Below are 56,306 nucleotides of genomic sequence, written 5' to 3'. Positions count from 1 at the left end.
AGCACGATCGGGATGAGCCGGAATAGCTGGCAAATGTTATTCTTTTTCCAGCCACGGACCGCGCCCCGAGCACGAGACAAGACACCAGGCGAGGCTCGACGTGTTGGCACCGGTCGGAGTCGATGTCTGCGCGGCTCATCCGGGCGATGGCCACCGGTCCAGCCTGTCGGTCAGGTGACCGGTGACTTCGTCGCCGTTCTTCGCGCTGTGGACCGCGCGCTGGGCGCTCTGGTGCCCGCCCTGAGCACGTGCCGCTGGGTGGCCTGGCACGCATCGGACTGGAGGCGCGTGGCGGCGCCGCCATGCGCCTCCAGTCCGGTCCATGGTCACCGCCGGTCGCGTTCCGTCACACGTCGCGGCCCGGGGCGTGCGCGCGGCGGATGACGAACCATCCGAGGGTGACCGCGGTGGCCGTCCGGTCGGGCACGGTCAACGACCGACGACCCGACCGAGCCACGTCACCAGGTCGGCCACGACCTCGTCGCGGTTGGTCTCGTTGTAGATCTCGTGCCGGGCACCCTCGTACACGTGGACGGTCACGTCGCTCAGCCCGCCGCGACCCCGGTAGGCCTTCGCGAGCCGTTCGACCGAGCGCGGGCCGCCCAGGCTGTCCTCGGAGCCGACCTGCAGCAGCATCGGGACGTCGTGCTCGATGTGCCGTCGCGGGACGCCGAGCAGCCGCAGGGCGTCGACCACGCCGAACAGCTTGACGACGTTCGCGTCGACCACGAGCGGGTCGGCGGCCATCGCGTCGACGATCGCCCGGTCGCGGCTGAGCCACTCGAACCGGGTCGGGCCGAGCGCTGCGTGCCGGCGGTTCAGGTCGCCGCTGTTCATCGTGCCGGGCAGCCGGTACGCGGTGGCAGACAGGACCACCCCGTCGTAGGCACGGCTGGTCGTGTTGACGATCCGCTGCGCCATCAGCGATCCCAGCGAGTGTCCGAGCAGCACCAGCGGCACGCCGGGGGTCTCCTGCCGGGCGATGCGCGAGGTCTGCTCGACGGCGGCGATCGCGGCACGCAACCCGCCGGGGCCCAGCCGGCCGAGCTTGGCGTGGTCGCCGTCCCACTGGGCCAGGCCGGTGCGCCCGTGCCCGCGGTGGTCGTTCGCGACGACCGTGTACCCGGCACGGACCAGGTCCTGCGCCAGCCGCTCGTACCGCAGGGCGTACTCGCCGACGCCGTGGGCGATCTGCACGACGCCCTTGGGCCGCCCCGCACGCCAGGTCGAGTACACGATCTCGATCCCGTGCGGATCGACGAACGACGCATCGCCGCGGGCAGCTGAGTAGGTCGGCACGTGAGCATCTTGGCAGACCCGCGCACCTGTTCACCCTGCGTTCACCCGGCCGCTCACGCCCGGGCCTAGCGTCACCGCCATGGACGTCCTCGTCATCGTCGTGCTCGTGATCGTGGTGGCCCTCGTGTTCGACTTCACGAACGGGTTCCACGACACCGCCAACGCCATGGCCACGTCGGTCGCAACCGGGGCGCTCAAGCCCCGGACCGCCGTGCTCATCTCCGCCGTCCTGAACCTGGTCGGCGCGTTCCTGTCCACCGAGGTCGCCAAGACCGTCTCGCAGGGCATCATCCGCGAGGGCCAGGACGGCATCCACATCAGCCCGACGATGATCTTCGCCGGACTGGTCGGGGCCGTGCTGTGGAACCTCGCCACCTGGTACTTCGGCCTGCCGTCGTCGTCCACCCACGCTCTGTTCGGCGGGCTGATCGGTGCGTCGATCATCGGCGCCGGGCTCAACTCCGTCGACTGGGCGACCGTCGTGTCGAAGGTCGTGCTGCCGGCACTGCTGTCGCCGGTGATCGCGGGCGTGATCGCCCTCGTCGCGACGTTCATCGCCTACCGGCTCACGAAGAACGCGACGACGCACGGTGCGGCCACCGGCTTCCGGCACGGCCAGACGATCTCCGCCTCGCTCGTGTCGCTCGCGCACGGCACCAACGACGCGCAGAAGACGATGGGTGTCATCACACTGACCCTCATCACCGCGAACTACCAGGACGCCGGCACCGGCCCCGCGCTCTGGGTGATCCTGGCCTGCGGACTCGCGATCGCCCTCGGCACCTACATGGGCGGCTGGCGCATCATGCAGACCGTCGGCAAGAAGATCTCGGACGTGCAGTCCCCGCAGGGCTTCGCGGCCGAGACCAGCTCCGCGGCGACGATCCTGGTGTCGTCGCACCTGGGCTTCGCGCTCTCGACCACCCACGTCACCAGTGGCTCGGTCGTCGGCTCCGGCCTCGGCAAGAAGCTCGCCGACGTGCACTGGGGCGTCGTCGGTCGCATCGTGATCGCCTGGGTGATCACGCTCCCCGCCGCCGCACTGGTCGGCGGTCTTGCCACATGGCTGGCCTCGACCTCGGTGATCGGGCTCGTGCTCGTCGCGGTCCTGGCACTCGCAGCCGGCCTGACGTTCTACGCCCTGGCCAAGCGCAAGCCGATCTCGGCCGCCGACATCCACGAGGGCACCACGGAGCGCGAGCCCGTGGCCGCCACGAAGAACTGAGAGGCACGACGATGACCATCGACTTCGGGGCCATCGGCACGGTAGCGGGCGTCGGCTTCGTGGCCGCCGTCGGCGTGGTGCTGCTCTACACGCTCGGTCTGCGCTTCCTGAGCACCGGACAGCCCGCCGACGCCGGCGGCGAGCGCACCCAGTACTCGGAGGAGACCCCGCGCTCCGGCACGACGCCGCTCGGAGCGATGGCCGCCGCGGTCGTGTGCTTCGCGCTGTGCGCCGCTGCGGTGCTGTACGGGATCTGGCTGACGATCCCGCAGTTCCACCAGTAGCGGGACCCGCCGGGTCACCCGCCTGACAGGATCGACGGGTGACCCACCACAGGATCGATGCCTCGTCCGACACCGTCGCCGACGTGTTCGACGCGGAGCGCGCGCCCGTGCTCCGCGTCGGACCGGGTGACACCGTGACCGTCCGGACGCTCAACGCCGCCGGCTACACCGAGCGGTTGGCCGAGGCCGGTGCCGAGGCGCCGACGCTCATCCCCTCGCGACGCGGCCACTGCCTGGTCGGGCCGATCGCCGTGACCGGTGCCCGGCCCGGGCAGGTGCTCGCCGTCCGCTTCGACGACCTGGTGCCGGACGACTGGGGCTACACGGCGTCCGGCGGCGTGGACAGCCCGGTCACCCGGGCGCTCGGGCTGACGGACCCGGCGTCGCGCGGACCGCTGCTGTGGGAGGTCGACGCTGCCGCCGGGACCGCACGCAACCAGCTCGGGCTGGGCGTCCGCACGGCGCCGTTCCTCGGCGTGGTCGGGCTGCCGCCGGAACCCACTGGCGAGCACTCGACGATCCCGCCGCGGCCGGTCGGCGGCGGCAACATCGACTGCCGCGAGCTCGTGGCCGGCGCGACGCTGTACCTGCCCGTCACCGTGCCCGACGCGCTGCTGTCGGTCGGGGACGGCCACGCGGCCCAGGGCGACGGCGAGGTCTCGGGCACCGCGGTCGAGTGCGGGATGACCACCACGATGACGCTCGCGCTGCTGGACCCGGCCCCCGTCGCCGGCATCCACGCCGACACTCCGGCCGGACGGATCACGTTCGGGTTCGACGCCGACCTGAACACCGCCACGACGACCGCGCTCGACGCCGTGGTCGACTGGATCGCCGGTGAGCACGACATCACCCGCGCCGAGGCCCTGGCGATGGCCAGCGTCACCGTCAGCATGCGGGTGACCCAGGTGGCGAACCGCACGTGGGGCGTGCACGCGCTGCTGCCCCACGACGCGATCACCCGGTGAGTCGGCCCGGCGACGCAACCGGCGGACGGACAGGAGGCCCTGCGCACGTCCCCGACGTCGGGGACGTGCGCAGGGCCTCCTGTCCGGACCCCCGCGTCAGTGGGCGGAGTAGCCGCCGTCCACCAGGTGGTAGCTGCCCGAGATGAACGAGGCCTTGTCGCTCAGCAGGAACAGCACGAGCGCCGCGACCTCGGCGTCGGTGCCGAGCCGACCGGCCGCGTGCTCGGACTCGAGCGCCGACAGCGCATCGGCCGACAGCGACGAGCGCACGAGCGGGGTGTCGATGAAGCCCGGGCCGACGGCGTTCGTGCGGACGCCCTGTGACGTGTACTCGAGCGCGGCGACCTTGGTCAGACCGACCAGCGCGTGCTTCGATGCCACGTAGGCGGCGTTCTGCGCGAGGCCGACCGAGCCGAGAACGCTCGACATGTTGACGATCGCCCCACCACCGGCGGCCAGCATCGCGGGGATCTCGTAGCGCATGCCGTAGAAGACGCCGTCCAGGTCGACCGACCGCACGCGGTCCCACGCGGCGATGTCGTACTCGCCGATCGGCTGGGGTGCAGCGCCGATGCCGGCGTTGTTCACGGCGAGGTGCAGTGCGCCGTAGGTGTCGACCGCGAACCGGACCATGCGCTCGTCGTCGGCGGCGACGGCCGAGTTCGCCTCGAACGCGACCGCGGTGCCGCCCGCTCCCTCGATCGACGCGACGACGCGCTGGGCGCCGTCGAGCTTGATGTCGGTGACGACGACCTTCGCGCCCGCTGCCGCGAGCTCCTTCGCGATGGCTTCGCCGATGCCGCTGCCGCCACCGGTGACGATGGCGACCTTGCCCTCGAACTCGGACATTGTGTGCTTCTCTCTGCTCAGCTGTGGACAACACCTGTTGCCTATGCGGGGAACGATACTCCTCCACTCGGCATTCCGACCCCAACCAGTTCGTTCGCTGAACTAATGAGGTAGGCTAACGACCGTGACGACGACCAGCGCGCCGCACCCGTCGCTCAGCACGGATCTGCGCGTCGCGGTGAACCGGCTCTCGCGCACCCTGCGTGCACAGAAGGCCGACTCGAGCGTCAGCGACGCGATGTTCTCGGCCCTCGCTCGACTGCACCGCGACGGACCGATGACCCTCGCCGACCTCAGCCGCGGCGACGGCGTGACACCCCCGTCCATGACCAAGACGGTCGCGGCGCTCATCGACCGCGGTCTGGTGTCCAAGGGCGACCACGGCGACGACCGCCGCAAGGTGCTCATCGGCGCGACACCGGCCGGGGCCGACTTCGTCGTCGAGACCCGCCGACGCCGCGACGACTGGCTGTCGCCGAAGCTCGCCGTGCTCACCCCCGCCGAACGCCGCGTCCTGACCGACGCCACCGAGATCATGAGGAGGCTGGCCCACCAGTGACGGCCATGTTCCGGTCCCTGTCGGGACGCAACTACCGCATCTGGTTCGCCGGTGCCCTGGTGTCGAACATCGGCACCTGGATGCAGCGGACCGCGCAGGACTGGATCGTCCTGACGCAGCTCACCCACGACAACGCCATCGCGGTCGGCATCACGATGGCACTGCAGTTCGGCCCCCAGCTGGTGCTGCTGCCCTGGACCGGCCTGGTGGCCGACCGCTTCGATCGCCGCCGCACGCTCATGGTCACCCAGGCCCTGATGGGCATGCTCGGGCTCGGCCTGGGGATCATGGTCGTCACGGACACCGCCACCCTGCTGTGGCTGTACACGTTCGCGCTGGCCCTCGGCATCGTCGCCGCGTTCGACACCCCGGTCCGGCAGGCGTTCGTGTCCGACGTCGTCACGGGCGAACACGTCTCGAACGCCGTCGCGCTGAACTCCGCGTCGTTCAACGCCGCCCGGCTCATCGGCCCCGCCGTCGCCGGCGTGCTCATCGCCGCGATCGGGTCCGGCTGGGTGTTCATCATCAACGCGGCCTCGTTCGCCGCGGTCCTCGGCGCCCTGAAGTTCGTGGACCCGGAACAGCTCGCCGACCGCATCCGGGCAAAGCGCGGCAAGGGCCAGATCCTGGCGGGCTTCCGGTACGTCCGCACCCGCCCCGACATCATCGTCGTGCTCTGCATGATCTTCGTCGTCGGCACGTTCGGCGTGAACTTCCCCATCTTCACCTCGACCATGGCGCGCGTCGAGTTCCACAAGGGCGCCGGCGAGTTCGGCCTGCTCAACTCCGTCATGGCGATCGGCTCCGTGCTCGGCGCCCTGCTGTCCGCCCGCCGTGAGCGCCCCCGCATGCGTCTGCTCGTCGTCGCCAGTGCGGGCTTCGGCCTGGCGTGCACCGCGGCCGCGTTCGCCCCGACCTACTGGTCCTTCGCGATCGTGCTGATGTTCGTCGGCCTGGCGTCGCTGACGTTCATGACCACCGCGAACGCCCTGGTGCAGACCACGACGAAGCCCGCGATGCGCGGTCGTGTGATGGCGCTCTACATGGCGATCTTCGCGGGCGGCACCCCGATCGGCGCGCCCATCGTCGGCGCGATCGCCGATGCGTGGGGTCCCCGCTGGGCGATCGGCGTCGGTGCGGCCTCCGGGTTCGTGGCACTCGCCATCGCGCTCGTCTGGCTCGTCCGCTACCAGCACTTCCGGCTGCGGTACGACGCCGACACCCGCCTGCACCTGGCCGTCACGCACTCGATCCCGGTGATCAGCCCGCGTGCCGCTCGCGCCGCCCTCCGCCAGGACCTGGCACGCGACGAGGCCGTCTCCAGCCGTTCCAGCGGCGTCTGACCCACGGACCGGTCGCGACCACCCCCGGACAGGAGGCCCGGTGCGGGCCGGCACCGGGCCTCCTGTCCGTCGTCTGGTCGCGTCTGGATTCGCAGCCCGACCGGCGCACTCAGCCCGCGGCTGCCCCGGCGAACACGTGCTCGTCGAGCGCGCGTGCCACCCGGTCCGCCACCGAGGCGAGTCGCCGTCCGGCCGGGCGGGCCGCCTCGACCGCGTCTGCCGGCAGGATCGTCCGGAGCGCCGCGCCCGCCTCCCGCAGCTCGGCGAGCCCCTCGGGCACCAGCGCGGGTGCCACGTCCGCCAGGCACGCCTCGGCACGCTGCGTCAGGAACAGCACCGACCGCGGACAGTGCCCGTCGAGCAGCAGGAACGCCGCAGCCTCCGACGCCGGTGCGCCCGGCCGGGCCTCGCGATGGAAGGCCTCGCCGACACCGCACGCGCGCAGCGCGGTCGCCCACGACCGCCCGGACTCGGGGTCGAGCAGCTCGGATGCCAGCAGCCGTGCGGTGGCGGCACACCGTGCGAGCGACCGACCGAGCGTGAAGAACTCCCAGACCTCGTCGCGGCTGGCGTCCCCCTCGACGACGCCCACGGCCAGGGCGCTCCGTTCCCGCACCCACGCCAGGAACTCGTGTTCACGTCCGGCGGCGATCTTGCGCGGCAGCCGCGAGCGCGTGACGTTGAGCGCGTCCCACAGCTCGGTGGAGACGACGTCACGCGCACGCCGGGCGTCGTCGCGCGCCACGGCGACCGCGTTCGCGATCGACGCGGGCTCGTGCCGGTCGAGCGCCAGCAGCTCGAGCGTCGCGGTGGCGTCCAGCACCGAACGCGGGGTCACGGCCGCGCCGGCCACGACCCGGAGCTCCCGCGCGATCACCGGGTCTGCCGGGCCGCTCGTCGCGTCGGGCTTGGCCAGGTACGCGTCGAGCAACCGGGCGATCACGTCGGCGCGTTCGACGGCCGCCCCCACCCGGAACACGCTCCCCGCGAGTCCGCTCAGCACCGCTGCTCCTGCATGCGGCGAACCTACTGACCCCGCGTTGCGACGGTGTTTCCGAGCCGCGTCACGGGTGTTGCAGGCGCGCAGACCGGCTGTCGTGGACGCGCAGACCGGCTGTCTGCTGTGCGAGACCACCTCGCTCGCTAGACAACCTAACTAGAGCGTCTAGCATTGGGCCATGTCTTCCGAGGTGACGACGCACACCGCGGGGTTCTGGTACGGCGATGGATCCCGGGTCGATGCAGTCGACGTGCTCAACGCCCTCCGTCGCTACCGCACGGCCGAGAGCGCCGCGCAGCGTCGTGCGCGCGAGGCTCTCGGCATCGGTGAGAACGCCCTGCTCGCGCTGCGTCTGCTGATCGAGGCCGAGACCGCCGGTCGCACCACGAACGCCAAGGAACTCGCCGAGCGACTCGGCATCACGCCCGCGTCGACCTCGGCGCTCGTGGACCGCCTGGTCCGCAGCGGTCACGTCGAACGGCGTCCCGACCCGGACGACCGCCGCGGCGTGATCCTCAGCGCCTCCGGGTCCTCGATGCGGCAGGCCATCCGGGTCATCGACGACCTCGACTCCCGCACGCTCGAGGTCGCCGAGCACCTGCCCGGGGACGACATGGCCGTCATCGTGGACTTCCTCGACGAGATGACCTCGGTGGTCGACGAGATCGACGCCGACCGTGCGGCCGCCAGCAGCAGCGACGGCGACGGCATGCGCGCACCTCGTCGCGCGTAGCGTGTCCACATGACCCAGACGCGTCCGCACGAGCCCGAGGACGACATGCCCTTCGCCGAGCTCGACGCACGCGCCCGGGCCGACGCGGCACTCCGGCGCATCCGTGACGGCAGCGATCCCGCGCGCGAGGCCTTCGACCTGGCCAACACCATGAACGACGAGGCCGTCGGTCGGCTCAGGGCGACGCTCCGGCGCTGGTTCCGCCGGTAGCGCACGGGTCCCCCAGGCGCTTCGACCCCGTCACTTCCTGCTGGTCCGGGTCAGTTCTTCGTGAACGCCGTGCCGACCGCCGCGATGTCGTCGGCACCGTGTCCGGCTGCGCTGGCGTCGGCGTAGACCCGGCCGAGCGCTTCGAGCAGCGTCGTGGACACCCCGGTCGACCGTGCGGCATCGGTGATCAGCCCGATGTCCTTCCGGAGTCCGTCGAGCGCGAACTGCGCCGGGAACTCCCCCGCCAGCATCGACTCGCCCTTGGTGTGCGCGTAGGCGGAGTCGCTGGCCGAGCCCGCGATCGCCTGCAGGAACAGCGCCGGGTCGATACCGAGCCCCCGGGCCACGGCGAGCGACTGGCCGGTCGCGGCGGTGATCGACGCGATCCATGCGTTCGCCGCGAGCTTCAGCGCGGTGCCGTCGCCGACGCGCTCACCGGCGCGGACGGTCTTGGCGCCGACGGCGTCGAGCACGGGCTGGATCCGGTCGATCGTCGCAGCGGGTCCGGCAGCGAGCATCGTGAGCTTCCCCTGCTCGGCGGGGGCCTTGGTGCCGAGCATCATCGCCTCGACCAGGTCGATGCCGTACTTCTGCGCGAGCTGCACCACGGTCTCGGTGCCCTCGACGCCCACCGTCGAGCACTGCACCCAGACGGCGTCGGTCGGCGCCTCGCCCGCTGCCTGTTCGAGGACGTCCACGACGGCATCGGTGTCGAACAGGGTCAGCAGGACGACCTCGGCATCCGACACCGCGGCACCGGCGTCGGTCGCGACGGTCGCTCCGTGGTCACCGAGCGGCCGGGCGCGCTCCGGACTCCGGTTCCACACCGTGACCTGGTGGCCCTCGCGGAGGAGCGACTGCGCCACCCCGGCTCCCATGGCTCCTGTACCCAGCACCGTCACGCGCACGTCTGACTCCGTCCCGCCGAACGGCACCCTGCCGCCGACCTGTCGAACGCTACGCGCGGTGCCTTCAGAGCAGGCCGCGCGGGTGCGATCAGAGCAGGCCGCGCGGGGTGCGATCAGAGCAGACCGCGCGCACCGAGCCAGGCTGCCGGGTCGACGGGACGGCCACCCACGATGACCTCGAAGTGCAGGTGTGGTCCGGTCGAGACCCCGCTGCTGCCGACCGCGCCGACCTGCTCGCCCACCGTCACGACCTGCCCCACGGCGACGTCGATCCGGGACAGGTGGCCGTAGCGCGTCTGCAGGCCGCCCGCGTGCTGCACCAGTACCTGGTTGCCGTACCCGCCGGACACCCCGGCCGAGACCACCCGCCCGGGCATCGCCGCGACCACCGGCGTGCCCGTCGCCGCCGCGAAGTCGAGTCCCTGGTGGTTCGTGGAGCACGCGCCGCAGCCCGCGACCCAGCGGCCACCGAAGCCCCCTGCCGTGGGGACACTGCCGGCGACCGGGCGGACGGCAGCGATGCCGTCGTCGCCGTCGAGCGCGGTGGTCGGCCCCGTCGGCGCCGTCGGCACCGGCGGCGCGGCGACCGCGAACCCGTCGCGCACGACGACTCCGCCGGGTCCGGCTGCGGGCACGGTGAAGTCCTGCGTGTCCACCGTGACCGCCCGGTCGGACGTCGGCACGGTCGCACCGACCGTGCTTGCCGCAGCTTGTTGGGGCGTCGTCGCCGTCACGAGGAAGCACGCCACGACGGCCATCACGGCCAGCGGCAGCGGCGCGGTCGCCCGAAGGGCCCCGCGGACAGTGCGGGCGACGTGGGCAGTGCGAGCGACGGGGGCAGTGCGAGCGACGGGGGCGCCGCCGGTCGTGGGGCGCCGCGGTCCGTCGGGCCGTCGTGGACCCGGGCGTGCGAGTCGTCGTGGGTGTCGGGCGAGCAGCTCGGTCGGCGGTCCGGCAGCAGCGCGCCGCCCGTGGGGCCGGATGGGCTCCGCGACGGCGGGGGTGGGCACCGCCGCCGCGGAGGTCTGTGCGGCGACCGCCCGGTTCGCCGCGTCGCGGGCCGCTCCGCGGGGACGGAGCGGGAACGCCGGCGTCGTGGTCACCGGCGGCCTCAGGCGCGGACGACGCCGTCGGCGCTGATGCGGTCGAGCTCGTTGACGACGGCATCGACGACGGCCCGGGTGATGGCATCGGCCACGGCTTCGACCAGGGCGAGCTGGTCGGCGCACACCACGTGGTCGCGCTGCGCCGACACCAGGGCGGCAGCGGGGATGTCGTCGATTGCGGCGATGAGTGCTGCGGGCACGAACGTCGAACGCGACGGCTGCATCGGCGCGGAGATCGGCGAGACCGGAACCGTGCGCACGAGTGCAGCGCGCTCGGGTGCGGTCGCCGCCGGCGCACCGGTCGTCGTGGTGGAGCGGACGTCGGCGCGTCGGGCGATGGCGTCGAAGAGCGGGGTGGTCGACATGCTGCGGTCCTTCTGATCAGGGGTTCGGTCGGGGTGCCCCCATTGAACCACTGATATTTATGATACGCAATACCGAGCATCAGGATCGCCGACTGTCAGTCCGGCTGGACAGCCTCGCCCGGGTCGTCCCGGTGCAGCGCCCGCCGCACGCGCTCGACGATCGTCGCCGGCGGGTTGTTGTAGGCGTTCGCGGGTTCCTGACCGCTCATCGCCTGGATCGCGGCCATCACCGCGTCGGTCGCATGGCGTCGGGCACGGCCGGACGCCGCATCGCCGTACGACGACAGGTCCAGGGGCTCGCCGAACTGGATCGTCACGCGGGCGAGCTTCGGGACCTTCGCGCCGACGGGCTGCACGTCCTCGGTGCCGGACAGCGCGACGGGCACCACGGGCGCGCCGCTGGTCAACGCCAGCCAGGCCACCCCGGTGCGCCCGCGGTAGAGCCGACCGTCGAGCGAACGGGTGCCCTCGGGGTAGATCGCGAACGCCTCGCCGTCACGCAACCGTGCGAGCCCCAGGTCGAGGGCCTGCTGCGCCGCCGCACCAGCACCGCGCTCGACGCCGATCGCGCCGATGCCGCTGAAGAACGCGCGCGACACGGCGCCGCGGAAGCCCGTGCCCGTGAAGTACTCCTGCTTCGCCAGGAACGAGACCTTCCGCGGAGCCATGATCGTGATCGCGGGCGAGTCGATGAACGAGCGGTGGTTGCTCGCCAGGATGACGGCACCGCGCTTCGGGACGTTCTTGCGGCCGATGATCTTCGGTCGCCACAGCACCCGTGCGAGCGGCGCGACGACGGCGCGACCCAGCACGGTGGTGAGCATCGACGAACCGGGCACCAGCGACCTCCTCGGGCGGGAGGTTCCGAGTGTAGTGACCGGCGGACCGACCACATGCCGCACCCGGCATGAACCGGACAGGGGCGCTTCGCGCTACTCCGACGCGGCGACCACGTCGAGCACCGCACGGCCGTACGACTCGAGCTTGGCCGCACCGACGCCGGAGATCTCGGCGAGCTGATCGACGTCCGACGGACGGACGGCAGCGATGCCTCGCAGGGTCGCGTCGTTGAACACGACGTACGCCGGCACCCCCTGCTCGCGCGCCTGTGCGGCACGCCATGCGCGCAACGCCTCGAACAGGCCCACGGCCTCTTGTGGCATGTCCGTGACGACCTGACGGCGCGAACGGGATGCTCGCGGGGCCTTGACGGGATCGCGGCGCATCAGGACCTGCACACGACCGGACAGCACGTCGGCACTGGTCGGGCTGAGCACGACCGTGCCGTACCCGTCGCCCGACACCGCCGCGTACCCCTGGGCCAGGACCTGTCGCGCCACGGTGCGCCACTCGCCCTCGGACAGGTCGGCGCCGATGCCGAACGTCGCAAGCGTGTCGTGGTGGAGTTCCTGCACCCGGGGCGAGGACTTGCCCACCAGGATGTCGACCAGGTGTGCGACGCCGTACCGTTGGCCGCGCTCACGGTCGAGCCGCACGATGGTGGACAGGAGCTTCTGCGCCGGGACGGTGCCGTCCCACGACTCCGGTGGGGCGATGCACGTGTCGCAGTTGCCGCACGCGGTGGACTCCTGCCCGAAGTACGCGAGCAACCGCACCCGGCGGCACTCGATCGTCTCGCACAGGGCGAGCATGGCGTCGAGGTGGGCGCTGAGCTGCCGGCGGTGCGCTGCGTCACCCTCGGACTGGTCGATCATGCGGCGCTGCTGCACGACGTCGTTCAGACCGTACGCCAGCCACGCGGTCGACGGCAGCCCGTCGCGCCCGGCACGACCGGTCTCTTGGTAGTAGCCCTCGACCGACTTGGGCAGGTCGAGGTGGGCGACGAAACGGACGTCGGGCTTGTCGATGCCCATGCCGAACGCGATGGTCGCCACCATGACGATGCCGTCCTCGCGCAGGAACCGGGACTGGTTGCGTTCGCGCACCCGCACGTCGAGGCCCGCGTGGTACGGCAACGCCGCGATGCCCTGGTCGACCAGCGCCGCGGCCGTGCGCTCGACGGAGTTGCGCGACAGGCAGTAGACGATGCCGGCGTCGCCGCGGTGCTCGGTGCGGATGAAGGTCAGCAGCTGCTGCATCGCGCCGGTCTTCGGTTCGATGCGGTACTGGATGTTCGGCCGGTCGAAGTCGGCGACGAAGTGCTCGGCGTCGTCGAGGCCGAGCCGTGCGGAGATCTCGCGGTGGGTCTGCGGCGTGGCCGTGGCGGTGAGCGCGATACGCGGCACGGTCGGCCAGCGCTCGTGCAGGATGCTGAGCTCGAGGTAGTCCGGGCGGAAGTCGTGCCCCCACTGCGCCACACAGTGGGCTTCGTCGATGGCGAAGAGCGCGATGCGGGCGCGGTCGAGCAGCGACCGCGTGGACTCGAGCTTCAGCCGCTCGGGCGCCAGGTAGAGCATGTCGATCTCGCCCTGCACGACGGCGCGCTCGACCCGGGCGCGTTCGTCCGGAGCCTGCGTGGAGTTGAGGAACGCCGCCTTGACGCCGTTGGCCGCCAGGGCGTCGACCTGGTCCTGCATCAGGGCGATGAGCGGCGACACCACGACCCCGATGCCGTCTCGCACCAGCGCGGGCACCTGGTAGCAGAGCGACTTGCCGCCACCCGTGGGCATGAGCACCAGGGCATCGTCACCGGCGACGACGCGGTCGATGATGGCGGCCTGTTCACCGCGGAAGTCGTCGTAGCCCCACACCCGCCGCAGCACCTCGAGCGCCGCCGACCGCGACGGAGAGGGCGCGACGGCAGCCGTGGAGCTCATGGCACCAGCCTACGGGCGACCGGGGACACCGATCGCGTTGTCCACAGGGCCAGATGCTGCGGACCCGACAGCGGCATCGGACCCGACCGTGCCATCGGACCCGACCGTGGCGGTGGACCCGGCCACGCCCTCGGAGCGAGCCGGTGCACCCGACCAGGTCGCGCCTCCGGGACGGGTCCAGCGCTTGCCACCCGCCCAGACCGGCACCGGGCCGCGGAAGCGCGGCGCCTCGGAACCCGGGAACCGTCGGTCGAGCTTCCGCCAGTGCGCCAGGGCCTCGACCATCCCCCAGTACGCCAGCGACGAACCGAGCGAGAACAGCCAGCTGCCCCAGGTGCTGTTCGACGAGTCGAGCGACACCTTCGACCAGCCCGGCGCCTGCAGCACGAAGATCATGATGTTGTTGAACGCGTGCTGCAGCACCGTGGCCTCGAGACCGCCGGTGCGGATCACGATGATCGCGGCGACCAGGCCGAACGAGCCGACGTCCAGGATGCCCCACACGTTGTAGCCGTTCGGGATGTGCAGCAGCGCGAACACGACGGTCGACACCACGACGGCCACCACCGATCCGACGATCCGGGCCGGGATCCACGATCCGATCCACTGCATCAGGAAGCCACGGAACACGTACTCCTCGGCGGCGCCCTGGAACGGCACGAGCACCACGACCATGGCGATCGTCAGCGTGAGCGTGCCGAGCGTCACGGTGGACTGGCCGATCGCGGCGTGGTTCCAGCCGAAGCCGCCGTCGAACGTGAACATGCCGTCGGACGAGAACAGCCCGGTCTGCAGGATGAACGACGCCACGGCGATGACGAGTGTCGGCAGCACGCACCACGCCGCCCAGCCCCAGCGCACGCGGAACCGCACCGACGACAGCGTGTTGGCCGGCCCCAGGCGCGCGATCTTCACCGCGAACAGGATCCCCGGCAGCAGCACCACGAGGGACACCAGCGAGAGGGACAGCACGAGCGGATCCGTCGGGTCGAGGGCACCGCTCGTCAGGCTCTGCTCGAGGTCCATCAACCCCTGCGCACCCTGCGTCGCACCGATCGGCACGAAGTACGCGACCGTGATCAGGATCTGCGTGACGACGTACCACCCGGCCAGGAACGCCAGCGCGACGAGCGGACGCCACCACCGCCAGCGGCCGTCGACGCGGAACAGTCGGGTGTAGGGAACGCTCACGCAGCGCAGGCTACCGGGCACGGCAGGATGGGACCCGTGATCACGGTGCTGCTCGGGCTGGCCGGGGCGCTCGTCTACGGGTTCGCGGACTTCCTGGGCGGGGTCGCCTCGCGCCGCGTGCGTCCCGTCGCCGTCGCCGCGATCGCCGCAGCCGTCGGGATCGTCCCGCTGCTGGTCGGGCTGGCCGTGTTCGGCGGGCGGTTCTCGTGGCAGGGCACGCTGTGGGGTGCCGCCGGGGGGCTGGCCGCATCGGTCGCGGTGCTGCTGCTGTACGCGGCGCTGGCGATCGGCCCGATGAGCGTGCTGTCGCCCGTCACCGCCGTCTTCGCCGCCGTGGTGCCGGTCGTGGTCGCGCTGGTGCGTGGGACCGTGCTGTCGCCCCTCGCCGTCGGCGCCCTGGTCGTCGCCGTGGTGGCGGTCGTGCTGGTCGCAGCGGTGCGTGACCCGGGTGGAACACGCGTGACCGCACGGGGCCTGGTGCTGGCTGCGGTCGCCGGGTGCGGGTTCGGCGGGATCGTGCTGGCGTTCAACGAGACGCCCTCGGACTCGGGCATCGCCCCGCTGGTGGTGGCGCGGGTGCTGCAGGCGGTGCTGCTGGGTTCGGCGGCCGCCGTGTCGGCGCTGGCCGTCCGTTCTGGAGGCGCGGCAGACCCGGTGACGTCGGCCGCCGTGGCGGGGTCTGCCGTGCCTCCAGGACGGTGGCTGCGCTCCGCGGACGGACGGCGGTTGATCTGGGTCGTCGTCGGGTGCGGCGTCTTCGACGCGCTGGCCAACGTGTGCATCCAGGCGGGGCTGCACTCGAGCGGCGACCCGGCGACGCTGCCCGTGATCAGCGTGCTCAACGCGCTGTACCCGATCGGCACGGTGGTGCTGGCCGGGGTGGTGCTGCGGGAACGGCTGACGGCGCTGCAGGGTGCCGGGATCGTGCTGGCGCTCGGCGCCTCGGTCACGCTCGCGCTGGCGTGAGCGGTAGCGCTCAGTCGTCGGCGATCAGGCGCTTCCCCATCGAGACCGTGTGGTCGTCGGTGTAGCCCAGCGACGCGTAGAAGCCGATCACGTTCTCGTTGCCGGTTCGCACCTGCAGGTTGACCTTCGGGCAGCCCAGGTCCAGCAGCAGCCGTTCGAACTCGGCCATCATCCGGCGGCCGAGGCCCGAGCCCTGCAGGTCGGGGCGGACGGCGAGGTAGTTCACCCAGCCGCGATGCCCGTCGAAGCCGGCCATGCCCGCGGCGACGACGGTGCCGCTTTCCTGGGTCGCGACCAGGAACAGCTCGGGCTGGACCGTCAGCTTGCGCGCGATGTCGCGTCGCGGGTCGTTCCACGGGCGGACCAGACCGCACGACTCCCACAGGGCGACGACCGCTTCGGTGTCGGCCGGAGCGAACGGACGGATCACGTGGACCATCCCGTCACGGTACCGGTGTTGTGGAGAACACCGTCTTCAGCGGTTCGCCGTGGTCTGATAGACCTGAGCATCGTCCACCTCGACGCTCGTCCGACCGGATCAGGAGCCACGTGACCACCCACGAGACACTCCCCCCGCCACCGAGCGCACCGGATGCCGCCCCCGCGCACCGGGGTCGCGGCCGTCGGCCCCGCCAGACGGTGGGTGGCGCGCTCGTCTCGCTGCTGGCCGAACTGCTGATCATCGCGGGCGCGGGGACCGGGCTGTACGTGCTGTGGACCGCGTGGTGGACCGACGTCGTCGCCTCGCAGCACCAGTCCTCGCTCGTCAAGGACCTGGGCCAGACCGAGGCGCCCACCTCGAACCCCACGCCCACCGAGCACCGCGACCAGGCGCCCGTGCTCGCCGAGCCGCCCGGGTTGTCCACGGTCTTCGGCACGATGCAGATCCCCCGCTTCGGCGCGGGCTACGACCAGCCCATCGGCGAGGGCACCGACCGTGAGAAGGTGCTCAACACCATCGGGCTCGGGCACTACCAGGACACCGCGATGCCCGGCGCCGAGGGCAACTTCGCCGTCGCCGGCCACCGGGTGACCTACGGCAAGCCGCTCAACCAGATCGCCGACCTGAAGACCGACGACGCGATCGTCGTGCGCGTGACCGACAAGGACAAGGGCTTCGACGTCTGGTACGTCTACAAGGTCACCGACAGCCAGATCGTCACGCCGGACCACATCGAGACGATCGCGCCGGTGCCGAACCAGCCCGGCGTCGAACCCACCGCCCAGGACCGCTGGCTCACCCTGACCGCGTGCCACCCGATGTGGTCCGCCAAGGAGCGCTACATCGTGCACGCCAAGATGGACTACTGGATGCCGGTGTCGGACGGCACCCCGAAGGAACTGTCGGAGACGCCCAAGTGATCTTCCCCCTGGTCTGGCGACTGCTGCCCGGCCCCACCGCACTCAAGGTCATCGAGCTCGTCGTGCTGCTCGTGGCGATCGTCTTCGTGCTGTTCACGTGGGTGTTCCCGTGGATCGCGGCGGACATCCTGCCGCCGCCCGACGGGACGGTCGACACCTCGACCGCGCCGACGCCCTGACCGTCAGACGGTCGTGGTGACGTGTGAGCCGCCGCCCGGGCTGCGGCGCACGGCGATGCGCTCGGGGATGCGCTGCTTGAGTTCTTCGACGTGACTGACGATGCCGACCTGTCGACCGCCGGCCGTCAACCGGGCGAGCTGGTCGACCACGCCGTCGAGGGTCTCCGGGTCGAGCGTGCCGAAGCCCTCGTCGACGAAGAGCGTGCCGAGCGAGACGCCGCCGGCCTCGGCCTGCACGACGTCTGCCAGCCCGAGTGCCAGGCACAGCGACACCGTGAAGGTCTCGCCGCCGGACAGGCTGCGGGGGTCGCGGGTGGTGTCGGTGGTGTGGTCGCGGACCGCCAGCGCCAGACCCGTCCGACGTGAGCGGGTGCCGGTCTCGCGTTCGTCGGAGGTCTCGAGCGTGAACCGCCCGCCCAGCATCGTGCGCAGCCGGTCGTTGGCGGCGGCGACGACGTCCTCGAACCGGCGCATCAGCACGTAGGTGCCGAGCGTGACGCCGGTGGTGTTGTGCCCGGGCGCACCCGCCGCGATGTCGGCGAGCCGGACGACGGCGCGACTGCGCGCCGACGTCGACGCGCGTTGGGTGAGCGCCCTGGCGAGGTCGGCGGAACACCGCTCGGCCGCGACCGCGCGGTCACCGGTCGTGGCTGCGGTGCGGATGGCCTGGTCGAGGGCCGCTGCTGCCTGCGCGGTCACGACACGGGCACGTTCGAGGTCGAGCGGGACGTCGTCGGTGTCGTCCTGCGCGGCGGCGACGACCGCGGGTTCGGCGAGCCCGGCGTCGACGACGGCGCGCTCGCGGTCGGCGTGGTCGACCTCGGCGCGCAGACGAGCCGCGTCCGCGGGGTCGAGCACGGCGGCCCGTGCGGCGGTGACGTCGGCGAACTCGTGGTCGGCGACGACCTGCGCAACCTCGGCCTGGCGCTCGGTGACGGCCGCGTCGGCCGTGCGACAGTGCTCGTCCGCGTCGGCGACGGCCCGGAACGCGGCGACCCGGTCGTCGAGGGCCGCGACGGCGTCGGACAGCGTCGTGTCCTCGGGCTCGTGGGACGTCGGGTCATCGGGCGTCGGGTCGTCGGACAGCGTCGTGTCGTCGGACTCGTGGGACGTCGGGTCGTCGGGCGTCGTGTCGTCCGGAGTCGTGTCGTCCGGAGTCGGGTCGATCGATGCCGCGACCACGACAGTGCGTTCTGCTGCAAGCGTGCGCTGCGCCGCCTGGACCGCCCGCGTGTCCTGCTGCAGTCGGGCGTGGTCCGCCTCGGTGGTCGCCTGGAGCACCTGTCGTCGGGTGGCGACGGCGTTGCGGTCGCGTTCGAGCGCGCGGGTCGCCTCGTCGTGCGCGGTCTTGGCGCGCTCGTGCTCGGCGACGCTGGTGGCAGCGTCGTGAGCGACCCGCAGCCGTTCCGCGGCGGCCGCGGCGCGGTGATCGAGTGTCTCGGGGTCGGCGTCCCCGACGACGGCCGTCAACCGGTCACGCTCGGCACGCTCGAGCGCCAGGTCGGTGGCGGCCTCGGCGAGGGACTGCTCGGCCCGGCGTGCGGTGTCGACGGCCGCCTGGATCTGCGACGGCGTCGGGTGGTCGTCCTGCGGGGTCGCGACGGCGGGGTGGTCGACCGAACCGCAGACCGGGCAGGCGTCGCCCGGCGCGAGTGCCGCGCCCAGCTCGCCCGCAAGCCCGGCGATCCGGCGTTCGCGCAGGTACTGCTCGGCCTGCACGGCGGCGGTCGCCGAGGTGCGGGCGGCCGCGACGGCTGCCTGGGCCGAAGTGACCCGCGAGCGCACCGCATCGAGCGCCGTGTGTGCGGCGCGGAGCACCTGGACGGCATCGGCGTCGTGCTGGGCTGCCTGCGCGTCGGCGGCCACGATCGCCGCGTCGTGCGAGGCCGCGACGATGCGCGCCCGTTCGTCCGGACGGTCCTGCAGCGCCTGGTCGAGGTCGCTGAGCTGCGCCTCGAGCGACTCGGCGTCGGTCCGGGCTGCCTCGAGTGCACGGACCCGCCCGGGCAGGGATTCGGCCACGGGGACGAGGTGGCGCACGTCGGACGCCACCCGGGCCAGACGGTCACGCTCGGCTGCCGCGTCCAGGTCGGTGACGCCGTGGCGTGCCCGCAGTGCGTCTCGGTCGTGGTGGGCTCGCGCGGCCCGGGAGAGCGCTGCATCGAGCCCGTCGGCGACGGCCGCCACCCGGGCCGCGCGCTCCCCCGACGCGAGCCGGACCCGCGCGGCGTCGACCGCGGCGGACGCCTGGTCGAGCGCTGCCGAACGACGCAGGAACCCACGACGGCGGTCGAGCGCGGCGACCCGCGCGACGACGGCCTGTTCGTGGTCGGTGGCCGCGCGGGCAGCGGCAGCGGCCGTGACCCGGGCAGCGTCGGCGGCATCGGCCTGCGCACGCAGCTGGGCCGCGAGGGTCGGCGCCGACGACTCGTCGGCATCGGGGGTGCCCGATGCCTCGGCGAAGCGCGCGAGGGCGTCCCGCACGCGGGCGTCCGCTGCGTCGACCTCGGCCGCGGCGGCGCGACGTCGGGTGGCGAGTTCGTCGGCCGTGCGGTCGTAGATCTCGGTGCCGAACAGCGACTGCAGCAGCTTGCGGCGGTCTTCGCCGGGCGCGCGGAGGAACCGGGCGAACTCACCCTGCGGCAGCACGACGGTCTGCAGGAACTGCGCGCGGTCGAGTCCGACGATGCGTGCGACCTCGGCACCGATCTCCTGCGCACGGGCGGACACGGCGTCGCCGACGGGATCGGTCGGGCTGGTGAGACGGCTGAGGGTGGCCGAGGCGTTCTGCCGGACGGTACCGGTGCCGCGCTGCTTGGGGCGCTCGTACTGCGGCGTGCGACGGACGCGGAACACGCCGGCACCCGTCTCGAAGACGAGCTCGACGTACGGCTCGACCGCGGGGTCGGCGTGCTGGCTGTGCAGACGGTCGCTGCTGGCGTCGCTGCCCGCGAGCCCGCCGTACAGCGCGAAGACGACGGCGTCGATGATGGTCGACTTGCCGGATCCGGTGGGCCCTTCGAGCAGGAAGACCCCCGAGGCGGCGAGCGCTGCGAAGTCGATCGTGACGCGGTCGGGGTAGGGGCCGATGGCGCGCAGGTCGAGGCGGTGCAGGTACATCAGCGTGCCGCCCGGTCCTGCTCGGACAGCGACGCCGCCGCGGCTTCGTACGCGTCACGCAGCACGACGAGCTCGTCGTCCGTGGGAGCGGCACCCGTGGCGTAGGTGACGAAGTCGGCCGTGACCTCGACCGGGTCGGACGTCGCGGTGACGGCACGACCCGATGTGCGTTCCAGTGCGTCGGCCGGTTCGTGGGTGATGGCGAGCGCGTGCGGGAAGCGGTCCTTGACCCGGGCGTACATGCGCTCGGGGTGCACGGCATCGGTCACCGCGACCCGCACCCAGGCGTCGGCGTGCTGCGCGTGCGCGCCGGACTCGATCGCGTCGATGGTGTCGCGGACGTCGACCAGCGGCCGGGGCACGGGCACCGGCAGCAGCTCGACGGTGACGCTGCCGTCGGCGGCCAGGTCGACGAGGGTCACCGACTTGACCTGGTGCCGCTCACCGAACGAGAACGCCAGCGGCGACCCGGCGTACCGGAGGCGCTCGGAGCCGCCGACGCGCTGCGGACCGTGCAGGTGCCCGAGTGCGACGTAGTCGAAGTCCGCGAACACCGACTCGGCGACGCGGTCGACGCCGCCGACGCGGATGTCCTGTTCGCTGTCGCTCGGTTCGGCGCCACCGACGAACGCGTGTGCGACGACGACCGAGCGCGTACCGGGTCGGGTGTCGAGGTCGGCCCGGATGCGTGCGACCGCGGCACCGACGACGGCCTGGTGCGAGCGGGCGAGGGGTTCGTCGGGCACGTCGGCCAGGGCGTACCGCACCAGGTCGGGCTGCAGGTAGGGGATGCCGTAGACCGCCACGGCACCGTCGGGGTCGTCGACCAGGACCGGGTCGGCCACGTGTGCAGGTTCCGCCAGGATGCGGACGCGGTCGTTCATCACGCCGGACCCGAACCCCAGTCGGGCCGCCGAGTCGTGGTTGCCGGGCGTGACCACCACGGTCGCCACCGCGGCGAGCCGCTCGAGCGCCGTGGAGAGCATGCGGACGGCGTCGACGGGTGGGATCGCCCGGTCGTAGACGTCGCCGGCGATGACGACCAGGTCGACCGAGCGCTGCACGACGACCCCGACCAGGTGGTCGAGGAAGGCTGCCTGGTGTGGCAGCAGGTCGGCCCCGAGCAGGGTCCGGCCCAGGTGCCAGTCACCGGTGTGCAGGATGCGCATGCGGCCACGGTAGCCGCGACGGCGGACATCCCCGGACGCCGCTCCCGGACCTGTGGAGAACCCGGGCCGCGTCAGGCGCAGACGACCGAGGTGAGCCCGAGCACGTTCACCACGCGCACGTTGACGAAGTCCGTCGACGTGGTGTTCGCGTTCCACCCGGTGCTGCCGAAGTCGGCCTGCACCTGGACCTTGTAGGTGGTCCCCAGGTTGAGCAGGCCCTGCGCGACGAGACCGGCGCTGGTGGCCTTCGGGCCCGCGGTGGTGATCTGCGATCCGTTGCCCAGGACCACGTACCCCTTCGGCTCGTCGGCGGGTGCGACCCAGGAGATGGTCACGGCGTTGCTGCCGTTCGCGGCGCACTTGAGACCGGTGGGCGGCGCAGGGACCGCGGCGCGCATCGTCCCGGTCACCGCCGCGGTGGTGTTGGTGAACGGACCGGCGATGGCCTCGGCTGGCACCAGCAGGCCGACGCCGCCGGCGACGATGAGCACAGTGGCCGCGGCACCGCCCCGACGCAGTCGGTGCCGGTGCCGTGTCCGACGGCGCGCTGCCCGACGCGAGCCGGCGTCGCGACGCACCAGGACGTGCCGGCCGGACCGTCTCGCGGACGGTGGCGACGCGAGCGGGGCGAGCAGGGCCTCCAGGCCGACACCCGGACCCGGACCCGGACCCGGACCGTCGTCGTCGGAAGGATCCGACGGGTCCGACGGGTCCGACGGGTCCGACGGTGCCCGCCGCAACGAGCCGTCCACCGTGCACAGCCACAGCACCGCGGCGAACGCCAGGACGAGCAGCGCGACCTTCGCCCACTCGCCACCGCGCATCCAGACGATCGGCGTCGCGACGAACGGGATGCGCAACGAGCCGACCCCGTGCACGGCGGAGCGTTCGAGCGGTGTGGAGTCGTCGCCCGGGTTCGCATCACCCTTGGTGGTGATCGTCCGGTCCGGCCCGTCCGCCACGGCCCGGTGCAGCCGCAGGTGTCCTGGCTGGTCGGGGTCGTCGGCGAGCAGGACCTGGCCGAGCCGGAGCGCTGCCGGAGCGACCGGACGTGAGACGACCACGTCGCCGGGACGCAACCGCGGCTCCATCGACCCGGTCATCACGGTGGTGGGGTGCCATCCGAGGACGGCGGGGGCGGCAGCCCACAGCGCCATGCCGAGGAGTGTCACGACCACTGTGCGGGCGAGGGTCGCGACGACGACGCGTCCCCACGCGACGGCATCCCGGGCGGCACCGTGCGGTGGGCGACCACCGTGCACTGCGATGCTGACCATGACTGCCTCCACGTGGGGACGGGACGACCCGATCAGCTGTTCTGGGCCTCCCACGTCAGGCCGAGGGACGCGGTGGTGCCCTGCACCGAGTTGGGTGCGGTCGGCGACACGGTGTAGGTGATGCGGTAGACGCGGGACTCCGAGGCGGTGCCCGTCGGTGCCCAGCTGCCGAGGCCGTTGGCGAAGCTCGTGCTCGCGGTGGCGAAGCTCGCGAGGGTGGAGTTCGCCGGGGTCAGGGTGCCGTTGGTGGTGGCCGGCGTGAAGCCCGAGCACGAGCCGAACCCGCCACCGGTGCCCTGCTCGATCACGATCGCGGTGTTCGACGCGAGCGCGCTCGACGTCTGCGCGTTGGTGGCGTAGAGCTTGACGGTGGACGCCAGCGACCCGGTGGAGGTCACCGTGATGCAGTTCGCGCCGGTGGAGCCGGGCTTCAGGCCGGTGGCGGTGAAGAGCGCGGTGTTGTTGTCGTCGTCGCTCAGGGCGACGGAACCGGCGGTCCAGTTGCTGGTCGGGTTGACGGTGGTGGCCGAGAAGGCCGAGTAGGACGCGGTGGAGACGACGGCACCCGAGGCGACGAGGGCGGCGGGGATGGCGATCCAGGCGGCGAGACGAGCGGCGCGAGGGGTGACACGAGACATGGCGGTACTCCCGGAGGAAGAGATCTGATCGGTGGGTGGCCCGGATCCGCGGTGGTTGGTCGCGCTGCAGGCCGATGTGGTGCGTGGTGCCGTGTACTGGTTTGGTACGGCGATCAAGTTACTTGCGTTCCGTGATGCTCACAAGGGCGAGCAACACCCCCAGTGCTGGGGGGTATCTCAATCCTTGAGATACTTGTTGACTGAGTGGCACAGCGGCATGCCCGTGCCGCACGGAACACCCACCCGAGAAGAGCCCGATGACGGACCTCCGCATCACCGCAGTCCCCGAATCCCCCGCGCCCGCCACGATCGACGGCGTTGCGGACACCGACCTGGGACGACTGATGACCGCGTTCCGGCTGCTGCAGACCCAGCACGCGCGGGTGCTCCACCACGAGAGCCAGGCGCGGGGCCTCAACGCCACCGACAGCCGCTTCGTGTTCTTCCTGGCCGCGGCCGACGGTGCGGGGGTCACCCCGAAGCAGTCCGGCGAGTACCTCGAGCTGTCCACCGGCGCGATGACGTCGCTGATCGACCGACTCGAGCAGCGTGGACACATCGAACGCCGCCCCAACCCGAACGACCGGCGCAGCATCCTGCTGCACCTGACCCCGTCCGGCGAGACCGTCGCCCAGCAGATCGCCGCCGTCTACTCCGCGTCGTTCCGCGAGGTCGTCGCCCCCGACGAGCGCCAGGCCCTGACCGACGCCTTCACCCGACTGGGCCAGGCACTCGGCCGACGCTCGGCACGTGCGAGCGTACGTTCGGGGGAATGACCCCCAGCGAAGTCCTCATCGAGGCGTTCTCCCGCATCCCTCCGACCGTCGCCGGCGCCGTCGACGGGCTCTCCGAAGACCAGCTCGCGGCCCGTCCGGCCGCCGGCGCGAACACGCTGGCCTGGCTCGCGTGGCACATCGCCCGGGGCCAGGACGCGCAGGTCGCCGACCTGGCCGGCAGCGAGCAGGTCTGGACCGCGGACGGCTGGTACGACCGGTTCGGCCTGCCCTTCGCCCCCGAGGCGCTCGGCTACGGCATGTCCCGCGACGAGGTCGGCCGCGTCCGGGCGTCCGCCGCGCTGCTGACCGGGTACCTCGACGCGGTGCACGAGCGCACCGTGGCGTACCTCGGCACGCTCGGCCCGGACGACCTGGACCCCGTGGTCGACGACGCGTGGGACCCGCCCGTCACCGCCGGCAGCCGCATCGTCAGCATCCTCAACGACTGCACACAGCACGCCGGCCAGGCCGGTTACGTGCGCGGCCTGCTGTTCTTCCAGAACTGACGGCCCGGGGCCGGACCAGACGACGGACGGGAGGCCCGGTGCCAGCTGGCACCGGGCCTCCCGTCTGCGTCGTGGTGGCGGACCGCCGGCCGAGACTCGGCCCCGCGGACACGGTGCGGATTCCGGACGGCGGGATCTGTCCGCCTGGCCGAGACTCGGCGCGGCCTGCGCGGCCGGCGCGGCCAGCGCGGCCGGCGCGGCCGGCGCGCGTCAGCGCGCGGCGAGCTCCGCCACGATGCCGTCGCCGGGCGCGGCCGGCTCCATGTCCGCCTGGATCTCGGCGCGCTCGAGGATGCCCTCGATCTTGCGGATGCGGCCACGGGGGACGATCGTGACGACGGTGCCCTCCTTGCCGGCACGACCCGTGCGGCCGGAGCGGTGCATGTACGCCTTGTAGTCGTCCGGCGCATCTGCCTGCACCACGAGCGACACGTCGTCCACGTGGATGCCGCGGGCGGCGACGTCGGTGGCGACGAGCACGTTCACCCGGCCGCTGGTGAGCAGCTGCAGGTTGCGGGTCCGGCGCGCCTGGTTCAGGTCCCCGTGGAGCGAGGTCGCACGGATGCCGGCGTCCTCGAACTGGTCGGCCAGACGCTCGGCGTAGGCGCGGGTGCGGGCGAAGACGATGGTCTTGCCCTGGCCGGCGACCAGCTCTTCGAGCAGCTGGTCCTTCTGGCGCTGCTCGACCACGAGCACGCGGTGGTCGATCGTCGAAGACGCCTGGTCCTCGCCGGCGACCTCGTGCACGCTCGGCTCGTGCAGGAACTGCTCGACGAGCGCCGCGACCTGGGTGTCGAGCGTCGCGCTGAACAGCAGCTTCTGTGCACGGTTGCCCTGCGGGGTGACCTGCGCCGTGGCCTCGAGGATCTCCTGCACGGGCTCGAGGAACCCGAGGTCGCACATGTGGTCGGCCTCGTCGAGCACCGAGATGACGACCTCGCTCAGGTCGAGCGTGCCCTTCTTCATCAGGTCCTGCACACGGCCCGGCGTGCCGACGATGATGTCGACGCCGCGCTGGAGTGCGCCCTCTTGCCGGCCGTAGGGGACGCCGCCGTAGATCTGCGTCGTGAACAGGCCGACCGAGCGGGCGATCGGCTGCACCGTGCGGTCGATCTGCAGTGCGAGCTCACGCGTCGGCGCGAGGATGAGCGCACGCGGGGCGCGGCCCATCTTGCGCTTCGTGCCGCCGCCGTGCTCCATGAGCTTCTCGACGAGCGGGGCGCCGAACGCGATGGTCTTGCCGGAGCCCGTGCGGCCACGGCCGAGCACGTCCTTGCCGGCGATCACGTCGGGGATCGTCGCCGCCTGGATCGGGAACGGGCTGTTCGCACCGAGCTCGGCCAGGGCCCGCGAGATGTTGCCACCGATGCCGAGGTCGGCGAAGGTCACGCCCTCGACGTCGGATGCGACGGTGGACTCGGCCTGCAGCTTCGCGAGCTTGACGTCGTCGGCGGGGACGAAGTGGCCGCGGTCGTCGCGGGTGTCGCGGGTGTCGCGGCGGGGGGCACGGTCGTCGCGGGTGTCGCGGCGGGGCGCGCGGTCGTCGCGGTCGAAGCGGCGGGCCGGACGCTCGTCGGCGTCACGACGCGGGGCACGGTCGTCACGGTCGAACGTGCGCGGGGCACGGTCATCGCGGTCGAAGCGACGCGGGGCACGCTCGTCGCGGTCGTCACGGCGGGGGGCGCGGTCATCGCGGTTGAACGTGCGCGGGGCACGGTCGTCGCGGCGGGGGGCGCGGTCGTCACGGTCGAACCGACGGGCCGGACGCTCGTCGGCGTCACGACGGGGGGCGCGGTCATCGCGGTTGAACGTGCGCGGGGCACGGTCGTCACGGTTGAACGAACGGGGGGCGCGGTCATCGCGGTCGAACCGACGGGGGGCGCGGTCGTCACGGTCATCACGACGCGGCGCACGGTCGTCACGGTTGAACGAACGGGGCGCACGGTCGTCACGCTCGAAGCGACGCGGGGCACGGTCGTCACGGTCGTCGCGACGGGGCGCACGATCGTCGCGGTTGAACGAACGCGGGGCGCGGTCGTCGCGGTTGAACGAACGCGGGGCGCGGTCGTCGCCACGGGCCGGACGGCCGGCGCCGCGGGGCTCCCAGGTGGAGCGGCCGGCGTCGCGCGGCTCCCAGTTCGGACGGCTCGGGCGCTCGCCCTGCGAGGAACGGTTGCGACGCTCGTCGGCGTCCCACCGCTGCTTCTGGCGCGGTGCGGTCGGCTCGGCGGCGCGGAAGCCGCGGTGCTTGCTGGAGCGAGCGGCAGGGGTGCCGTTCGGGTGACGGGCTCGGTCGGCGCGCGAGTTCGCGCCCTTGTCGTACGGGGCCATGAGTTCTTTCCGGGGTGCAGACGTACCACGCGGCCCGGCAGCGACATCGGCGGGGGCGGCTCGTGGAGAGGGGGTTCATCCCGTCGTCGGTTCGACGTGATTCCAGCCCTCGAACTACACAACACCCAAACACGTCCGTGGCTCGCGAGCCACGGTGTCGAAGGCCGACCGAGCGAGTCTACGGGACCACCGGCCCGTTGGCCAGCCCCGTCGGCGACGGCGGCGCTGTGGCGGAGGTGCGCCGGGCCTCCCGTCCGGGTGCCGGTGGGTCAGGACTCCGCGAGCCGCTGCCGCTGCTCGGCCACGTCGAAGTCGGCGGCGGGCCAGGACAGGTGCATGTCCTCGAGCGCGCGGAGCAGCAGCTGCTGGACCGCAAGCCGGGCGTACCACTTGCGGTTCGCCGGCACGACGTACCACGGGGCGACCGCGGTCGAGGTGCGGTCGAACGCGACCTGGTAGGCGTCCTGGTACTCGTCCCAGAGCAGGCGTTCGTCGATGTCGCCCGGGTTGAACTTCCAGTGCTTGTCGGGACGATCCAGTCGGTCACCCAGGCGTTCGCGCTGCTCGTCCTTCGAGATGTGCAGCATCACCTTGACGATCGTGGTGCCCTGCTCGGCCAGCCGGTTCTCGAAGTCGACGATGGCGCCGTAGCGGCGCTCGATCTCCTCGGGCGGCGCGAACGACCGGACCCGCTGGATGAGGACGTCCTCGTAGTGGGACCGGTCGAACACACCGAGCTGCCCGGCGCTCGGCACCTGTCGTTCGACGCGCCACAGGAAGTCGTGCTCGCGTTCCTCGGCCGTTGGGGCCTTGAAGCCGGCGTAGTGCACGCCGTTCGGGTCGACGGCTCCGACCACGTGCGCGACGATCCCGCCCTTGCCCGCGGTGTCCATCGCCTGCAGGACCAGCAGCACGCGACGCTCGTCGCCCGTGGTGGCCGCGGCCCACAAACGTTCCTGCAGCGCCGCGAGCCGGTCCGCGCCCGCGGCCAGGGACTCGAGCCCGTCGATCTTGCGGCCCGGGAACCCGGGAGTGCCGTCGGGGTCGACGTCGGCGAGCCGGAAGCCCTCGTCGACACGGAGGAGCGGTTCGGGATCGGCGTTCCAGGCCTTGCGACGGCTCACGGGTCCTCCAGGGTCGACGGGTGTCCCGCTCATCCTGGCACCGGCGGGTGAACGGTGTTCCGCGGTACCGTGGTCGGCGATGAGGTCCGGCCGCCGCACGCTGTTCGCGCTCGTCGCCGCGGTCGTGGCGCTCGGCGCGGTCGCGTCGTGCAGCGGGGACCCGATCGGCGACCAGAACGCCACCGTGACGGCCGACCCCGTGATCTACCCGCTGTCGCTCCGCTACCACGGCATCGACGTCGTGCGGGACGTGCCGTACGGGGCCGACCGGCTGCAGCAGCTCGACGTCTGCCTGCCCGCAGGCAGCGACCCCGACACGACGGCGACGCCGGGTGCCGGGGGCGATGCGCGTGGCGGGGCGGCCGACGATGCCATACCGTCGTCCGCGTCGTCGTCTACCGCGTCGTCGTCTGCCGCTGCGTCGTCTGCCGCTGCTGCAGAGGGGGTCGCGACGGCTGTCCCGGGTGCTGCGGTCCCGGCTCCGGCGTCCGCGGCACCCCGTGGGACCGGGTCCCGTCCCGCGGTGATGATGATCCACGGCGGCAGCTGGTCCCACGGCGACAAGGACACGGCCGCCTACCGCGCCGTCTGCCAGTACCTGGCGTCCGAGGGCTTCGTCACCTTCAACGTCGACTACCGACTGGCGCCGACCGACCCCTTCCCCGCCGGGCTCGACGACACCCGCCGGGCGCTCGACTGGGTCTTCCGGACCTCCACCCTCGAGACCTACGACGTCGACGCCGACCGGGTGGGGGTGTTCGGGGGCAGCGCGGGCGGCAACCTGGCGGCGATGCTGGCGGTCGAGGACCACGAGTCGACCGCCTACGCCGACGGTGACCGGATCCGGGCCGTCGTCGACCTGAGCGGTCCGACCGACCTGACGGCGCGATCGACCGAGTCGGACGGGGTGTCGGCGGCGTTCCAGCGGCGCCAGCTGCTCTACCTCGGCTGTTCGGCGTACGTTGGTTGCCCCGCGGCGGAGCGGGCATCACCGACGTACCAGGTGAGCTCGGACACGGCGCCGTTCTTCATCGGACACTCCACGCACGAGTTCATCCCGATGTGGGAGTCGCAGGAGTTCGCGACGGCGCTGCGGTCGCACGACGTGCCAGTGACCTTCGTGGCGGTGCAGGGGACGGCGCACTCGATCGCGCAGCTCGACCAGGCGATGAGCAAGCGCGTCGTGGCGTTCCTGCGGCGGCACCTGGGCTGAGCCGGCGGGCCGGCGGGCCGCCGGGCCGCCGGGCCGGCCCGGACACGAGTCTCGGCCTGGCGGACAGTCTGCGGCCGACGCACGGCACAGCGTGTCCGCGGGGCCGAGACTCGGCGCGCGGCAGCGCGGGACGGGAGGCTCGGGCTGGTCCGGCAGGCGACCAACCGGTTGGCGGCGGAGTCCGGCGGGTCGGCGAGTCTCGGCCTGGCGGACAGTATCCGGCCGGGGAGCGGCGCAGAGTGTCCGCGGGGCCGAGACTCGGCGCAGCGGTGCCGAGACTCGGCGCGCTCCGGCGGCGCGCGGCATGCGGGCGTGCCGGACGGGAGGCACGGGGCCGGTCCGGCAGGCGGCGGACGACGGGCGTACCCCGAGTGGGTGGCACTCGGAGTCGGGACTGCCGCCGCGGGCCGTGCGGACGCAGACTTCGGAGGTGACCGACACCTCGACCCGCCCCGCGCGACCCGTCCGCCCCACCACCCCGTGGGAGCGCCGGACCCGCAGCAGCACGGTCGCCGAGCTGCTGCTCGGGCTGTCGTTCTTCGTGACGGTCGGGTTCGCCGGCTACGGTGCGGCGACCGGTCACACGTCCGCCGTGGCGCAGCTCGGTGCCGTGGTGTTCCTGGTCACGCTGACGGTCGTCGTCGTGCGGTGGTTCGTGGCCGTCGACCTGGAGGACGTCGAAGCGCGCTAGCCGCCGCTACTCGGCAGCAGTCGACCGTCGACGGAACGTCTCACGCGCCCACTCCCGCAGCGTCCGACGCGGGAGCCCGGCAGCCTTCCGGTCCGCCCGGCGCTCGCGCGCCCGCTCGACCAGGAAGTACAGCGCCGGCAGCACCACGAGCGTCAGCAGTGTCGAGGACACCAGACCGCCGATCACCACGAGCGCGAGCGGCTGCGAGATGAACCCGCCCTGCCCGGTGACCCCGATCGCCATCGGCACCAGCGCGAAGATCGTCGCGAGCGCCGTCATCAGGATCGGCCGGAGTCGGCGGGTGGCGCCCTCGATCAGGGCCTCACGCACGCGCAGACCCCGGCGCCGGTACTGGTTGACCAGGTCGATCAGCACGATGGCGTTCGTCACGACGATGCCGACCAGCATGAGCACCCCGATCAGCGACGCGACGCCGATCGGGATCCCGGACACGATCTGCAGGATGATCGCGCCCGTCGCCGCGAAGGGCACCGACACCAGCAGCAGCAGCGGCTGCAGCAGGCTGCGGAACGTCGCGACCATGACCACGTAGACGATGAGGATCGCCACGAGTGCGGCGAGCAGCAGCTGGCTGAACGCGGACGACTGACTGGAGGCGACACCACCGATCGACGCGGAGGCCCCCTTGGGCAGGTCGAGCTGGTCCACGGCACTGGTCACCGCCGTCACGGCGGCACCGAGGTTCGCGGAGTCAGGGGTCACCGTGATCGTCGCGGTCCGGACCGCGTCCGAGGTGGTCACGGTGGTCGGACCGTCCGCCTTGTCCACGGTCGCGACGTCGGACAGCGGGACGGTGCCGGTCGACGTCGGGATGGACAGCGATCGGAGGGCATCGACGGTGGTGGGCGGCTCGGGGTCGGCGATGTAGACGTCGAGCGATGCGTCGTCGATCTCGACGGTGCCGGTGTCGCGCGGCGAGACCGAGGCCGCGACGATGCCGCCGACCTGGGTCTCGGTGAGCCCGAGCGACGCGGCCTTGGCCCGGTCGACCTTGACGGCCAGGTACGGCTCGGCGGCGGACAGGTTGCTGGTCGCGCCGGTGGTGTGGGCGACGTCCTTGAGTGTCTTGAGCGCCGTGTCGGCAGCGGTGCGCAGCTGCGCCTGGGTCGGGGCAGTGATGTCGACCTCGATGTCGCTGCTGCCGCCGAAGCCGCCGCCCGACGACGACAGCGAGATCGTGCCCGCGTCGGACAGCCGGTCCAGGCGCTTGCGCGTGTCGGACTGGATCCGGGCCTGGTCGGCACCGGAGTCGGTCGTCACGGCGTACTGGATCGACGCCGTGCCACCGCCACCGAATGCCGCCTGGATCGACTGCCCGCTGGTGCCGATGGTGGTCTGCACGGTGTCCACGCCGTCGACCGCGCGCAGTTGCCGTTCGACCTTGGTGGCCTGGGCGGACTGCACGTCGAGCGAGGCACCCGGGTCGAGGTCCTGCGTCACCGTGAAGGTGTTCTGGCCGGAGTCGCCGAGGTAGTTCGTCTTGACGAAGGGCAGCGCGGCCGCGGTCCCGCCGAGCACCAGGACGGCCAGCACGACGACGACCGCCGGGAACCGCAGGACCCAGTGCAGCAGCGGCTGGTAGCCGCGGCGCAGGCGGTCGGGCGCACTGGCGTCGTGCAGGTCGGCCGCGGACCGCAGCTCGGTCGCGGTCGCCGACCCCGTTGCCTCGGATGCCGCCGGGACCGCGGCTGTGCCGGCGTGCTCGTGCCCCTTCGGCGCGCGGAGGAACCAGTACGCCAGCACGGGCACGATCGTCAGCGCGACGAGCAGGGACGCGATGAGCGCCATCGTCACGGTGAGGGCGAACGGCCGGAACAGCTCGCCGACGAGCTCGGCGACGAACGCAACCGGCAGGAACACGACGACCGTGGTCAGCGTCGACGCGGTCACGGCGCCCGCGACCTCGCGCACGCCGTCGAGCACGGCCTGACGGCGGTCCACTCCGGGTTGCAGGTGCCGCTTGATGTTCTCGATCACGACGATGGAGTCGTCGACCACGCGGCCGATCGCGATCGTCAGCGCCGCCAGCGTGATGATGTTGAGCGTGTAGTCGGCGGCGCGCATGCCGATCGCGGCCAGCAGCACCGAGGTGGGGATCGAGATCGCGGTGACGATCGTGGAGCGCACGGACAGCAGGAACACCAGGATCACGACGACGGCGAACCCGAGCCCGAGCAGGCCTTCCTCGGCCAGGGAGTCGATCGACTGCTGGATGTAGGGCGCCTGGTCGAACACGACCGTGACGCGCGGGTCCCCGGTGATCTTGGACTCGATGCCGGGCAGCGCGGCCCGCACGGTCTTCGACACGTCGACGGTGTTGGCGTCCTGCGTCTTGGTGATGGCGATCGTCAGGGCCTGCTCGCCGTCCACCCGGCTGATCGAGGTGCGCGGGGACTCGGTGATCGCGACCTTCGCGACGTCGCCGATCGTGCTGGCGGTCGGGCTCGCACCGGGCGCCGTGGTGCCCCCGGTGAGCGGCAGCGCCTTGATGTCGGCGATCGAGGCGATGCGCTCCCCGGTCTGCACCGACAGCGTGGAGCCGTCCTGGGTGATGGTGCCGCCGGGGATCAGCGTGCCGTTGTCCTTGAGGGCGTCGGAGATCGCCGTCTCGGACAGGCCCCGCTCCCCGAGTGCCGTGCGGTCCGGGGTGATCAGCACACGGCGACCCGGGTTGCCGTAGATGTCCGCCGCACGGACACCGTCGAGCTTCTCGAGGTCGGGGACGGCCGTGGCGGTCAGCCGGTCGACCAGTTGCTCCTGGTCGCCCTTCGACGACACCGCGAGCTGGATCACGGGCAGGTCGTCGAAGGACCCGGTGACGATCTGGGTCTGCACCGAGTCCGGCAGCGACAGGGCGTTGACGACGGTCTGGATCTTGTCCTCGGCGCTGGCGAGGTTCGACCCGTAGGCGAACTCGGCCGACACGACGCTCTGGCCGGTCGACGAGGTGGCGGTCGTCGACTTCAGGTCGGGCACCGCCTGGATGCCCTGCTCGATCTTGGTCGAGACGTCGTTCGAGACGACCTCGGGCGTGGCGCCGGGGTACGCGCTGACGATGGCGACCTGGGGGAACTGGACGCTCGGGATCAGCTCCTGCTTGAGGCTGGACAGCGCGATGCCGCCGAAGATCGCGACGACGATCGTCACCAGCGCGATGAGCGCGCGGTTCCGCAGGCTGAAGACCGAGAGCAGGTACACGCGATGATCCTTGCAGGTGGGACCGACGCCGGGCTCAGCTGCCGAGCAGCAGGTACGTCGCCAGCACCGCGACCGATCCGACCACCCCGGTGCCGAGTGCCAGCACCCGGGCACCGGGCGACCGCGCCAGGACGATGCCCGTCACGAGCACCGCGACGCCGACGCCGATCTCGACGATCCACGTCACCACGCCGGTCGTCGCCGCGACCTGCAGCAGCGACCGCATGCCCTCGCCGATGAGCACCGCGGCGACGGCCCCCGCTGCCGCGCCGCGCTGCCGACCGTCGGCGGAGCGCACGGCGATGGACACGGCCCCGGCCAGCACGCCGGCGGGGACGGCCATGAGCACCCAGAAGCTGGTGGGCGACAGCGTGTCCGGGAACCCCCGCAGGTTCGACGTCGCCCAGTAGCCCACGTGCAGCAGCTCGAGCAGCACGACACCGGAGACCATCGCCAGCGCGAGTCCGGCACGTCCTGTCCGGATCCGCAGCCCGAGCAGCAGGACGACGGCGACCAGGAACCACGGACCGGCGGAGTTCGACAGGGTGGACAGCGGACCGACGGCCTGGCCGAACGACGTCAGCACGCCGGCCAGCAGGGCGCTGCCGAAGACCATCGACACGCGCGCCACCACGGGCACGGGCGGGACCGGTGACACGGGACGAGCAGGCGCGAGCGGGGTCATGTGACCAGCCTGACGACCCGATGCGCGCCCGTCGTCACCCGGACGGGCGAACCACACCGGTTGCGGGTCCTCCGGAGGAATGACGAGCACGTGCGATGCACCACACCACCACGAGCGCCACCGCGCGCTCAGACCACCGCGGCCAACGACCCCCGCGTGCCCACGCTCGAACCGCCCGTCCGCGCCCACGACCGCTCGAGCACGTCGACCAGTCGCACCCGCTCGGCCGGCGCCATCGTGAACGGCACCCGCAGGAACCGTTCGAACCCGCCGTCCGGCCCGAACACCCCACCGGATGCGAGCACCACGCCCTCGGTCCGCGCCGCCAGGACGAGCGCGCTCGAGACAGGTCGTCCGAGCCCCACCCACGTCGTCAACCCGCCCGCCGGCGACGGCACGTCCCACTCCGGCAGCCGCGTGCGCAACGCCCCCACCACCTCGTCGCGACCCTCGCGCAGCGACGCACGCCGGGCCTCCAGGACGGTCTCGGTCAACGGCACCAGCTCGCGCGCCACCAGCTGGTCGAGCACCGGCGTGCCGAGGTCCCCCGTCGGGCGGGCGAGCAGCAGCCGTTGGAGCAGGTCCGGCTCGGCGCGGATCCAGCCGATCCGCAGGCCGCCCCAGAACACCTTGTCGGCCGACCCGATCATCACCACGGACGACGAGCGGGTGGCGAGCGGCACCGAGGCGGGTCCGTCGATCCGCAGTTCGCCCATCGTCTCGTCCGCGATGACGGTCGTCCCGACGCGCTCGGCGACGTCGACCAGGAGCGCGCGGGCCTCGGCCGACATCGTCGAACCGGTCGGGTTGTGCAGCTCCGGCATCACGTAGGCGACGGCCGGGGTGGATCGGCGGAGCGCGGCCTCGAGCACGGCGACGTCCCACCCGGTGCGCGCGTCGACGGGCACCCCGACCAGGCGCCCGCCGGCCTCGCGGAACGCCTCGTGCGCGTGCGGGTAGGTGGGCGACTCGACGAGCACGGCATCCCCCCGTCGGACGAGCACGCGGGCGAGCAGGGCGATCGCGTGCTGGGCGCCGATGGTCACGATCACCTGGTCGGACGATGTCGGCAGCCCCCGATCGGTGTAGCGCGCGGCGATGGCGGCACGGAGCCCCGGGTCGCCGACGGTGTCGTACCCGATGCCGGCGAGCGCCGCGGGCACGTGCCGCATCGCCCGTTCGACGGCCTCGGCGATGCCCGGAGCCGCGTGCAGCGCCGCCTTCCGCAGGTCGAGGACGTCGCCCGACACCACCCCGCCCAGACGCTCGGGGTCGGGCCGGCCGACCAGGTCGCGGGGCAGTCGGACCACGCTGCCCGAACCCCGCAGGGACACCAGGTACCCGGAGGACCGCAGCCGCGCGTAGGCGTTCGCGACCGTGGTGCGCGAGACGCCGAGCGCCTCGGCCAGTCTGCGCTCGGCGGGCATCCGGGTGCCGAGCGGGATCCGGCCGTCGATGACGAGCATGCGGACCGCGTCGGCGAGGGCCTCGTACGCGACGGCGTTCGACCCGGCGCGCCACTCCCGCAGCAGGGCGGCGGCGGCACGGGCACTCAGCAGGACGGGGGTCATCCGGCCACCGTAGCCGGATTGGCTCTCGACCGGCAGTCCAATTCCCGCCACGATCGGATCATGTCCCGCCCCACGACCATGTCACTCCGCTTCGTGCAGCTCTTCGTCGGCCTGTTCCTGTACGGCGCGTCCACCGCGCTGCAGGTCCGCGCTGTCGTGGGGGTGAGCTCGTGGACCGTGCTGACCGAGGGTCTCGAGCACGTGGTGCCGTGGTCGTTCGGACTCATCACCGTGGTGTCGAGCGGGATCATCCTGCTGTTCTGGATCCCCCTCCGGCAGAAGCCCGGCATCGGCACCCTGCTGAACGCCCTGGCCATCGGCCCGTCGGCGGACCTGGTGCTGTGGCTCGTCCCGACGCCGACCGAGCTGGTCGGCCGGGTCCTGCTGTTCGTCGCCGGACTGCTGCTGCTCGCTCTGGCCACCGCGTGCTACATCGGCGCGGGGTTCGGCACGGGTGCGCGCGACGGGTTGATGGTCGGCCTGCACGAGCGGCTCGGCTGGCCCGTCTGGCTGGCCCGGACACTGATCGAGGTCACGGTCGTCGTCGTCGGCTGGTTCCTCGGGGGCGACGTCGGCGCGGGCACCGTCATCGCGGCCTTCGCGATCGGCCCGATGGTGCAGCCGCTCATGCCGCTGTTCCGTCGGTTCCCGTGGAGTCCGGTGCACACCGGTGCTGGTGTCGTCGCGAAGGACGCGGATAGGGTCGCGGCATGCGCCTCGGAGTCTCGTCCTACAGCTTCGCCCGCTCCCTGACGAACGGGTCGATGACCCTGCTCGACGTGGTCGACTGGGTCGCGGACGCCGATGCGGACCACCTCGAGCTGGCGGTCGGCGACGAGCTGCTGACCGACCCGGCACTGGTCGACCGGATCGGCCAGCACGCGACCGACCGCGGGGTCGAGCTCGCGAACCTGGCCGTGGGTGCGGACCTGAGCGGCCCGGACTTCGACGACCAGGTCGCTCGGCTGCGGGCGCACCTGGACGTCGCACACCGGCTCGGGATCACCCGGTTCCGGCACGACGTCGTGCCGTGGGCATGGCGCGAGTCCGACCAGGCCGAGTTCGAGGACCGTCTGGCGCGGATCGTGCCCGTCGTCCGTTCGCTCGCCGACCACGCGGCCGGGCTCGGGATCACCCCGATGGTCGAGGACCACGGCTTCGCGTTCAACGACCCCGAGCGCCTGCTGCGGCTGGTGCACGAGGTGGACCATCCCGCGTTCCGCGTGCTGCTCGACGTCGGCAACGTTGTCTGCGTCGACGCCGATCCGCTGGTGGCCGTCGACCGTCTGCTGCCGGTCGCGGCCGTGGTGCACCTGAAGGACTTCCTGGTGCGGCAGACCCCGCCCGCCGCCGAGGGCTGGCTGACCACGCTCGCCGGCCGCGCCGTGCTCGGCACCGTCGTGGGCCACGGTGACCTGCCGATCCCGCGGATCGTGGAGCGGATCGCCCGGAGCGGGTTCGACGGGCCCGTCTCGATCGAGTTCGAGGGACTCGAGGACGACCGCGACGCGGTCGCGCGGGGCATCGGGAACGCCCGCCGCCTGTGGGCGGCCGCCGGCGGGCCGGCGTGACCCGTTGACGCACGGACCGGCCAGGCGCCCGGCGTGATCCGCTGACGGACGGGAGGCTCGGTGCCGGTCCGGCACCGAGCCTCCCGTCCGTCAGGTGGTCGGGTCAGACCGACCGGACCGCCACGGTCGTGCCGGTCGCCGCCGACTCCTGCGCTGCCAGGACGACCGCCAGCGTCCGGAGTCCCACGGCGGCGTCGGGCTGGGGCTGCTCGCCACGACGGACCGCGGCGACGAAGGTGTCGAGCATGGCCGCGTCGAAGTCCGGTCCGTACGGCAGCACGACCGAGCGCCCCGTGGCGGACTCGAGCCCCCGGGCACTCGGCCCGAAGAAGTCGATGTCGACCGATCCCCCGGTCCCGACGACCGTGATCGCCAGCCCGCCCCAGGTCGGCGACGTGTCCGGGCGGCTCCACGAGCAGTCGATCGCCGCGACGGTGCCGTCCGCGTAGGTGATCGTGACCAGGCCGGCGGTCTCGGCCTTCGCCCGCGCGGCGTGCAGCGTGCGGTTCGTGACCGCGGTGACGGACACGGCCGGCGTGCCGTCGAGCAGTTCGTCGAGCAGGTCGGCGATGTGCACGACGTGGTCCACGAGCGCGCCGCCACCCGACAGCTCGGGTTCGGTGAACCACGATCGGGTGAGCGGCAGCATGCCGTTGTTGGCACCGCGCACCGCGAACACCTCGCCCAGGCTGCCGGCGCGCTTGGCCGCCGTGAGCCGCGCGAAGGTGCTGGCGAACCGCACCGGGAAGGCGACCATGAGCATGACGCCCGCGGCCTCGGCGGCGGCGCGCATCGCGAGCCCGTCCTCCCACGTCGTCGCGAGGGGCTTCTCGCACAGCACGTGGGCGCCGGCGGCCGCGGCCAGCTCGACCAGGGGCCGGTGGCGGGCGTTCTCGCTCGTCACCACGACCGCGTCGACACCCTGCTCGAGCAGGTGTTCGTACGAGTCGACGTACGCGACCCCGAGGGCGTCGGCGAGCGCGCGGCCCCGCAGGTCGACGAGGTCGGTGCCGGTCGAGACGCCGTCGGGGTCGGTGCCGACGACCTCGACGTCGGGCATCGCGGCCAGGGCAGCCAGGTAGCCGATGGCGTGCGTGTGGGCGAAGGACATCACGCCGATGCGGAGCGGGCTCATGCGTGCACCTGGGTCTCGGGCAGGTCGACGGGCTGGCCGGTGGCGACCGAGCGGAGCGCCGCGTTGACGATGTGCACCGCGGTGGCACCGTCCTCGGCGGACACCCGCGGGGTCGCGCCGCCCTGGAACGCGCCGAGGTACTCGCGGATCTCGAGGAAGTACGGGTCCTCGGCCGGGTCGACCTCGGGCATGTCCCCGCCGATGCCCTCGGCGTCCACCAGCTCGGCGACGTAGTTCCGTTCGGCGCGCGAGTCGTGCGACAGGCTGCCGAGCGTGCCCGTGACCGAGTACTCGGTGACGAAGGGCAGGTGGTCCGGTCCCCAGACGCCCGCGACGTGGCTGATCGCGCCGGACGCGTGGGTGAGCAGCACGTGCGCTGCCTCGACGGGGTGCTCGACGTCGCCCTTCCGGACGTGCACGGCGCTGACCCGGACGACGTCGCCGGCGATCCACCGGGCGATGTCCAGGTCGTGGATCATCTGGTCCATGATGATGCCGCCCGACAGCTCCGGGTCGGCGAACCAGGCCGACCGGGTCGGGAAGGCACCCGACCGGACGAAGCGGAGCACCGCGAGGTCACCCAACTGCCCGGCGTCGACCGCGTGCTTGAGCCGGACGTACTCGGGGAAGTACCGCACGACGTGGGCCGGGTAGAGCTGGCGACCGGCCTCGTGCGCACGGCGGACCAGGTCGTCGGCGTCCTCGTCCGATCGGGCGAGGGGCTTCTCGCTGATGACGTCCTTGCCCGCGGCCAGTGCGGCACGGACGACCTCGGCGTGGGCGTAGGTGGGAACGACCACGTCGACCACGTCGACGCGCTCCAGGAGTTCGTCGAGCGAGTCGACGACCTGGCCGCCGAACGTCGCCACGAGCTCGGGGGCGCCGACCTCGGAGTACACCAGGACGTCGCCCAACCGGAGCAGGTTCGGCAGGTGAGCCTGGGCGATCACCCCCGCCCCGACGAGGCCGATCTGCGGTCGCGGTGCGGTCATGGTGTCCTCCTGGGGTGGTCGACGGTGACGGGGTCGGTGGAACGGATGGGGGTGGGGCTCGGTGTCGACGTCGCAGCGGCGGCGCTCGCCAGCACCGCGGCACCGGCGAGTCCGGCACCGGCGCCGACGAGCGACTGCTCGATCCGCGGGGCCGGTCGCCAGCCGAGTCGGGCGTCGACGGCGTCGCGGAGCGGGACGAGCAGGCGTTCCCCCGCCTCGCCGAGTCCGCCGCCGATGACGACCACGGCCGGGTCGAGCACGGCTGCCAGGATCGCGACCCCGGCGCCCAGGGCGTCCACGGCGTCGGCCCACACGGCGGCCGCGACGGGATCGGTGTCGATCGCGTCGATGATCTCGGGTGCACCACCGTCGAGGGTGCCACCGGCCTCGCGGTAGCGCCGGCGGAGGTTGCGCGCGGACGCGTAGGCCTCGACGCAGCCACGCTGGCCACAGGTGCAGGGTTCGCCGCCCGGTCGCACGCACACGTGCCCGACCTCGCCGGCACCGCCCGCTGCGCCGACGACCAGCCGGCCGTCGACGACCAGGCTGGCGGACACGCCCGTGCCGATCGGGATGAAGACCATCTCGTCGACGTCGCGACCGGCCGCGGCGCGTGCGGCGATCTCCGCGGTGGCCGCCGCCCGGGCGTCGTGCGCGACGGCCACCGGCACGCCGTAGCGCTCGCGCAGCAGGTCCACGATCGGCAGGTCCTGCCAGCCGAGGTTGACGGCGACGACGACCCGGCCCGCCTCGGAGTCGACCACGCCGGGGGTGCAGAGCCCGATGGCCACGAGCGGGTGACCCGCTGCCCGGGCGCTCGTGACGAGCCGGTCGATGACGGAGCGCACGGCGGCGAGCGCGGCACCACCGGGCCCCGCCGGGACGGGCTCGACGCCGCCGGAGGTCGGGACGACCACCCGGTCGAGCACCACGTCGCCGATGCGGACCTGGCCCTTCACGGTGGTGCCGCCGACGTCGACCGCGACGACGGCGCCGGGCAGCGCGGTGCTCATGCGGACTGCTCCGACGCGGTGCGGACGAGTTCGTCGATGCGGGTCGGCGCCAGGACCTCGTCGATCGCGAGCAGGGTGGCCCCGCGGATCCCGGCGTCGCGGGGCGACGCGCTGGCACGGACGTCGAGGTCGTCCGCGATCATCGGCAGGCACGACCGGTACAGCTCGCCACGGATCGTGGCGACGAGGACGCCGGAGGCCGACATCGCGCCCGCGAGCACGACGTCGCTCGGGTTGCAGAAGTTCACGATGCCCGCGAGCACGCGGCCGATGTGCTCGCCCGCCCGGCGCAGCTCGTCGAGGACCGCCGTGTCGCCCTGGGCGGCCAGGGCCAGGAGGCCGTGGGTGCCGGACACGTCGCGGCCGGCGGCCCGCAGCCGTGCCACGATCGCCCCGCCGCTCGCGACCGACTCCAGGCAGTTCGGCACCCCGCAGGTGCACCCGATCGCTGCCTGGCCGTCGACGGGGGTGTGGCTGATCTCACCGGCCGCTCCCCCGACACCGCGGTGCAGGCGGCCGTCGAGCAGGACCCCGGCGCCGATGCGCGTCCCCACCTTCACGGCGACCAGGGTGGTGTCGTCCCCGTCGACCGGCCGTTCGGCGACGGCGATCAGGTTGGCGTCGTTCTCGACCAGCACCGCGACGTCGGTGTACTCGGCGAACAGCTCGGGCAGGACCGCGCCGTGCCAGGACGGTTCGAAGCTCGGGGTCGCGATGCTGCCGCCGGGGTAGGACACCGGCGCGGGGACGCTGATCGCGGCGCCGCGGAACCGGGCCATGTCGAGGTCGTTGTCCGCGGCGAGCTCGACGAAGCGCTGCCAGAGCGCGGCGACCGACGCCCGGGGGCCGCTGGCGACCGGGACGGTGGCCGTGCCGTGCGCGAGCGCCTCGGTGTCGGCGAGCACCGTGCCCGCCAGGTCGCTCAGGACGATGCGGACGTGGTTGGCACCGAGGTCGGCCGCGGCGACGAACCCGGCGTCGGCGGCGAGCTCGAGTCGCCGCGCACGACGACCCCCGCGGGACCCCTCGGAGCCGGTCTCGCGGACCAGCCCCAGGGCGGTCAGGGCGTCGACCCGCGCCGACGCGGTGGAGGGTGCCAGTCCGGTGCTGCGGGCGATGCTCGAGCGCGAGACGGTGTCGGCGGAACGGATCAGGCGCAGCACGTCCCCGGCGGATCCGGGACTCCGCCCCATGTCCTGGTAGTGGCGCTCGGTCATGCCGACACTGTATCGACCTTGTTGTCGATTGCCGAACAAAGTCTGCCCACTTTCGACTGTTTACTTTTGGTCATCGAACGGTAATGTGCTCGAAACAGCCGATTCCTAGCGTTCAACGAAGAACCGTAAGGAGGCCCGCATGACGAGTGCGGTCGACGACCCAACCAGGGTGACCATCCGCCGTCGGCGTTCATCGACCGCCGACGCGAGCGCGATGGAACGCCGCGAGGGTCGGGCGGGGTACGCCCTGATCGCCCCGACCACGGTGCTGCTCGCGCTGTTCTACCTGTACCCACTCGCCCAGACGGTGTTCTACTCGTTCACCAACTGGGACCCGGCATCGGGCCAGACGAACGGCTTCGTCGGGCTGTCGAACTTCACCGGACTGTTCCAGGACGGCGAGTTCCTGCAGGCCGCGGGCAACACCGCGCTCTACGTGGTCGTGGTGGTGCCGGTGACGATGGCGCTCGGGCTGTTCTTCGCGGCGCTGCTGGCCCAGCCGTTCCGCGGACGCGGGATCTACCGGGCACTGCTCTTCGTGCCGTACATCGCCCCCATCGTGGGCAGCGCGCTCATCTTCAGCTTCCTGCTCTCCCCGCTCGGCGGCGTCGTGAACGGCGTCGTCACCGCGCTCGGCATCCCGCCGATCGGGTTCCTGACGAGTGAGCCGTGGGCGCTGATCTCGGTGATCGTGTTCTCGATCTGGCAGGGCGTCGGCTACACGATGATCATCTACTCGGCCGCCATGTCGAACATCCCCGCGTCCTACATGGAGGCGGCAACCCTCGACGGTGCCGGCCCGATCCGCCGCTTCTTCCGCATCTCGCTGCCCCTGGTGGCACCGACCACGGGGTTCCTGGCCGTGACGGGGGTGATCGGCGCGCTGCAGGTCTTCACGCAGGTGTACGTCCTGACGCAGGGCGGCCCGATCAACTCGAGCGAGACGATCCTGTACTACATCTACAACCAGGGCTTCGTGTTCTTCCACGGAGGCTCGGCCAGCGCCGCCGCCGTCATCCTGCTCCTGGTGGGCATCATCATCGCGATCATCCAGCTGCGGATCATCAACCGCCGCGACCCCGTCGAGCTGAACTAGGACCGCTAGTGACCGAAGCACTCTCCGGCGCGCCCCTGGCGGACGCGCACCGAGCCTCCCGTCCCCGCCGTAGCCGGCCTGCCGGCGTGCTGTTCCGCAAGCACTCGCCTGCGGTCCTGCGCCACGTCATCCTGATCATCGCGGTCGTGCTGTTCTTCGGCCCGTTCCTGTGGATGGTGCTGACGAGCTTCAAGTCGTCGGAAGAGGCGCTGGCGTTCCCGCCGTCGTTCTTCCCGCGGCACTGGCAGCTGTCGAACTACTCCGACATCTTCACCGTCGCGCCGTTCGGGCTGTACTACTTCAACTCCACCGTCGTCGCGATCGCCACCACCGCGGGGCAGATCGTCACGAGCCTGGCGGCCGGGTTCGCGTTCTCGCGGCTGAAGTTCCCCGGCAAGAACATCGTCTTCCTGGTGCTGCTGGCCGCGCTGCTGGTGCCGTTCGAGGTCGTCTTCACCCCGCTCATCACCCTGCTGTCGTCGCTGCACTGGCTGAACAGCTACCAGGGCCTGATCGTGCCGAACATCCCCTCGATCCTCGGGACGTTCCTGTTCCGGCAGTTCTTCACCTCGTTCCCGAGCGAGATCGAGGACGCCAGCCGGGTGGACGGTGCCGGGGTGTGGCGGCGGATGTGGTCCGTCGTGACACCGATGGCGACCCCGATGATCGGCTCGTTCGCGGTGCTGTCGTTCGTCTACAACTGGAACAACTTCTTCTTCCAGTTCCTGGTCGCGTCCAAGACCGAGTTCTTCACGGTGTCGGTCGGCCTGACGCAGCTGCAGTCGGCGAACGCGAGTCAGAGCTTCAACCTGCTGATGGCCGGGTCGACGCTCGCGATCCTGCCGGTGTTCGTCGTCTTCATCATCTTCCAGAAGCAGATCGTGTCGGCCATGGCCGGCGGCCTGCGCTGACGAACCCCGCACCTCCTTCCGTTCTCCTTCCGCTCCTCTCCCCCAAGACGTCCGAGAAAGGACATCTCATGCGCAAGCGACTGCTCGGCATCGCGGCTCTCGCCGTCGGAGCCGCACTGGCCCTGTCCGGCTGTTCCGGCGGGTCCGTCACCGGCAACTCCGGCTCCAGCGGCGGCAAGACGACGATCACGCTGTGGCACAACTACACCGGCCCCCAGGCGACCGAGGTGAAGAAGCTCATCGACGAGTACAACGCCTCGCAGGACACGATCGAGGTCCAGCCCCAGTACGCGGCCTCGTCCGACCAGTTCGACGCCAAGCTCATCAACGCACTGAAGAACGACACCGGCCCGGACCTGGTGCTCGGTGACAGCACGCCCCAGCAGACCGGCCAGGTCATCGAGACCGGCAAGGTCCTGCCACTGGAGGACTACCTGTCGAGCGGCAGCATCACGAAGGACAACTTCACCGAGGGCATGCTGTCGACAGGCGCGTTCAACGGCAAGCAGTACACGCTCCCCACGGACATCGGTGACTACGCGGTCGTCTACAACAAGCAGATGTTCAAGGACGCCGGCATCACCGACACCCCGACCACGTGGGCCGAGCTGGCCGCGGACGCGAAGAAGCTCACGAAGGGCACCACGCAGTACGGCGCCTACCTGCCGATCGGCACCGGTGAGTGGCCGGTCTTCACGTGGCAGTCGATGCTGTGGAGCGCCGGTGGTGACTTCTTGAACGACGACAACACCAAGGTCGAGTTCAACAGTGACGCGGGCGTCAAGGCGCTGACGGCGTGGACCGACATGCTGAAGGACGGATCCGCGTACCCGCAGTCGCTCATGACGACCTCGACGAACGGCGCTGTGCCGGCACTGACGAGCAAGAAGGCCGCGATGGCCATCACCGGCGCGTACGACCTGTCGACCATCGACAGCACGCTCAAGAAGGACAACGTCGGCGTCTTCGCACTCCCCGGCATCGACAAGCCGGCGATGAACCTCGGCACGAACAACTCGTACCTGCTGAAGTCGACCAAGGCGAAGCAGGACGCGTCGTGGAAGTTCATGCAGTGGTGGCTGAGCCCAGACACCGAGGCGAAGTGGGACATCAACACCGGCCTGCTGCCCGCGAACAAGAAGACGTCGGACAACGCGACGTGGAAGAAGTACCTCGAGGACAACCCGCGCCTGACGGCCTTCGCCGACGAGCTCGAGTACGCCAAGGCCCGGCCCTCGATCACCGCGTACGGCGAGGTCAGCGCGGCACTGTCCACGCAGCTGCAGTCCGCGATGCTGCTGAAGACCAGCCCGGAGGACGCCCTCAAGGCCGCCGAACAGAAGGCACAGGCCGCGCTCGACAAGCAGTGACGGAAGTCGTTGCACCATCCCGACTCGCGATGTATCGTGTCCACACCAGACGCGATACATCGCGAGTTCGAGGAGACAGCATGGCACAGGAGAAGTGGCTCGTCGAAGAGCCCAAGGTCATCGACACGGGCATCGTCCGGTCGGTCCGGGTCGGCCTGGTCGGCGGGCAGGTCGACGTCGTCGCACACGACGAACCCACCGCTCGCATCGAGGTCCACAGCGTGTCCGGCAAGCCGCTCAAGGTCGAGCTCGACGGTGACACCCTGACCGTCGACCACCCCCAGATCCGCTGGGACGACCCGATCGGCTTCCTGAAGTCGTTCCGTGGCAAGGCCCACGCCGACGTCAGCATCCTGGTCCCCCGCGACGCGGGCGTGACGCTCGGGGTCGTGTCCGCCGGCGCGCTGCTGTCGGGGACCAACCGCGGCGCGACGCTCAACACCGTCTCCGGCGACGTGGTCGTCGACGGCGTGGCTGGCGACATCACCGTCAACGCGGTCTCGGGCACCACCACGATGCGCGACCTCGACGGTGCCCTGACCGTGCACACCGTGTCCGGTGACGTCGTCGCGACGGGTGAGATCCCGCGGTTCTCGGCCGACGGGGTGTCCGCCGACGTCGTGCTCGACCTGCGCGGCACCCCCGACTCCGCCAAGGTCAACACCGTGTCCGGCGGCGTGAGCGTCCGGCTCGAGGACGGCATCCCCTACCGCTGCACCGTCAGCACGGCCAGCGGCAAGCTGCAGTTCGACGACGCCGAGATCAAGGGCGTGCGCGGCTCGTACGTCAAGCAGGGCGGCGAGCTGTCCGGCCAGTGGCTCGACCTGCGCGTGAACTCCGTCTCCGGCGACATCGCGGTGCTGCACGCGCCGCCGAGTGCCCCCGCCGCGCCGACCGCCACCGCGCCGAGCGCCCCTGCCGGCCCGACGGACCCCACCGCGCCCGTCGCGCCGACCGCGCCTGCCGCTCCGACCGCGCCCGTCGTCGACGAGAGCGAGGCACCCGAATGAGTCCGGTCTTCGCGCACGGCCACCTGCGCCTGTACCTGCTGACGCTGCTCGCCGACCACCCCATGCACGGGTACGAGGTCATCCAGGCCCTCGGCGAGCGCTTCGGCGGCACCTACGTCCCGAGCGCCGGCACGGTGTACCCGCGTCTGGCGAAGCTGGAAGAGGACGGCCTGGTCAGCAAGACCGCCGACGGCCGCAAGACCGTCTACGCGATCACCGAGGCCGGCCGCGCCGAACTCGACGCCCGCAAGGACGAGATCGACTCGCTCGAACAGGGCGTGAACGACTCGGTGCGCTCGCTCGCCGACGGTGTCCGGGCCTCGGTCGGCGACGCGATGCGGTCGCTGCGTGCGGACCTCGCCGCCTCGGCCCAGAGCGCCAACGCCGAGGAACCGACCTCGGTGCCGTCCGAGAGCGCCCGCGCCCTGCGGGAGCTCGAGATGGCGCTGTCGTCGTTCCGGCAGCAGGTCCGCGCCGACCTGCGGCGTCGTGCGACCCGCGGCACGCTCTCGCCGGACACCGTGACGCGCCTGCGTGACGGGCTCGAGGCGCTGCGCAAGTCGCTCTGAGCCGCACCGGTGTGCCGGCGGCGACCCGGGCCTCCCGTCCGGTTCGCACCCCCGCAACGACATCGCGCCCCGTCTCCACGGGGCGCGATGTCTGTCAGGCTGTGCGACCTGGCCCGGCCGAACCGCACCGCCGCACCGGCACCCCACCGGCTGCTCCCCGCGGCCCCCGCTGCCCGCGTCTCAGAGCCCCGCGTCCGCCAGCGCGTGCATCGCGTCGCGGAGCGCTCGGGCCGCGCCGGGCCCCGCCCACTCGTAGGCGTGGGTGAACCGCTCGTCGGCGACGTACATGTCGCCCAGCGTGCGGAACCGGTCGGCGGTCAGCTCGGCTGGCGGAGTCGCCTGGGCCAGCCACGCGAACTGCCGCCGGGCCAGCGCGAGCGCCCGCGGGGACGACGACGCGTCGCCCGAGGCCGCCAGTGCGGCAGCGTCGGCAGCGATCGCCCGCTGTTCGTCCTGGAACGCCTGCTTGGCGGCGGGGTCCTTCGCGTCCCACCAGGTGGCACCACGCTGCCAGGCGTCCGCGCCCCAGCGCTCCTCGACCTCGGCGCGGAACCGCGTCTGGTCGAACCCGTCGAAGGTGTCGTTCGTGGTCATGTCTTGTCCTCCCTGCAGTTTCGTGATGGTGGTGCGCACCGCGGCGAGCTGCCGTGCGATGCGGTCGCGTTCCCGTTCGAGCCACGCGACGTGTGCGGTGAGCGCGACGACGTCGTCCTGTTCGCCGTCCAGCACGCGCCGGATCGCGGGCAGGCCGAGCCCGAGCCCGCGCAGCAGCAGGATGCGCTGCAGCCGCACGAGCGCGCGGTCGTCGTAGCGGCGGAGCCCGCCGTCGCCGACCGCGGTCACGGGCAGCAGCCCGATCGCGTCGTAGTGCCGGAGCGTCCGGCTGGACACCCCGGCGGACCGGGTCACGTCGGCGATGCTGTGCGGCGCCTTCGCAGCGGGCGTCGGGATGTCTGTCGAACCGCTCATGTCCACGACGGTAGACGTTGACGCAGCGTCAACCACAAGGGGTCTGGCCGGCCGAGTTCGCCGATGTGGGAACACCGCGCTGGTCCCTCGTGTTGACTCCCGCCCGGAAGTGAGTAGGTTTGCCGCTCGTGACGAACGAGATCCGGTCGCTGAAGTCGCGACTGATCGGGGAGCCCCTGCCCTCTGAGAAGCTCGAAGGACAGCTCCTCCCGAAGCACCTGGCACTGCCGATCTTCGCGAGCGACCCGCTGTCCAGCGTGGCGTACGCGCCGCAGGAGCTCCTGATGATCCTACTGCTGGGCGGGATGGCGTTCCTGACCTTCGCCCCGTGGGTCGCCGCACTCGTCGTGCTGCTGCTGCTGGTCGTCGTCGCGTCGTACCGGCAGCTCATCAAGGCGTACCCGTCCGGCGGTGGCGACTACGAGGTCGCGCACCGCAACCTGGGCGAGAAGGCGGGCCTGGTCGTCGCGAGCGCGCTGCTCGTCGACTACGTGATGACGGTCGCCGTGTCGGTGGCCTCGGGCGTGGACAACATCATCTCCGCGCTGCCCGTGCTGAACGAGTTCCGCGTCGAGCTCGCACTGGTCTTCGTCGTGCTGCTCGCCGCCGCGAACCTGCGGGGTGTGCGCGAGTCGAGCAAGGCCTTCGCCGTGCCGACCTACCTGTTCGTCGCGAGCGTGTTCGTCATGGTCGTCACCGGGTTGATCCGCGTGCTGGCCGGCAACGCCCCCGTCGCCGAGTCCGCCGCGTACACGGTGCAGAACGTCGAACACACCACGCAGGCGGCCTTCATCCTGCTGCTCCTGCGCGCCTTCGCCTCGGGGTGTTCGGCACTGACCGGTGTCGAGGCGATCGCCAACGGCGTGCAGGCCTTCCGCCGCCCGAAGGTCAAGAACGCGCAGGCGACCCTGGTGGCGATGGGCGGCATCGCGATCGTGCTGTTCGTCGGCCTGATCACCCTGGCGCTGGTGTCCCGCGTGCACTACGCCGAGAGCGCCTGCGACCTGCAGGGGTTCGCGAACTGCACGACGACCCCGCAGCGGTCGCTGATCGCCCAGATCGCCGCCGCGACGTTCGGCAACAACACCGTGCTGTTCTTCGTCATCCAGGCGACCACCGCCGCGGTGCTGCTGCTGGCGGCGAACACGGCGTTCAACGGCTTCCCACTGCTCGGCTCGATCCTGGCGCGCGACTCGTACGCCCCCAAGGCCCTGTCGACCCGCGGCGACCGCCTGATCTACAGCAACGGCGTCATCGTCCTCGCGCTGGTCGCCGCAGCGCTACTGGTGGTCTACCGGGCCAACGTCACGAGCCTGATCCAGCTGTACATCATCGGTGTGTTCGTGTCGTTCACGCTCGGGCAGACCGGCATGGTGCGGCACTGGACCCGGCTGCTGCGCGAGGACCGCGAGGGCACCGCGACCGAGCCCGTCAACCGCGGGCAGGTGATGCGCTCGCGGGCGATCAACGCCACCGGCGCGACGTTCACCTTCGTCGTCCTGGTCATCGTCACCATCACGAAGTTCACGCACGGCGCCTGGCTGGTGTTCGTGATCATGCCCGTGCTGTTCGTGCTGATGCTCGGCGTCAACCGCTACTACCGCGACGTCAAGCACGAGATCGAGGTCGACGTCGAGACCGAGTTCGGCGCGACCGGCGACCACGCGATCGTCCTGGTGAACAAGCTGCAGAAGCCCGTGCTCAAGGCCCTCGACTACGCCATCGCCGCCGAGCACGCCGGACTCGAGGCCGTGCACGTCGCCATCGACGACGCCGAGGCCGCCCTGCTGCAGCAGCAGTGGGCCGAGCACGGGATCGAGGTCCCGCTCACCATCGTGCCGAGCCCCTACCGCGACATCTCGACGCCGCTGATCCGGTACATCAAGGCGCACCGGCTCGAGCACGGCTCCGAGGTCGTCACCGTCTACACGCCCGTCTTCGTCGTCGGACACTGGTGGGAGGGCCTGCTCCACAACCACCGCGGCCGCCGGATCCGCAAGCGCCTGCTGCTCGTGCACGGTGTCACGGTCGCACTGGTGCCATGGCTGCTCGACTCGTCCGAACTGCTGTACGGCCGTCGTTCGCGTCCCCTGCCCGGACAGGACCGCCGCGGCGAACCCGTCCGGCCGTCGCTCCGCCGCGCGCCGAACGGCGTGTTCCGCAACGAGGACGACGACCGCCTGGCCCGGTCCGACCAGCGCAACAGCCTGCAGGCACAGGCGCTCCTCGTCCTGCCCGGGCACACCGACCCCCACCGGGCGGACGCGCAGCGCCCGGGCGCGCAGCCGTCCCGTCGCGCGACCCGACCGGCCGGTCCGGCCGAGGGTGTGGACCCGGCCGAGTGCACGGGCGAAGTGACGGCCCTGGTGCCGGCGTCCGCCGTCCGGTCGCCGACGTCTGCGGAGTGACCCGGCCCTCCAGGCCTACGATCTGATGCCATGACCGACGCTCCCGACCTGCGCACCTACGCGACGTTCGACGGCCACGGCGGCAAGGTGTCCCAACGCGTCGAGGTGCTCGAGGACCGCGACGACGACCACGAGGGCCTGGTGGCGGTCGTCGGATCGCACCCGCTCGGCGCGGTCGACGAACGCGCCGTCGACGACGACGCGTCCCTGACGCGGGGCGTCGCGAGCATCGGCTGGGTCGACCCCGCCACCCTGCGCGACTGGTACCGACCCGACCGGGTCGTCGTCCCGGCCATCGAGGCGCGCCGCTCCGACCTGTCCCCCGGCACCTACGCGGACACCCGGGGACGCGGTCGCGTCCGGATCGACGGCCAGGAGGCCCACCTCGGCCCCGACGGTCGGCCCGCGTTCCGCGCACTGGCCGGTTCCGGCGTCGTCGACGTGCCGCTGCCGAAGGACCAGGTGGTCCGGTTGGTCACCGTGCGCGCCGACGTGCCGACCGCGTCGGGGGCCGTCGGCACCGAGATCGTGACGACGCCGATCAGCCCGCTGCTGGCGCCCGGCGAGTACCCGGCGTACGCGGACGACGTGCCGGGGCTGCCGCCACGGGAGCCCTCGGGTCGGGTGCACGTGCGGGCGGCGGTGCTGCTCGACGGGTCACTGCACCCGGTCGAGCGGATCGACGAGCCCGCGAACACGATGTGGATCCGGCAGGGTGAGCGGTCGGTGCCGATCGCGGCGAACGAGGTCGGGCCGGACCTGGTGCGGTACACGGCCGTGCCGGTCTGAGCGGACGTGTCCGTCGGCGCTGGTGTCCCGTCGGCGCTGGTGTCCCGTCCGCGTGCGTGTCCCCCGGGGCCGCTCCGGGTGTCAGTGGGGGCGGCGTAGCGTCCGTGCCATGACCGACGCAACTCCCACTCCTGCCCACGACGCCGACGAGGACCACTCGGGCGAGACCCTCGGCGGCGCCCGTCCCGACCCCTCCACGACGGCCAGCAAGGACCCCGAGCAGTGGGTCACCGGCGACGAGCCCATGACCGGCCCGCAGCGCAGCTACCTCGACACCCTGGCGCGCGAGGCCGGTGAGGAACTCCCCGCCGACCTGACCAAGGCCGAGGCGTCGGAGCACATCGACCGCCTGCAGCACGAGACCGGACGCGGCACCCCGGACGGGTCCGACACCTCCGGCACGATCGGCGCCACGTCCTGACGGTCGATCGGTCCTGGCCTGCGGTCCGCGCTTCTGGGGACCGCAGGCTGGACATCGGCTGGCGATCCCCGGGCAGAGCGGTCAACGACCCGGATCGATGACGCGTCACCTCGTACGGTCGAGGCCATGCGAACGACATCGACATCGATCGGCCTGACCGTGCTCCGCGTCGCTCTCGGCGTGGTCTTCATCGCCCACGGCGCGCAGAAGTTCGCCCAGGGCATCCCGGGCGTCGCGAACGGCTTCGCCGGCATGGGCGTCCCCTTCGCCGAAGTGGCAGCGCCCGTCGTGGCCGCACTCGAACTGGTCGGGGGCGTGTTCCTGGTGCTCGGCGTCGCCACCCGGATCGTGGGGCTGCTACTGGCGGTCGACATGGTCGTCGCGGGCGTGCTGGCCCACGGCTCGGCCGGGTTCTTCTCGCAGGACGGCGGGTTCGAGTACGTGCTCGTGCTGGCGGCGGGTGCGCTCGCCGTCGCGCTGACCGGGCCCGGGCGGCTGTCGCTCGACGCCCTGGTGCTCCGCGCGTCCCGCCGCCGACGTGGCCCCGAGGAGCCCCTGGCCGCGTAGCGCCGCCGCCCCCGCACGGCGCACCGTGCGCGGTTCGCCCGTGGTGCGCGGTTCGCCCGTGGTGCGCGGTTCACCCGTGGTGCGCGGTTGGCCGCTCGGTGCGAGGCAACAACCTCGCACCGAGCCAACAACCTGGCACCACGTTGCCCGTTCGGCGCACCGTTCGCGGTCAGTCGCTGGCCAGGACCGCCATCACCTGCCGTGCCGTGCGGCGTCCGGCGCGGTTGGCCCCGATCGTCGAGGCCTGGGGACCGTAGCCCGCCAGGAACAACCGCGGCTCGTCCACGCTCTGCCCGTCCACGACGGCCACGCCGCCGTGCTCGGTCCGCAGGTGCAGCGGTGCGAGGTGCCGCAGGTCGGCCCGGAAGCCCGTGGCCCAGATGATCGCGTCCGCGTGCACGTGCTCGCCGTCACGGGTGAGCACCCCGCCGGGCTCCACCGCGGCGAACATCGGCTCGTCGTGCAGCACGCCGTGGTCCAGGCCCTGCTGGATGCGGCGCGACACCGGCACTCCGGTTCCGCTGACGATGCTCGGCAGCACCTCGCCGGCACGGGCGGCCCGGTCCTGCTCCGCCACCGCGGCGACGGCGGACTCCACGTCGAGCGCCGAACCGTCGCTCCACACCATCGGCCGCCGGGTGAACCACCGCGTCGACCGGGCGACGCCGTCGAGTTCGAGCAGGAACCCGATCGCGCTCGTGCCACCGCCCACCACGACCACGTCCTGCCCGGCGAACTCGCTCGCCGCGCGGTACTCCGTGGTGTCGACCTGCCGACCCGTGAAGGTGTCACGGCCGGGGTACCACGGCACGAACGGTGTTCCCCAGGTGCCCGAGGCGTTCACCACGGCCTCGGCGACGATCTGCTGCTGGTGGCCGTCGGCGGACCGCACCGACACCTGCAGACCACCCTCGACGCGCGTGACCGCCGTCACCGCGACGGGTCGCCGGACCCGGAGCTCGTGGTGTTCCTCGTAGCGGCGGTAGTACTCGCCGACGACGTCGCGCGCCGGTCGACCGCGGTCCGCGTCCTCGAACCGCAGCCCCATCTCCGGCATGCCGGGCAGGTCGTGGACGCGGTGGGCCCAGCCGAGCCGCAGCGCCTCCCACCGGAACTGCCACGCGCCTCCCGTCCCCGGCGCCCGGTCCAGGACCACCAGGTCGGACGCGGGCTCGAGTCCCAGGCGGCGCAGGTGGTAGGCCACGGACAGCCCGGCCTGCCCCGCGCCGATGACGACCACGCGCGCGTGCTGGTCGACGGGGACGGGTCCGGACGTGGGGTCGGTCATCGCGTCCGATTCTGCCGGACCACCGGTCGCGATCGGGCTCGGCGTGCGGCGGGTCCGGACAGGGGTACATGGTAGAGTGATCGGCAGATTTGCAACCACGAACCGTTCGGATTCCCGGGTGATGACTCGTCCCCCGTACGACCGGACACGAGCCGACACACGAGGGGGTCACGCATGGGGCGCGGCCGTCAGAAGGCAAAGCACACCAAGGTCGCTCGGGAGCTGAAGTACTTCAGCCCGGAGACGAACTACGGTGCACTCGAACGCGAGCTCGCTTCCGGGCAGCACTCGGACGAGGACTACACCGACCGCTGGGCGGACCAGTACGGTCCCGAGCAGCTCGACGAAGACGACGAGTTCGAGCCCCAGCAGGACCAGAACAAGTCCGCCTGACCTGGGCTGGATGACGCCGCGCGCCCTCGGGCAGCGCGGCGTTCTCGTGTGCGCGGGGGCACGCACGCGCGGCGCCCGTGGGCAACCTGTCGCCCGCGCGACACCGCCGACGTCGTACGACATCGACCATGTCGCCTCGCGGGCAGCCTGCCGCCCGAGCGACACCGTGGACGTCGTGCGACATCGACCGTGTCGTTCCGAGTCGGCACGTGACCCGCGCGCACCCGCGCGCGCCCCCGCACACGCACCCCGCGCGCCAGCCTCAGCCCGCGTAGGCCCCGGTCAGCCGCACCGCGCCCCCGTCGACGCCCTTCGCACCCTGCTCGAACCCGTCGAGCTCGCGTGCGGACATCGACACGACACCGACCGGCCACGACGCCATGCCCGCGGCACCGAGCGCATCGACGACCGCCGACGCAGCACCGGCATCCACGACGGCGAACATCCCGATGCCGAGGTTCCACGTGCCCTCGGTGTCCTCGATCGGCGTCCCCGCCATGTCGGCGAGCACGCGGAACACGGGCAGGGGCTCCCACGTCGCACGGTCGACCTCGACCCACGACCCGACGGGCAGCACGCGCGCCAGGTTCGCCGCGATGCCACCACCGGTCACGTGCGACATCGAGTGCACCGCACCGGGGTGGTCCGCCAGCAGCCCGAGCAGCGGCGTCGTGTACAGCCGCGTCGGTTCGAGCAGCGCTTCACCGACGGTGCCGGAGCCGAACTCGGGCAGCGTGTCGGTGTAAGAGACCCCACGCGTGGACAGGATGTGCCGGACGAGCGAGTACCCGTTCGAGTGCAGCCCCGACGAAGCGATCGCGATGACGACATCCCCGTCGAGAACCAGCGGAGCGCCCAGGACGTCGGACGCCTCCACCGCACCGACCGCGGCACCCGCCACGTCGTAGTCGTCCGGCCCCAGCAGCCCCGGGTGCTCGGCGGTCTCGCCGCCGACCAGCGCCGTGCCGGTGTCGGCGCAGCCGCGGGCGATCCCCGCGACGATGTCGGCGATGCGGTTCGGCACGACCCGGCCGCAGGCGATGTAGTCCGTCATGAACAGCGGCTTCGCGCCGACCACGACGATGTCGTCGACGACCATGCCCACCAGGTCTTGGCCGATGGTGTCGTGCTTGTCGATCGCCTGGGCGATGGCGACCTTCGTGCCGACGCCGTCGGTCGAGGTCGCGAGCAGCGGTCGTGAGAAGTCCTTCAAGAACGAGACGTCGTAGAGTCCCGCGAATCCGCCCACACCCCCCAGCACCGAGGCGTTGTGGGTCGCCGAGACGGCAGACTTCATCAGCTCGACGGCCAGGTCACCGGCAGCGGTGTCGACGCCGGCCTCGGCGTAGGGGTTGGGCATACGTCGTCCTCCGCGGGGCATGGCAGACTTGTTCGGTACCACCCGATCCTACGGTCTGGAGCACTCCGCGCATGTGCGGCATCGTCGGCCTCGTCAACCAGGGGCCAGCAAACCAATCCATCTACGACGCACTGCTCCTGTTGCAACACCGGGGACAGGACTCGACGGGCATCGCCACGGTCGAGGGGCACATCCACCACATGCACAAGACGCGTGGGCACGTGCGCGAAGCGTTCCGCACCCGCGACATGCGTGCGCTGCTCGGCACCATGGGCCTGGGGCACGTGCGGTACGCCACCAAGGGCGCCGCCAGCAACGAAGAAGAAGCACAGCCCTTCTACGTGAACGCGCCCTACGGCATCGTCCTGGTGCACAACGGCAACCTCACGAACACGCGTGAGCTCACCCGTGAGCTCTTCGACATCGACCGCCGGCACCTCAACACCAGCTCGGACACCGAACTGCTGGTGAACGTGCTGGCGCACGAGCTGCAGGGCCAGGTGCGGGGCAAGGACCTCGACCCCGGGCAGGTGTTCGACGCCGTCGAGCGCGTGCACGAGCGCGTCGAGGGCTCGTACGCCGCCATCGCCACGATCGCCGGGCACGGCCTGCTGGCGTTCCGCGACCCGTACGGCATCCGGCCACTCATCCTGGGGCACCGGTTCAACGAGGCCGAGAAGTCCGAGTGGGTCGTCGCGTCCGAGTCGCTCGTGCTCGAGTCCGGCGGCTACGAGATCGTCCGCGACGTCGCCCCGGGTGAGGCCGTGTTCGTCGAGATGGACGGCACGATGCACACCCGGCAGTGCGCCCGGAACCCGCGCCTGGTGCCGTGCTCGTTCGAGTACGTCTACCTGGCCCGCCCCGACTCGATCATGAACGGCATCTCGGTGTACGACGCCCGCCTGCGCCTGGGCAACCGGCTGGCGGACACGATCGCGCAGTACGCCCCGACCGGCGACATCGACGTCGTGATGCCGATCCCGGACTCCAGCCGTCCCGCCGCCATGCAGGTCGCGCAGAAGCTCGGCATCGAGTACCGCGAGGGCTTCTACAAGAACCGCTACGTCGGCCGCACGTTCATCATGCCGGGACAGGCCGAGCGCAAGCGTTCGGTCCGGCAGAAGCTGAACGCGATGTCGTCCGAGTTCAAGGGCAAGAACATCCTGATCGTCGACGACTCGATCGTGCGCGGCACGACCAGCAAGGAGATCGTCGAGATGGCCCGCGCAGCCGGCGCCAACGAGGTCACGTTCACCAGTGCCGCACCGCCGGTCCGCTACCCGCACGTCTACGGCATCAACATGCCGACGCGTGCCGAGCTCATCGCGCACGACCGGAAGATCCCGGACATCAACCGTGTGCTCGGCAGCGACCACCTGATCTACCAGGAGATCGGCGACATGCGGGACGCGATCATCGAGGGTTCCGACGTCACCGACCTCGAGATGAGCTGCTTCACCGGTGAGTACGTCACCGGCACGGTGAGCCCGGAGTACCTGTCCTGGGTCGAGGCCAACCAGCTCAGCTGACCGCGGCTGCAGACGCAGCCCATGACAGACGGGAGGCCCGGGGCCCGCGGGCCC

53 protein-coding genes are annotated in these 56,306 nt (G+C 71.9%); 27 read left to right on the top strand and 26 right to left on the bottom strand.

Features of this window, described 5'->3' with window-relative positions; translation table 11 throughout:
- Positions 1-429 precede the first annotated feature (429 nt).
- The gene (locus MT346_RS16185) at positions 430-1,299 is read right to left on the bottom strand and encodes an alpha/beta fold hydrolase (protein WP_243564118.1); all 870 of its coding nucleotides are present in this window, start codon (positions 1,297-1,299) and stop codon (positions 430-432) included.
- Positions 1,300-1,378: 79 nt separating this feature from the next.
- Between MT346_RS16185 and MT346_RS16180 the strand changes: the two genes are divergently transcribed.
- From MT346_RS16180 to MT346_RS16170, 3 genes are read left to right on the top strand one after another with little or no spacing between them, the layout of a single operon-like run.
- On the top strand, positions 1,379-2,524 hold the full coding sequence (locus MT346_RS16180) for an inorganic phosphate transporter (protein ID WP_243564117.1): 1,146 nt from the start codon (positions 1,379-1,381) through the stop codon (positions 2,522-2,524).
- An 11-nt stretch (positions 2,525-2,535) separates the two neighbouring features.
- Positions 2,536-2,808 carry a hypothetical protein gene (locus MT346_RS16175; protein WP_243564116.1) on the top strand — a complete coding sequence of 91 codons (273 nt, stop codon included), beginning with the start codon at positions 2,536-2,538 and terminating at the stop codon, positions 2,806-2,808.
- Between the two features lie 38 nt (positions 2,809-2,846).
- Positions 2,847-3,776: an acetamidase/formamidase family protein gene (locus tag MT346_RS16170; protein ID WP_243564115.1), complete on the top strand. Its 930-nt coding sequence runs from the start codon at positions 2,847-2,849 to the stop codon at positions 3,774-3,776.
- Positions 3,777-3,872: 96 nt separating this feature from the next.
- Here MT346_RS16170 and MT346_RS16165 read toward each other — a convergent pair whose 3' ends face one another.
- On the bottom strand, positions 3,873-4,625 hold the full coding sequence (locus MT346_RS16165; protein WP_243564114.1) for an SDR family NAD(P)-dependent oxidoreductase: 753 nt from the start codon (positions 4,623-4,625) through the stop codon (positions 3,873-3,875).
- A 124-nt stretch (positions 4,626-4,749) separates the two neighbouring features.
- Between MT346_RS16165 and MT346_RS16160 the strand changes: the two genes are divergently transcribed.
- Positions 4,750-5,184, top strand: coding sequence for a MarR family transcriptional regulator (locus MT346_RS16160; protein WP_243564113.1), 435 nt, complete (start codon positions 4,750-4,752; stop codon positions 5,182-5,184).
- On the top strand, positions 5,181-6,527 hold the full coding sequence (locus MT346_RS16155) for an MFS transporter (RefSeq protein WP_243564112.1): 1,347 nt from the start codon (positions 5,181-5,183) through the stop codon (positions 6,525-6,527). The genes MT346_RS16160 and MT346_RS16155 overlap by 4 nt, the downstream gene beginning before the upstream one ends.
- 109 nt (positions 6,528-6,636) lie before the next feature.
- Here the strand turns inward: MT346_RS16155 and MT346_RS16150 are convergent, their stop codons facing one another.
- On the bottom strand, positions 6,637-7,530 hold the full coding sequence (locus MT346_RS16150; protein WP_243564111.1) for an alpha-E domain-containing protein: 894 nt from the start codon (positions 7,528-7,530) through the stop codon (positions 6,637-6,639).
- A 175-nt stretch (positions 7,531-7,705) separates the two neighbouring features.
- On the opposite strand from MT346_RS16150, the gene MT346_RS16145 reads away from it, so the two are divergent.
- Both MT346_RS16145 and MT346_RS16140 read left to right on the top strand, forming a co-directional pair.
- Positions 7,706-8,260, top strand: a complete 555-nt coding sequence (locus tag MT346_RS16145; RefSeq protein ID WP_243564110.1) for a MarR family winged helix-turn-helix transcriptional regulator — start codon at positions 7,706-7,708, stop codon at positions 8,258-8,260.
- Between the two features lie 9 nt (positions 8,261-8,269).
- Positions 8,270-8,470, top strand: a complete 201-nt coding sequence (locus tag MT346_RS16140; RefSeq protein WP_243564109.1) for a hypothetical protein — start codon at positions 8,270-8,272, stop codon at positions 8,468-8,470.
- Positions 8,471-8,520: 50 nt separating this feature from the next.
- Here the strand turns inward: MT346_RS16140 and MT346_RS16135 are convergent, their stop codons facing one another.
- The 6 genes from MT346_RS16135 to MT346_RS18495 all read right to left on the bottom strand — a co-directional run bounded on the left by MT346_RS16135 (position 8,521) and on the right by MT346_RS18495 (position 14,817).
- Complete coding sequence (locus tag MT346_RS16135; protein WP_308221917.1) at positions 8,521-9,372, bottom strand: NAD(P)-dependent oxidoreductase; 852 nt, start codon at positions 9,370-9,372, stop codon at positions 8,521-8,523.
- A 119-nt stretch (positions 9,373-9,491) separates the two neighbouring features.
- Entirely contained in the window at positions 9,492-10,061 is a 570-nt protein-coding gene (locus tag MT346_RS16130; protein WP_243564107.1) for a M23 family metallopeptidase, read from the bottom strand.
- 428 nt (positions 10,062-10,489) lie between these two features.
- Complete coding sequence (locus tag MT346_RS16125) at positions 10,490-10,849, bottom strand: hypothetical protein (RefSeq protein ID WP_243564106.1); 360 nt, start codon at positions 10,847-10,849, stop codon at positions 10,490-10,492.
- Between the two features lie 95 nt (positions 10,850-10,944).
- The gene (locus MT346_RS16120; RefSeq protein ID WP_243564160.1) at positions 10,945-11,673 is read right to left on the bottom strand and encodes a 1-acyl-sn-glycerol-3-phosphate acyltransferase; all 729 of its coding nucleotides are present in this window, start codon (positions 11,671-11,673) and stop codon (positions 10,945-10,947) included.
- A 108-nt stretch (positions 11,674-11,781) separates the two neighbouring features.
- Complete coding sequence (gene recQ, locus MT346_RS16115; protein WP_243564105.1) at positions 11,782-13,626, bottom strand: DNA helicase RecQ; 1,845 nt, start codon at positions 13,624-13,626, stop codon at positions 11,782-11,784.
- Between the two features lie 9 nt (positions 13,627-13,635).
- On the bottom strand, positions 13,636-14,817 hold the full coding sequence (locus MT346_RS18495; protein ID WP_243564104.1) for a CPBP family intramembrane glutamic endopeptidase: 1,182 nt from the start codon (positions 14,815-14,817) through the stop codon (positions 13,636-13,638).
- Positions 14,818-14,853: 36 nt separating this feature from the next.
- Here MT346_RS18495 and MT346_RS16105 point away from each other — a divergent pair, with 36 nt between their 5' ends.
- Positions 14,854-15,783 (top strand): EamA/RhaT family transporter, encoded by a 930-nt coding sequence (locus MT346_RS16105; RefSeq protein ID WP_243564103.1) that lies wholly within the window; start codon positions 14,854-14,856, stop codon positions 15,781-15,783.
- A gap of 10 nt (positions 15,784-15,793) precedes the next feature.
- Here the strand turns inward: MT346_RS16105 and MT346_RS16100 are convergent, their stop codons facing one another.
- Complete coding sequence (locus MT346_RS16100) at positions 15,794-16,222, bottom strand: GNAT family acetyltransferase (RefSeq protein WP_243564102.1); 429 nt, start codon at positions 16,220-16,222, stop codon at positions 15,794-15,796.
- A 110-nt stretch (positions 16,223-16,332) separates the two neighbouring features.
- On the opposite strand from MT346_RS16100, the gene MT346_RS16095 reads away from it, so the two are divergent.
- Together MT346_RS16095 and MT346_RS16090 are read left to right on the top strand one after the other, a co-directional pair.
- Positions 16,333-17,145 (top strand): class E sortase, encoded by an 813-nt coding sequence (locus MT346_RS16095; RefSeq protein ID WP_243564101.1) that lies wholly within the window; start codon positions 16,333-16,335, stop codon positions 17,143-17,145.
- Positions 17,142-17,324, top strand: a complete 183-nt coding sequence (locus MT346_RS16090) for a hypothetical protein (protein ID WP_243564100.1) — start codon at positions 17,142-17,144, stop codon at positions 17,322-17,324. The genes MT346_RS16095 and MT346_RS16090 overlap by 4 nt, the downstream gene beginning before the upstream one ends.
- Before the next feature lie 3 nt (positions 17,325-17,327).
- On the opposite strand, the gene MT346_RS16085 is transcribed toward MT346_RS16090, so the two are convergent.
- The 4 genes from MT346_RS16085 to MT346_RS16070 form a co-directional block, all read right to left on the bottom strand.
- Positions 17,328-20,444 carry an AAA family ATPase gene (locus tag MT346_RS16085; protein ID WP_243564099.1) on the bottom strand — a complete coding sequence of 1,039 codons (3,117 nt, stop codon included), beginning with the start codon at positions 20,442-20,444 and terminating at the stop codon, positions 17,328-17,330.
- Positions 20,444-21,613, bottom strand: a complete 1,170-nt coding sequence (locus tag MT346_RS16080) for an exonuclease SbcCD subunit D (RefSeq protein ID WP_243564098.1) — start codon at positions 21,611-21,613, stop codon at positions 20,444-20,446. Before MT346_RS16080 ends, MT346_RS16085 begins: the two co-directional genes overlap by 1 nt.
- Before the next feature lie 71 nt (positions 21,614-21,684).
- Positions 21,685-22,890: a hypothetical protein gene (locus MT346_RS16075; protein ID WP_243564097.1), complete on the bottom strand. Its 1,206-nt coding sequence runs from the start codon at positions 22,888-22,890 to the stop codon at positions 21,685-21,687.
- Between the two features lie 32 nt (positions 22,891-22,922).
- On the bottom strand, positions 22,923-23,528 hold the full coding sequence (locus MT346_RS16070; RefSeq protein ID WP_243564096.1) for a hypothetical protein: 606 nt from the start codon (positions 23,526-23,528) through the stop codon (positions 22,923-22,925).
- 257 nt (positions 23,529-23,785) lie between these two features.
- On the opposite strand from MT346_RS16070, the gene MT346_RS16065 reads away from it, so the two are divergent.
- Entirely contained in the window at positions 23,786-24,304 is a 519-nt protein-coding gene (locus MT346_RS16065) for a MarR family winged helix-turn-helix transcriptional regulator (RefSeq protein ID WP_243564095.1), read from the top strand.
- Positions 24,301-24,810 (top strand): DinB family protein, encoded by a 510-nt coding sequence (locus MT346_RS16060; protein WP_243564094.1) that lies wholly within the window; start codon positions 24,301-24,303, stop codon positions 24,808-24,810. Before MT346_RS16065 ends, MT346_RS16060 begins: the two co-directional genes overlap by 4 nt.
- 210 nt (positions 24,811-25,020) lie before the next feature.
- On the opposite strand, the gene MT346_RS16055 is transcribed toward MT346_RS16060, so the two are convergent.
- Together MT346_RS16055 and MT346_RS16050 are read right to left on the bottom strand one after the other, a co-directional pair.
- Positions 25,021-27,141 carry a DEAD/DEAH box helicase gene (locus tag MT346_RS16055; protein ID WP_243564093.1) on the bottom strand — a complete coding sequence of 707 codons (2,121 nt, stop codon included), beginning with the start codon at positions 27,139-27,141 and terminating at the stop codon, positions 25,021-25,023.
- 269 nt (positions 27,142-27,410) lie between these two features.
- The gene (locus MT346_RS16050) at positions 27,411-28,265 is read right to left on the bottom strand and encodes a polyphosphate kinase 2 family protein (RefSeq protein WP_243564092.1); all 855 of its coding nucleotides are present in this window, start codon (positions 28,263-28,265) and stop codon (positions 27,411-27,413) included.
- Positions 28,266-28,344: 79 nt separating this feature from the next.
- On the opposite strand from MT346_RS16050, the gene MT346_RS16045 reads away from it, so the two are divergent.
- On the top strand, positions 28,345-29,478 hold the full coding sequence (locus tag MT346_RS16045) for an alpha/beta hydrolase (protein ID WP_243564091.1): 1,134 nt from the start codon (positions 28,345-28,347) through the stop codon (positions 29,476-29,478).
- A 430-nt stretch (positions 29,479-29,908) separates the two neighbouring features.
- Positions 29,909-30,169, top strand: a complete 261-nt coding sequence (locus MT346_RS16040; protein WP_243564090.1) for a hypothetical protein — start codon at positions 29,909-29,911, stop codon at positions 30,167-30,169.
- 6 nt (positions 30,170-30,175) lie between these two features.
- Here the strand turns inward: MT346_RS16040 and MT346_RS16035 are convergent, their stop codons facing one another.
- The 3 genes from MT346_RS16035 to MT346_RS16025 form a co-directional block, all read right to left on the bottom strand.
- A complete protein-coding gene (locus MT346_RS16035; protein WP_243564089.1) occupies positions 30,176-33,388 on the bottom strand; it encodes an efflux RND transporter permease subunit in 3,213 nt (1,070 codons plus the stop codon).
- 34 nt (positions 33,389-33,422) lie between these two features.
- Positions 33,423-34,073 (bottom strand): DUF6518 family protein, encoded by a 651-nt coding sequence (locus MT346_RS16030; protein ID WP_243564088.1) that lies wholly within the window; start codon positions 34,071-34,073, stop codon positions 33,423-33,425.
- Positions 34,074-34,201: 128 nt separating this feature from the next.
- A complete protein-coding gene (locus MT346_RS16025) occupies positions 34,202-35,644 on the bottom strand; it encodes a PLP-dependent aminotransferase family protein (RefSeq protein ID WP_243564087.1) in 1,443 nt (480 codons plus the stop codon).
- Positions 35,645-35,704: 60 nt separating this feature from the next.
- Between MT346_RS16025 and MT346_RS16020 the strand changes: the two genes are divergently transcribed.
- Both MT346_RS16020 and MT346_RS16015 read left to right on the top strand, forming a co-directional pair.
- Positions 35,705-36,397: a YitT family protein gene (locus MT346_RS16020; protein ID WP_243564086.1), complete on the top strand. Its 693-nt coding sequence runs from the start codon at positions 35,705-35,707 to the stop codon at positions 36,395-36,397.
- Positions 36,355-37,215, top strand: a complete 861-nt coding sequence (locus tag MT346_RS16015) for a sugar phosphate isomerase/epimerase (RefSeq protein ID WP_243564085.1) — start codon at positions 36,355-36,357, stop codon at positions 37,213-37,215. Before MT346_RS16020 ends, MT346_RS16015 begins: the two co-directional genes overlap by 43 nt.
- A 103-nt stretch (positions 37,216-37,318) precedes the next feature.
- Here MT346_RS16015 and MT346_RS16010 read toward each other — a convergent pair whose 3' ends face one another.
- From MT346_RS16010 to MT346_RS15995, 4 genes are read right to left on the bottom strand one after another with little or no spacing between them, the layout of a single operon-like run.
- Complete coding sequence (locus MT346_RS16010; RefSeq protein ID WP_243564084.1) at positions 37,319-38,350, bottom strand: Gfo/Idh/MocA family protein; 1,032 nt, start codon at positions 38,348-38,350, stop codon at positions 37,319-37,321.
- A complete protein-coding gene (locus MT346_RS16005) occupies positions 38,347-39,342 on the bottom strand; it encodes a Gfo/Idh/MocA family protein (protein WP_243564083.1) in 996 nt (331 codons plus the stop codon). The genes MT346_RS16010 and MT346_RS16005 overlap by 4 nt, the downstream gene beginning before the upstream one ends.
- Positions 39,339-40,355, bottom strand: a complete 1,017-nt coding sequence (locus MT346_RS16000) for an ROK family protein (RefSeq protein WP_243564082.1) — start codon at positions 40,353-40,355, stop codon at positions 39,339-39,341. The genes MT346_RS16005 and MT346_RS16000 overlap by 4 nt, the downstream gene beginning before the upstream one ends.
- Positions 40,352-41,572 carry an ROK family transcriptional regulator gene (locus MT346_RS15995; protein ID WP_243564081.1) on the bottom strand — a complete coding sequence of 407 codons (1,221 nt, stop codon included), beginning with the start codon at positions 41,570-41,572 and terminating at the stop codon, positions 40,352-40,354. The genes MT346_RS16000 and MT346_RS15995 overlap by 4 nt, the downstream gene beginning before the upstream one ends.
- Before the next feature lie 139 nt (positions 41,573-41,711).
- On the opposite strand from MT346_RS15995, the gene MT346_RS15990 reads away from it, so the two are divergent.
- The 5 genes from MT346_RS15990 (at position 41,712) to MT346_RS15970 (ending at position 46,528) form a co-directional block, all read left to right on the top strand.
- On the top strand, positions 41,712-42,668 hold the full coding sequence (locus MT346_RS15990) for a carbohydrate ABC transporter permease (RefSeq protein WP_243564080.1): 957 nt from the start codon (positions 41,712-41,714) through the stop codon (positions 42,666-42,668).
- An 8-nt stretch (positions 42,669-42,676) separates the two neighbouring features.
- Positions 42,677-43,579, top strand: a complete 903-nt coding sequence (locus tag MT346_RS15985; RefSeq protein ID WP_243564079.1) for a carbohydrate ABC transporter permease — start codon at positions 42,677-42,679, stop codon at positions 43,577-43,579.
- A 68-nt stretch (positions 43,580-43,647) separates the two neighbouring features.
- Positions 43,648-44,949 carry an ABC transporter substrate-binding protein gene (locus tag MT346_RS15980; RefSeq protein WP_243564078.1) on the top strand — a complete coding sequence of 434 codons (1,302 nt, stop codon included), beginning with the start codon at positions 43,648-43,650 and terminating at the stop codon, positions 44,947-44,949.
- Between the two features lie 80 nt (positions 44,950-45,029).
- Positions 45,030-45,959, top strand: a complete 930-nt coding sequence (locus MT346_RS15975; RefSeq protein ID WP_243564077.1) for a DUF4097 family beta strand repeat-containing protein — start codon at positions 45,030-45,032, stop codon at positions 45,957-45,959.
- Positions 45,956-46,528, top strand: a complete 573-nt coding sequence (locus tag MT346_RS15970; RefSeq protein WP_243564076.1) for a PadR family transcriptional regulator — start codon at positions 45,956-45,958, stop codon at positions 46,526-46,528. The genes MT346_RS15975 and MT346_RS15970 overlap by 4 nt, the downstream gene beginning before the upstream one ends.
- Before the next feature lie 180 nt (positions 46,529-46,708).
- Here MT346_RS15970 and MT346_RS15965 read toward each other — a convergent pair whose 3' ends face one another.
- Positions 46,709-47,497: a MerR family transcriptional regulator gene (locus MT346_RS15965; RefSeq protein ID WP_243564075.1), complete on the bottom strand. Its 789-nt coding sequence runs from the start codon at positions 47,495-47,497 to the stop codon at positions 46,709-46,711.
- A gap of 119 nt (positions 47,498-47,616) precedes the next feature.
- On the opposite strand from MT346_RS15965, the gene MT346_RS15960 reads away from it, so the two are divergent.
- The 4 genes from MT346_RS15960 to MT346_RS15945 all read left to right on the top strand — a co-directional run bounded on the left by MT346_RS15960 (position 47,617) and on the right by MT346_RS15945 (position 51,682).
- Positions 47,617-49,905, top strand: a complete 2,289-nt coding sequence (locus tag MT346_RS15960) for an APC family permease (protein ID WP_243564074.1) — start codon at positions 47,617-47,619, stop codon at positions 49,903-49,905.
- A gap of 30 nt (positions 49,906-49,935) precedes the next feature.
- On the top strand, positions 49,936-50,694 hold the full coding sequence (locus MT346_RS15955; RefSeq protein WP_243564073.1) for a hypothetical protein: 759 nt from the start codon (positions 49,936-49,938) through the stop codon (positions 50,692-50,694).
- Positions 50,695-50,803: 109 nt separating this feature from the next.
- Positions 50,804-51,115 carry a DUF3072 domain-containing protein gene (locus tag MT346_RS15950; protein WP_243564072.1) on the top strand — a complete coding sequence of 104 codons (312 nt, stop codon included), beginning with the start codon at positions 50,804-50,806 and terminating at the stop codon, positions 51,113-51,115.
- A 126-nt stretch (positions 51,116-51,241) separates the two neighbouring features.
- Positions 51,242-51,682, top strand: a complete 441-nt coding sequence (locus tag MT346_RS15945) for a DoxX family protein (RefSeq protein WP_243564071.1) — start codon at positions 51,242-51,244, stop codon at positions 51,680-51,682.
- A gap of 169 nt (positions 51,683-51,851) precedes the next feature.
- On the opposite strand, the gene MT346_RS15940 is transcribed toward MT346_RS15945, so the two are convergent.
- The gene (locus MT346_RS15940) at positions 51,852-52,970 is read right to left on the bottom strand and encodes an NAD(P)-binding domain-containing protein (protein ID WP_243564070.1); all 1,119 of its coding nucleotides are present in this window, start codon (positions 52,968-52,970) and stop codon (positions 51,852-51,854) included.
- A gap of 174 nt (positions 52,971-53,144) precedes the next feature.
- On the opposite strand from MT346_RS15940, the gene MT346_RS15935 reads away from it, so the two are divergent.
- Entirely contained in the window at positions 53,145-53,363 is a 219-nt protein-coding gene (locus MT346_RS15935) for a DUF3073 domain-containing protein (RefSeq protein ID WP_243564069.1), read from the top strand.
- A 262-nt stretch (positions 53,364-53,625) separates the two neighbouring features.
- On the opposite strand, the gene purM is transcribed toward MT346_RS15935, so the two are convergent.
- Positions 53,626-54,723 carry a phosphoribosylformylglycinamidine cyclo-ligase gene (gene purM / locus MT346_RS15930; protein WP_243564068.1) on the bottom strand — a complete coding sequence of 366 codons (1,098 nt, stop codon included), beginning with the start codon at positions 54,721-54,723 and terminating at the stop codon, positions 53,626-53,628.
- 71 nt (positions 54,724-54,794) lie between these two features.
- On the opposite strand from purM, the gene purF reads away from it, so the two are divergent.
- Entirely contained in the window at positions 54,795-56,252 is a 1,458-nt protein-coding gene (gene purF, locus MT346_RS15925; protein WP_243564067.1) for an amidophosphoribosyltransferase, read from the top strand.
- The last annotated feature ends 54 nt before the right edge of the window (positions 56,253-56,306 follow it).

Source organism: Curtobacterium sp. VKM Ac-2922 (assembly GCF_022815645.1).
Lineage (GTDB): Bacteria > Actinomycetota > Actinomycetes > Actinomycetales > Microbacteriaceae > Curtobacterium.
The sequence above is the reverse complement of the archived record's forward strand: the minus strand, read 5'-3'. Positions and strand labels throughout refer to the sequence as shown.

Bases quoted from the DNA above. Each gene is read 5' to 3' on its own strand.
- MT346_RS16060 (WP_243564094.1), top strand. From the start codon at position 24,301: ATGACCCCCAGCGAAGTCCTCATCGAGGCGTTCTCCCGCATCCCTCCG.
- MT346_RS15945 (WP_243564071.1), top strand. From the start codon at position 51,242: ATGCGAACGACATCGACATCGATCGGCCTGACCGTGCTCCGCGTCGCT.
- purM (WP_243564068.1), bottom strand. From the start codon at position 54,723: ATGCCCAACCCCTACGCCGAGGCCGGCGTCGACACCGCTGCCGGTGAC.
- MT346_RS15980 (WP_243564078.1), top strand. From the start codon at position 43,648: ATGCGCAAGCGACTGCTCGGCATCGCGGCTCTCGCCGTCGGAGCCGCA.
- MT346_RS15950 (WP_243564072.1), top strand. From the start codon at position 50,804: ATGACCGACGCAACTCCCACTCCTGCCCACGACGCCGACGAGGACCAC.
- MT346_RS16055 (WP_243564093.1), bottom strand. From the start codon at position 27,141: ATGGCCCCGTACGACAAGGGCGCGAACTCGCGCGCCGACCGAGCCCGT.
- MT346_RS15970 (WP_243564076.1), top strand. From the start codon at position 45,956: ATGAGTCCGGTCTTCGCGCACGGCCACCTGCGCCTGTACCTGCTGACG.
- MT346_RS16065 (WP_243564095.1), top strand. From the start codon at position 23,786: ATGACGGACCTCCGCATCACCGCAGTCCCCGAATCCCCCGCGCCCGCC.
- MT346_RS16180 (WP_243564117.1), top strand. From the start codon at position 1,379: ATGGACGTCCTCGTCATCGTCGTGCTCGTGATCGTGGTGGCCCTCGTG.
- MT346_RS16175 (WP_243564116.1), top strand. From the start codon at position 2,536: ATGACCATCGACTTCGGGGCCATCGGCACGGTAGCGGGCGTCGGCTTC.
- MT346_RS16045 (WP_243564091.1), top strand. From the start codon at position 28,345: ATGAGGTCCGGCCGCCGCACGCTGTTCGCGCTCGTCGCCGCGGTCGTG.
- recQ (WP_243564105.1), bottom strand. From the start codon at position 13,626: ATGAGCTCCACGGCTGCCGTCGCGCCCTCTCCGTCGCGGTCGGCGGCG.
- MT346_RS15940 (WP_243564070.1), bottom strand. From the start codon at position 52,970: ATGACCGACCCCACGTCCGGACCCGTCCCCGTCGACCAGCACGCGCGC.
- MT346_RS16025 (WP_243564087.1), bottom strand. From the start codon at position 35,644: ATGACCCCCGTCCTGCTGAGTGCCCGTGCCGCCGCCGCCCTGCTGCGG.
- MT346_RS15990 (WP_243564080.1), top strand. From the start codon at position 41,712: ATGACGAGTGCGGTCGACGACCCAACCAGGGTGACCATCCGCCGTCGG.
- MT346_RS16100 (WP_243564102.1), bottom strand. From the start codon at position 16,222: ATGGTCCACGTGATCCGTCCGTTCGCTCCGGCCGACACCGAAGCGGTC.
- MT346_RS15965 (WP_243564075.1), bottom strand. From the start codon at position 47,497: ATGAGCGGTTCGACAGACATCCCGACGCCCGCTGCGAAGGCGCCGCAC.
- MT346_RS16015 (WP_243564085.1), top strand. From the start codon at position 36,355: ATGCGCCTCGGAGTCTCGTCCTACAGCTTCGCCCGCTCCCTGACGAAC.
- MT346_RS16145 (WP_243564110.1), top strand. From the start codon at position 7,706: ATGTCTTCCGAGGTGACGACGCACACCGCGGGGTTCTGGTACGGCGAT.
- MT346_RS16070 (WP_243564096.1), bottom strand. From the start codon at position 23,528: ATGTCTCGTGTCACCCCTCGCGCCGCTCGTCTCGCCGCCTGGATCGCC.
- MT346_RS15955 (WP_243564073.1), top strand. From the start codon at position 49,936: ATGACCGACGCTCCCGACCTGCGCACCTACGCGACGTTCGACGGCCAC.
- MT346_RS16140 (WP_243564109.1), top strand. From the start codon at position 8,270: ATGACCCAGACGCGTCCGCACGAGCCCGAGGACGACATGCCCTTCGCC.
- MT346_RS16085 (WP_243564099.1), bottom strand. From the start codon at position 20,444: ATGTACCTGCACCGCCTCGACCTGCGCGCCATCGGCCCCTACCCCGAC.
- MT346_RS16165 (WP_243564114.1), bottom strand. From the start codon at position 4,625: ATGTCCGAGTTCGAGGGCAAGGTCGCCATCGTCACCGGTGGCGGCAGC.
- purF (WP_243564067.1), top strand. From the start codon at position 54,795: ATGTGCGGCATCGTCGGCCTCGTCAACCAGGGGCCAGCAAACCAATCC.
- MT346_RS16020 (WP_243564086.1), top strand. From the start codon at position 35,705: ATGTCCCGCCCCACGACCATGTCACTCCGCTTCGTGCAGCTCTTCGTC.
- MT346_RS15975 (WP_243564077.1), top strand. From the start codon at position 45,030: ATGGCACAGGAGAAGTGGCTCGTCGAAGAGCCCAAGGTCATCGACACG.
- MT346_RS15935 (WP_243564069.1), top strand. From the start codon at position 53,145: ATGGGGCGCGGCCGTCAGAAGGCAAAGCACACCAAGGTCGCTCGGGAG.
- MT346_RS15995 (WP_243564081.1), bottom strand. From the start codon at position 41,572: ATGACCGAGCGCCACTACCAGGACATGGGGCGGAGTCCCGGATCCGCC.
- MT346_RS16080 (WP_243564098.1), bottom strand. From the start codon at position 21,613: ATGCGCATCCTGCACACCGGTGACTGGCACCTGGGCCGGACCCTGCTC.
- MT346_RS16120 (WP_243564160.1), bottom strand. From the start codon at position 11,673: ATGCTCACCACCGTGCTGGGTCGCGCCGTCGTCGCGCCGCTCGCACGG.
- MT346_RS16125 (WP_243564106.1), bottom strand. From the start codon at position 10,849: ATGTCGACCACCCCGCTCTTCGACGCCATCGCCCGACGCGCCGACGTC.
- MT346_RS16075 (WP_243564097.1), bottom strand. From the start codon at position 22,890: ATGGTCAGCATCGCAGTGCACGGTGGTCGCCCACCGCACGGTGCCGCC.
- MT346_RS16030 (WP_243564088.1), bottom strand. From the start codon at position 34,073: ATGACCCCGCTCGCGCCTGCTCGTCCCGTGTCACCGGTCCCGCCCGTG.
- MT346_RS16005 (WP_243564083.1), bottom strand. From the start codon at position 39,342: ATGACCGCACCGCGACCGCAGATCGGCCTCGTCGGGGCGGGGGTGATC.
- MT346_RS16000 (WP_243564082.1), bottom strand. From the start codon at position 40,355: ATGAGCACCGCGCTGCCCGGCGCCGTCGTCGCGGTCGACGTCGGCGGC.
- MT346_RS16010 (WP_243564084.1), bottom strand. From the start codon at position 38,350: ATGAGCCCGCTCCGCATCGGCGTGATGTCCTTCGCCCACACGCACGCC.